The following is a 56633-nucleotide window of genomic DNA, read 5'->3' on the forward strand; positions in this document are numbered from 1 at the left end:
TGATCTCCGGCGCGATGTGCGGGGCGAGCGCGCTGTAGTCGTACGGCAGATCCGGGAGCGTGTAGTCGGCCATGGATCCAGCGTGATGTCTCGACTCGACTTGAGGTCCAGGGCAACGTGACGGACGCCATCCGCCCCTGCGCGGGATCGCACCGAACGGGAACGGCCCGGCCGCACCGAGGTGCGACCGGGCCATCCGTCCCGAACTGACGCGCCGCTCCCACCACGAAGCGACATGACTTAACTTAGGTGAGCCTGACCTAACTGTCAACGGTGCGTTCGAGGATCTCCCGCATGTCGGGAAGATCGAAGTGCTCGACCGTCGCCCAGGCGCTCGGGCTGCCGTGGTGCGGGTCCGCCCCGGCGGCCAGCAGCGCCGTCACCGACTGCGCCGAGCGGGCGAACAGTGCCGCCGCGATCGCCGTCTGGCCCCGGTCGTTGGTCCGGTCCGGGTCCGCGCCGCGGGCCAGCAGGTCCGCGACGATCGGCGGATGCCCGTGGTACGCGGCCAGGATCAGCAGCGTGTCGCCCTTCGGGTCGGTGATCTCCACCGGCACCCCGGCGTCGAGGTAGCCGGCCAGCTCCGCTGCCGCGCCCGCCCTGGCCAGGTCGAACAGCCGGTGCGCGAGCTCCACCGCGGCCGGGTCCGGGCCGCCGTCGGTGCCGTTCCTTCCGCCGTCCGTCATGGGGTCACCGTAGGTTCGCCCGGTCGGTCGCGCTCGCCCGCCGGTGACTGTCGGGGGTCGCCGCTAACCTGCCCGACGTGAGTTCTGAGAGCGACGGGCAGGCCCGCGACCGGCACGCGAAGCTGGCGGCCGAGGTGGCCGACCATCAGTTCCGCTACTACGTGCTGGACTCGCCCGTCGTGTCCGACGGCCAGTTCGACGAGCTCTGGCACGAGCTGCTCGCCCTGGAGGAGGCGCATCCGGAGCTGGCCACGCCGGACTCGCCGACCCAGCGGGTCGGCGGCACCTTCTCCACCGAGTTCGTCGCGCACGACCATCTCGAGCGGATGCTCTCGCTGGACAACGCGTTCTCGCCGGAGGACCTGCGGACCTGGCAGGAGCGGGTCACCCGGGAGGTCGGCGAGAACCTGCACTACCTCTGCGAGCTCAAGATCGACGGGCTCGCGGTGAACCTGCTCTACGAGCGCGGCACGCTGACCCGCGCGCTCACCCGCGGGGACGGGCGTACCGGCGAGGACATCACCCTCAACATGCGCACCCTGGCCGAGGTCCCGGTCACGCTGACCGGCACCGACGAGTTCCCGGTGCCGGAGCTGGTCGAGGTGCGCGGCGAGGTGTACTTCCGGCTGGAGGACTTCGACCGGCTCAACGCCTCGCTGGTCGAGGCGGGCAAGGAGCCGTTCGCGAACCCGCGCAACACCGCCGCCGGGTCGCTGCGGCAGAAGGACCCGCGGGTCACCGCGTCGCGCAACCTGCGGCTGATCTGCCACGGTCTCGGCCGCCGCGAGGGATTCACCCCGCGCACCCAGTCCGAGGCGTACGACGCACTGGTCGCCTGGGGGCTGCCGATCTCCCCGCGCACGAAGGTGCTCCGCGGGATCGAGGCGGTGATCGAGTTCGTCGAGTACTGGGGCGAGCACCGGCACGACGTCGAGCACGAGATCGACGGCGTCGTCGTCAAGGTCGACGAGGTCGCGCTGCAGCGCAGGCTCGGCGCCACCTCCCGCTTCCCGCGCTGGGCGATCGCCTACAAGTACCCGCCGGAGCAGGCGACCACCCGGCTGCTCGACATCCGGGTCAACGTCGGGCGCACCGGCCGGGTCACCCCGTTCGCCGTGATGGAACCGGTCAAGGTCGCCGGCTCCACGGTCGAGATGGCGACCCTGCACAACGCCGACGAGGTCCGCCGCAAGGGCGTGCTGATCGGCGACCGGGTGGTGATCCGCAAGGCGGGCGACGTGATCCCCGAGGTGCTCGGCCCGGTCACCGACCTCCGGGACGGCACCGAGCGCGAGTTCGTGATGCCGACCCACTGCCCGGAGTGCGGCACCGCGCTCGTGCAGCAGAAGGCCGGCGACGTCGACCGGCGCTGCCCGAACGCCCGCTCCTGCCCGGCGCAGCTGCGGGAGCGGCTGTTCCACGTCGCCGGGCGCGGCGCGTTCGACATCGAGGGACTCGGCTACGAGGCGGCGGTGGCGCTGCTGACCTCCGGCGTGCTGACCGACGAGGGCGACGTCTTCTCGCTCACCGAGGACGACCTGCTGCGCACCGAGCTGTTCCGCAACCAGAAGGGCGAGCTCACGGTCAACGGCCGCAAGCTGCTCACGAACCTGGAGGCGGCCAAGGACCGGCCGCTGTGGCGGGTGCTGGTCGGGCTGTCGATCCGGCACGTCGGACCGACCGCGGCCCAGGCGCTGGCCCGCGAGTTCGGCTCGATGGAGGCCCTCGAACGGGCCGCGGCACAGGCGAAGGAGGGCACCGAGGCCGCCGGGGTCGCGATCGTCTCCGACGGGACGGCGGGGGAGGAGGACACCGCCGCCGAGCCCGGGGCCGCCGAGTCGGGAGCTGCCGAGCCCGGTGCTGCTGAGCCCGGTGCTGCTGAGTCCGGGGGCACCGAGTCCGGGGCTGCCGAGTCCGGGGCCACCGAGTCCGGGGCCACCGAGTCCGAGTCCGAGCCCGAGGCTGCGGATGCCGCGGTCGCCGACGCCGACGCCGACGCCGCGGTCGCCGACGCCGACGCCGCGGTCGCCGACGCCGAGGCCGCCGCTGCCGAGGCCGAGAAGCAGGAGCGCGCCGCCACGCGCGCCCGGGCGAAGGCGGTCGCCGAGGCACTCGCCCCGATCGCCGGGGTGGACGGCGTCGGTCCCACCATCGCCGCCGCGGTGCGCGACTGGTTCTCCGTCGACTGGCACCGCGAGGTGGTGCAGAAGTGGCGGGCGGCCGGGGTCCGGATGGAGGACGAGATCGACGACTCGGTCCCGCGCTTCCTGGAGGGCCTGTCGATCGTGATCACCGGGTCGATGGAGCGCTGGTCCCGGGACGAGGCGAAGGAGTCGATCATGGCCCGTGGTGGCCGCGCCGCCGGGTCGGTGTCGAAGAAGACCGCGTTCGTGGTGGCCGGGGAGGCACCCGGCTCCAAGTACGAGAAGGCCGTCGAGCTCGGCGTCCCGGTCCTCGACGAGGCCGGGTTCGAGGTGCTGCTCGATCGCGGCCCGGACGCGGCACGGGAGCACGCCTCGGCGGAGTGAGCCCGGCGGACCGGGCAGCACGGGCCGCCCCGACGCGCCCGAGGGTGGCCGCTCGATCACCGCGCGTGTCCGCCCGGCGCGGGGGTCCTGCCGGACGGCGACGTCACCCGGTGCGTGGCGCGTCCGGGCGCCGTCGTCCGCGGACGACCACCTAGTCTCGGTCCGACGGTCCGATACGGACCGGTCGACGGATCGAAGCGGAGGAACACGGTGTTGCAGGCGGCGCTCAACGGGTCACGACCGGCGGATGCCCATCCGGCCCTCCCGGTGCTGCCGCGCCACCTGGCCCGCGACGCCCGCGCGGTCGCCCGGCTCGGCGTCACCTCGGTGCACGTCCACCCGCGCGACGACGACGGGCTGGAGACGATCGAGCCCGCCGTGGTCGGCGACGTCGTGGCGCTGATCCGCCAGGAGGCGCCCGGCATCGAGGTCGGCGTGCCGACCGGCCGCTGGATCCAGCCGGACCCGGCCGACCGGGTGGAGACCGTGCTGACCTGGGGCCGGCTCGGCTCCGGCAAGCCCGACGTGTGCGGCGTCAACGTGCACGAGCTGGGCTGGACCGACGTGTGCCGGGCCGCCTGGTCGGTCGGCATCGCCGTCGAGCTGGGCGTCTGGACCAGCGGCGACGCGGTGACCCTGCGCCAGAACGGCCTCCCGCCGGGCACCCGCCGGGTGATCGCGGAGTCCACCGTCGTCGATCCGGAGACCGCCGTCGCCGAGGGCATCCGGATCCTGCGCGCGCTCGGCCAGCCGCCCGTCCCCGTGCTGCTGCACGGCGAGGAGGAGGGCGCCTGGCCGGTGCTGGAGTACGCGACCCGGGTCAACATCGACACCCGGATCGGCTTCGAGGACGTCCTGGTCCGGCCGGACGGCTGGCTGGCCACCGGCAACGACGACCTGGTCCGCACCGCGCTGTCGATCCGGGTCTGAGCGCCGCCGGCACACACCCCGTGGCCCTGCCGCACACCCGTCGCAGCAGGTGTGCGGCGAGGCCACGGGGTGTGTGGCCCGGGCGTCAGACCTTGAGGACGGTGGCGACTATCCCGGCCAGGTGCGCCAGCCGGGCCAGCTCGGAGGGCCGGAACACCGGGCCGCCCGGCCGCCCCACCACCAGCGTCTTCGGCGGCACGCCCGATCCGAACGGCGCAGCCGCCAGCTCGGTGTCCATCGCCCGCCAGGGCTCCGGCACCCAGTGCCGCTCGTCGAGCGCGATCGCCCGGTCCAGCGGCAGCCACGGCAGGTCGCCGGTGCGGGTCTCGGGTGCGGCGGAGCTCTCCGCGATCCGGTAGGACCGGCCGTCCTCACTGACCGCGACCAGCGCCCAGCCGGCCCGGAACAGCCGGGGGACCTCCGCGGCGAGCAGGTCGAGCCCGTGCCCCGGGTCACCGGCGATCTCGTCCAGCAGCTCCAGCTCGCGGTGCGTGTCCAGCTGCCCGGTGTGCGGGCGCACCGACTCGACCACGACACCCGGCACCGACTCCGCCGCGGTGATCAGCACGTCCGGCGGGCGGTGCGCGGACAGCTCGACGGCGATGTCGTCGACCGCCTGCCCGTCGCTGCGCTCGACGACGTCCACGCTGAGGATGTCCGCTCCGGCCCCGCCGAGGGCGGAGGCGACGGCCCCGAGGTTTCCGGGCTTGTCCGGGAGGATGACCCGGAGCAGGAACGACACGAACGGATCCTCTCCCTCTGCTCGGACGCCCTGGTGGCATGCCGGTGCACCCGCACCGCGGCGGCGAGGCCGTGACCGTCCGCGACTGGGGGGCGCGGAGGGTTCCGGGCGGGAACAGTGATCCTGCCACCCGGGCCCCCGCCCGGTCATCATCTCCCCGCCCCGCACCACCCGCGGGGCCGGTCACCGGGGGGCGGTCGGCCGCCGGACCGGCGGGAATAGACTTGGCCGCACACCGGCGCACGCGTCCGTCGCGGACGTGTCGGGTGGTGTTCCGGGCGGGCCGCCCCACCGCGGTCGCAACACCGTCGTCGCTGCGCCGGACGGGACCCGCGCATCCGGATCCGCCCCGGGCCCGCGAGCCAGAACCATCCCGAGGAGGGGCATGACCACCGATTCCCCCGCAGCAGGCGGGGCCATCACCCGGGACGAGGTCGCGCACCTCGCCCGGCTGGCCCGCCTGGCCGTCACCGAGCAGGAGCTGGACGTCTTCGCCGGCCAGCTCGACGTGATCATCGGCTCGGTGGCGCGGGTCGGGGAGGTCGCCGCCGACGACATCCCGCCGACCTCGCACGCCGTGCCGCTGGAGAACGTCTTCCGGCCCGACGAGGTCCGCCCCGGCCTCACCCAGGAGCAGGCGCTCGCCGGGGCACCGGCCGCCGAGGACGGACGCTTCCGGGTGCCGCGGATCCTGGGGGAGGAGGCATGAGCAGCGAGCTGATCCGGCTGACCGCGGCCGAGCTGGCCGGGAAGATCCACTCCCGGGAGGTGTCCGCGGTCGAGGCCGCGCAGGCGCACCTGGACCGGATCGCCGCCGTCGACGGCGGTGACACCGGGGTGCACGCCTTCCTGCACGTCGGGGCCGAGTCCGCACTGGCCGCCGCGCAGCGCACCGACGCCGCGCTCGCCGCCGGGGAGCCCGCTTCCCCGCTGGCCGGGGTGCCGCTGGCGCTCAAGGACGTCTTCACGACCTCCGACATGCCCACCACCTGCGGCTCGAAGATCCTCGAGGGCTGGCAGCCGCCGTACGACGCGACCGTCACCGAACGGCTGCGCGCCGCCGGGATCACCGTCCTCGGCAAGACGAACATGGACGAGTTCGCGATGGGCTCCTCCACCGAGCACTCGGCGTACGGGGTCACCCGCAACCCGTGGGACACCACCCGGGTGCCGGGCGGCTCCGGCGGCGGCTCCGCGGCGGCACTCGCCGCGTACGAGGCGCCGCTGGCGATCGGCACCGACACCGGCGGCTCGATCCGCCAGCCGGCCGCCTTCACCGGCACCGTCGGCGTCAAGCCCACCTACGGCCAGGTGTCCCGCTACGGGCTGGTGGCCTGCGCGTCGTCGCTGGACCAGGGCGGGCCGTGCGCCCGCACCGTGCTCGACGCGGCGCTGCTGCACGAGGTCATCGGCGGGCACGACCCGCGCGACTCCACCTCGATCGACCGGCCGGTCCCGGCCGTCGTCGAGGCCGCGAAGCTGGGCGCCACCGGTGACCTGTCCGGGCTGCGCGTCGGCGTCGTCCGCGAGCTGGGCGGCGAGGGCTACCAGCCGGGCGTCCGCGCCGCCTACGACGCGTCGCTGCGCCGGCTGGAGAAGCTCGGCGCCGAGCTGGTCGAGGTGTCCTGCCCGCACTTCGAGTACGGCATGGCCGCCTACTACCTGATCCTGCCCAGCGAGGTGTCGTCGAACCTGGCCCGGTTCGACGCCATGCGCTACGGCCTGCGCGCCGCGGAAGGGCGCTCCGCGGAGGAGGTCATGGCCAACACCCGCGAGCAGGGCTTCGGACCCGAGGTGAAGCGCCGGATCATGCTCGGCACCTACGCGCTGTCGAGCGGCTACTACGACGCCTACTACGGGCAGGCGCAGAAGGTCCGCACGCTGATCAGCCGGGACTTCGACGCCGCGTTCGCCCAGGCCGACGTGCTGGTCTCGCCGACCACACCGACCGTGCCGTTCCCGATCGGGGACAAGGTCGACGACCCGCTGGCCATGTACCTCAACGACCTGGCCACCATCCCGACCAACCTGGCCGGGGTGGCCGGGATGTCGGTGCCGTCGGGCCTCTCCGACGGCCTGCCCACCGGGCTGCAGATCATGGCGCCCGCGCTCGGTGAGGCCGTGATGTACCGCGTCGGGGCGGCGTTCGAGGCCGCCCGCGACGCCGACGAGGGTGGCCCGCTGATCGCTCGGGTCCCGGAGGTTGCAGGGGTGACCGCATGACCGCGTCCATCGAGCTCGTGGACTTCGACGACGTCGTGGCCCGCTTCGATCCGGTGCTCGGCATCGAGGTGCACGTCGAGCTGTCCACCGCCACCAAGATGTTCTGCGGCTGCCCGACCGGGTTCGGCGCCGAGCCGAACACCCAGGTCTGCCCGGTCTGCCTCGGCCTGCCCGGCGCGCTGCCGGTGGTCAACCGGGCCGCCGTGGAGTCGGCGATCCGGATCGGCCTGGCGCTGAACTGCTCGATCGCGCCGTGGGGCCGGTTCGCCCGGAAGAACTACTTCTACCCGGACATGCCGAAGAACTTCCAGACCTCCCAGTACGACGAGCCGATCGCCGTCGACGGGTTCCTGGATCTCACCCTGGACGACGGCGAGGTCGTCCGGATCGGGATCGAGCGGGCGCACATGGAGGAGGACACCGGCAAGTCGCTGCACGTGGGCGGCGCGGACGGCCGGATCCACGGCGCCGACCACTCGCTGCTCGACTACAACCGGGCCGGCGTCCCGCTGATCGAGATCGTCACGAAGATGATCCCGGACACCGGCGCCCGCGCCCCCGAGGTGGCCCGCGCCTACGTCACCGCGCTGCGCGACCTGATCTCCTCGCTCGGCGTCTCCGACGTCCGGATGGACCAGGGCTCGATGCGCGCCGACGTGAACCTGTCGCTGTCCCCGGCGGGCAGCGGCACGCTCGGCACCCGCACCGAGACCAAGAACGTCAACTCGCTGCGGTCGGTCGAGCGGGCCGTCCGGCACGAGATGGGCCGGCAGGCCGCCGTGCTCGACGCGGGCGGCGAGATCGTCCAGGAGACCCGGCACTTCGACGAGGCGACCGGGCACACTCGGGCCGGGCGGCGCAAGGAGACCTCGGAGGACTACCGGTACTTCCCGGAGCCCGATCTGGTCCCGATCGCGCCGAGCGCGGAGTGGATCGAGGAGCTGCGCGGCACCCTGCCCGAGCTGCCCTGGGAGCGGCGCCGCCGGATCCAGGACGAGTGGGGCATCTCCGACGAGGAGATCCGCGACCTGGTCAACGCCGGTGCGCTCGACCTGGTCGAGGCGACCGTCGCCGCGGGTGCGCCGTCCCAGGAGGCCCGCTCGTGGTGGGTGTCCTACCTCGCGCAGCAGGCGAACACCCGCTCCGTCGAGCTCGGCGAGCTGGCCATCACCCCCGGGCAGGTGGCCCGGGTGGTCGAGCTGGTCGGGGCCGGCGAGCTGACCAACAAGCTCGCCCGCCAGGTCGTCGACGGCGTGCTCGACGGCGAGGGCGACCCGGACGCGGTCGTCGCCGCCCGCGGGCTGAAGGTCGTGTCCGACGAGGGCGAGCTGATCGCCGCCGTCGACGCGGCGCTGGCCGCGCAGCCCGACGTCGCGGAGAAGATCCGCGGCGGCAAGGTCCAGGCGGCCGGGGCGATCGTCGGCGCCGTCATGAAGGCGACGAAGGGCCAGGCCGACGCCAAGCGCGTGCGGGAGCTGGTCGTCGAGCGCGTCGGCGCCTAGCCCGCACCCCGTCGCCCCGGTCCGCACCCGCCGCAGCAGGTGCGGACCGGGGCGGCCGGGTGCGAACCCTCAGATCGCGGACTCGCCGCCCCCGGTGGGCGGCTGGATGCGCACCACCCGGTCATCGGTGCGGCCCGGCGCCGTGCCGTCGCGGTTGACGGTGCCGAGCCAGAGCAGCCCGTCGGGGGCGCGGGTGACCTCGCCGACCGCCCCGTAGATCTCCTCCAGGACCGGTTTCGGGTCGCCGGTGAAGGCACCGTCGCGGCCCGGGGTGAGCAGGTAGAGCGCCTCGGCGCCGGACTGGGCGACGACCAGCGTGCCCGGCAGCACCGTGCAGCCCGCGACGCCGGGCCGTTCCGGCCAGGTCCAGGCGGGCGCCCCGAGCGTCCCCTCGCCGACCCGGTACAGGACGTCGCGGGTCGGGGCCCGGTCGGTCACCCAGGTGGTGTCCGCCGCCGGATCGATGCAGACCCCGCCCGGATCGGTGAGGCCGCGGGCCAGCACCGGCGACGCGGGATCCGGGTTCCCCGGCGCCGGACGGCCGAGCGTGTCGATCCGCAGCACCGCCCCGGCGAGCGGGCCCTCGCCCGCCCCGGTCGCCACGACCAGGTGCGCGTCGTCGACGGCGAGCCCGCCGCCCGCCGAGTTCGGCAGCCCGGTCAGCACCGGCTTCGGTGGCTCGCCGGGCGCGATCCGCAGCACCTGGCCGCCGTCCGGGGTGCCGGCGAGCACGTAGACCAGCCGGTCCTCGGCGTAGCCGGGGGAGAGCACCAGGCCGTTGATCCCGGTGGCCGGATCGACCGGCACGGTCGCGATCTCCACCGGGTCCGCACCGCGGCGCACCTGCAGCACCCGCCCGGTCCGGCGCTCGGCGACCAGCGCCTGGTCGCCGGGGGGCAGCACGGCGATCGCGCCGACCGGGCCCAGGCAGGCCGCGACCACCTGCGGATCCGGGTCCTCGCACGGCCCGGCCGGCGGCGGCGCCTGCTGCTGTTGCTGCGGGCCGGGGGCCGGCTCGGTCGGCGGCGGCGGCTCGGTCGGCGCGATCTGCGGCGGACCGCCCAGCTCGCCCTCGCCCTCCGCCTGCGGCCGCCAGTCCCGGGCACCCTCGTCCGGGAACGTCGCGCAACCGGTCACGAGCACGAGCAGCGCCGCGACGGTCAGCAGCAGGCGGACGTTCACGGGGGTCCACGGTAGGCGGGGCGAGGTGAGCGCCGGGTGAGTACGGTCCGGAGCCATGAGCCCCGTGACCGTTCTGGTGCCGCACGCCGAGGGAGCCGAGATCCTGTCCGAGGTGGACGGGTTGAGCCCGGTCGTCTACGACCCGGAGAAGCCGCTGCCCGACGCGGCGGGCACCGCCCTCGCCCTGGTCCCGCCGTTCCTCGCGACGTCCGACGCGATCGCGCTGACCGAGGCGATGCCGCAGCTGGAGCTGGTCCAGCTGCTCACCGCGGGCGCCGAGGCGTGGATCGGGAAGCTGCCCGACGGCGTCGCGCTGTCCGACGGCCGCGGCGCGCACGGCGGCGCCACGGCGGAGTGGGTGGTGTCGGTGCTGCTGGCCGTCTACCGGCACCTGGACCGGTTCGTGCGCGCCCAGGACCGCGGCGTGTGGGACTACCACCAGACCGAGGAGCTGGCCGGGAAGAAGATCCTGATCGTCGGTGCGGGCGACGTCGGGGTGAAGACCAGGGCCCGCCTGGAGCCGTTCGAGGTCGAGACCACCCTGGTCGGCCGCACCGCCCGGGACGGCGTGCACGGCTGGGACGAGCTGCCGCAGCTGCTGCCCGCGCACGACGCGACGGTGCTGATCGTCCCGCTCACCGACGAGACCCGCGGCATGGTCGACGCCGAGTTCCTGGCCGCGATGCCGGACGGCGCGCTGCTGGTCAACGGCGCCCGCGGCCCGGTGTGCGACACCGACGCGCTGCTCGCCGAGCTGAACTCCGGCCGGCTGCGGGCCGCCGTCGACGTGACCGATCCGGAGCCGCTGCCCGAGGGACATCCGCTGTTCTCCGCGCCGGGTCTGCTGCTCACCCCGCACGTCGGGGGCAGCGTCCCGCTGGCGATGCGCCGCGCGTACGGCGTCGCGGCCGAGCAGCTGGCCGCGTTCGCGGCGGGTGACGAGCCGCCGAACCTGGTCACCGGGGCCTATTAGTCAGGGGACGCGCCGGGGGAAACCCGCAGGTGGGCGGCCCACCCGCCGGTAGGGTCCGCGGTATGAGCGGGCCCACGCAGCAGTACGACTGGGGCAGTGTCTCCGGTGACGAACCGCCGGAGCGGACACGGCCGGAACGGTTACCGGTACCGGCGCACGTCTCGTCGGACATCGGGCTGTTGATCCTGCGCGTCGTGGTCGGCGGGATCTTCGTCGCGCACGGCGTGCAGAAGGTGTTCGGCCTGCTCGGCGGGCTCGGCCCGGCCGGCACCGCCGAGGCGCTCGACGGGCTCGGGTTCACCGCGTTCGCGCTGCCGCTGGCCTGGGTGCTCGGCGTCGGTCAGCTCGTCCTCGGCGCGTTGCTGGTCCTGGGCCTGCTCACCCCGTTCGCGGCGGCCGGGCTGCTCGCCACCAAGATCGTCGCGATCGTGCTGTCGCTCGGGCCGGACGGCCCGGTGGTGCCGCTGTTCGCCGCGGACGGCCCGAACTCCCTGGAGCTGCACCTGCTGCTCGGCGGCGGTGTCGCCGCACTGCTGTTCACCGGTGCCGGCCGGATCGCGCTCGACGCGGGCCGCACCTACCAGCGCCGCCCGCTGCCCTGGTCGGTGCTCGCGCTCGTCATCGGGGTGGGGGTCGCCCTGCTGGCCCTGTTCGTGCTGCGTCGATGACGGCACCACCCGACGACGTCTGGCTGGGCCCGCTCGCGACGCGGCTGCGGCACGAGGTGCGGGTCGTCGGCCGGGAACCGCTGGCCGGTGGCTACGCCTCGGCGGCGGTCGAGCGGATCGACCTGGACGACGGCTCGTCGGTGGTGCTGAAGGCGGCCGGTGCCGAGGAGGTCGCGGCGCTGCGCGCGGTCGCCGTCGTCAACGGCCCGGTGCGGGTGCCCCGGATGCTGGTGACCGGCGACGGCTGGATCGTGCTCGCGCACGAGCCGGGCGGTCCGCTGCCCCCCGGCACCCCGGTCCCCGACGACGCCTGGCGCACCCTGGCGCTGGTGCACGCGCACTGGCGGCGGAACCGGCCGCGCGGCGTCCCGGTCGTCGACCCGACCTGGTGGGGCCGGCTGTGCGCACTCGCCTCGGTGGGCCTGCAGGCCGCCGCCGCCCGCACCCCGCAGGGGCGGGACGCCTACCTCGACGCGGACGCCGTCGTCCGCACCTGGGCGACCGACGACCGGATCACCACCGCGCTCGCCGCGCTGCCCCGCACGCTCTGCCACGGCGACGCGCACCGCGGGAACGTGCACACCGGACCGTCCGGGAGCGTCCTGCTGGACTGGGGGAACGCCCGCGTCGCACCCGGGTCGCTGGACGCCGTGGTGCTCGCCGCCCCGCCGCCGGACGGGCCCGCGGACGCCCCGGCCGAGCCGGTCCCGCAGCTGTACCGCGACACCCTGCACGAGGCACTCGGCGAGGCCGACCCGCCCGCGATGATCGCGGTCGAGTCGGCCTGGGCGCGGGTCGCGGCGCACCTGCAGTACCTGCCGTTCGCCGCCGACCACCAGGGGCCGGAGCGGGTCAGCTCGATGGTCCGGGTCGCGTCCGCGGCGCTCGCCGAACTCGACGACGCACTGGGTGGGCGACGGCTCCGGTGAACGACCGGATCAGCGACCCACGTTGCGCTGCAGGTGCGCCGGGTAGCGCTCACCGGCCACCGCGTCGGCCGGCGCCGCGCGCTCGATCTCGGCGAGCTCGTCGGCGGTGAGCTCCAGCTCCGCGGCGGCGACGTTCTCCTCCAGGTAGCGGCGCCGCTTCGTGCCCGGGATGGGGACGACGTGCTCGCCGCGGGCCTGCACCCAGGCCAGCGCGAGCTGCCCGGCGGTCACCCCGCGGCGCTCGGCGACGGCCCGCAGGGCGTCCACGATCGCCAGGTTGGCGGCCAGGTTCTCGTCGGAGAAGCGCGGCATGCCGCGCCGCATGTCACCCTCACCGAGCTGCCCGGGCGAGGTGATCGCGCCGGTCAGGAAGCCGCGCCCGAGCGGGGAGAACGGCACGACACCCACGCCCAGCTCCGCGCACGCCGGTGCGACGGCGTCCTCGATCCCGCGGGTCCACAGCGACCACTCGGACTGCACCGCGGCCGGCGGGTGCACGGCGTGCGCACGGCGGACCGTCTCCGCGCTGCACTCGGACAGCCCGTAGTGCCGGATCTTGCCCGCCTCGATCAGCTCGACGAGCGCGCCGACGGTGTCCTCCACCGGGACGTCCGGGTCGATCCGGTGCTGGTAGTACAGGTCGACGTGATCGACCCCGAGCCGGCGCAGCGACTCGTCGATGCAGCGGTGCACGTAGGCCGGGTCGCCCTGCGCGGCCTGGTTGCCGGCGGCGTCGCGGACGATCCCGAACTTCGTCGCCAGCACCACCTCGTCCCGCCGACCGGCGATCGCCCGGCCGACGAGCTCCTCGTTGGCGCCGCCGCCGTACACGTTCGCGGTGTCCAGCAGGGTGACTCCGAGCTCGAGCGCGCGGTGGATCGTCGCGATCGACTCGGTGTCGTCGCCCGCGCCGTAGCCCTGGCTCATGCCCATGCAGCCCAGGCCCTGCGCGGAGACCGTCAGCGACCCGAGCGTGCGGGTCCCGATGCCCATGCCGGCGCTCAGGGGATCCGGCGGACGGCGCCGGTGTCGGCGCTGGTCGCCATGTGCGCGTACGCCCGGAGCGCCTTGGACACGGTCCGCTGCCGGTCCACCGGCTGCCACGGCCGCTCGGACGCCTCCATCTTGGCCCGCCGGTCGGCGAGCACCTCCGGCTCGATCAGCAGCTCCAGCGAGCGGGCGCGCACGTCGAGCCGGACACGGTCGCCGTTCTCCACCAGCCCGATCGTCCCGCCCGCCGCGGCCTCGGGGGAGATGTGCCCGACCGAGATGCCCGACGAGCCACCGGAGAACCGGCCGTCGGTGATCAGCGCGCACGCCTTGCCGAGCCCCGCGCCCTTGAGGAACGCGGTCGGGTGCAGCATCTCCTGCATGCCCGGCCCGCCGGACGGGCCCTCGTAGCGGATCACCAGCACGTCACCGGGCTTGATGTCCTTGCGCAGGATCGCCGACACGGCGTCCTCCTGGCTCTCCAGGACGACGGCCGGGCCCTCGAACTCCCAGATGTCCTCCGGGATCCCGGCGGTCTTGATCACCGCGCCGTCGAGGGCCAGGTTGCCGCGCAGCACGGCCAGCCCGCCGTCGGCGGAGTAGGCGTGCTCGATGTCCCTGATGCAGCCGCCCGCGGCGTCGGTGTCGAGGGACGACCAGCGGTTCTCCGTCGAGAACGCCTGCGTGGTCCGGACCCCGCCGGGGGCCGCGTGGTACAGCTCGACCGCCCGCTCCGACGGGTTCGACGACCGGACGTCCCACTCGGTGAGCCACTGCTCCAGCGACGGCGAGTGCACGCTGTGCACGCCGGTGTTGAGCAGCCCGGCGCGCCACAGCTCGCCCAGCAGGGCCGGGATGCCGCCGGCCCGGTGGACGTCCTCCATGTGGTAGTCCGAGTTCGGCGCGACCTTGCTCAGGCAGGGCACCCGGCGGGAGACCGCGTCGATCGCGGCGAGATCGAAGTCGATCTCGCCTTCCTGCGCGGCGGCCAGGATGTGCAGCACGGTGTTCGTCGAGCCGCCCATCGCGACGTCGAGCGCCATCGCGTTCTCGAACGCCTCCCGGGTCGCGATGTTGCGCGGCAGCGCGGACGCGTCGTCGTCGCGGTACCAGCGGGTGGCCAGGTCCATCACGGTGCGCCCGGCGTCGAGGAACAGCTCGCGGCGGGCGGCGTGCGTCGCCAGCGTCGATCCGTTGCCCGGCAGCGACAGCCCGAGCGCCTCGGTCAGGCAGTTCATCGAGTTCGCGGTGAACATCCCCGAGCACGACCCGCAGGTCGGGCAGGCCGACCGCTCGACCTCGGCCAGCCCGGCGTCGTCCACCTCGGACGACGCCGACGCGGCGATCGCGGTGATCAGGTCGGTCGGTGCCTGCGCGACCCCGCCGACGACGACCGCCTTGCCGGCCTCCATCGGGCCGCCGGACACGAACACGGTCGGGATGTTCAGCCGCATCGCGGCGTTCAGCATCCCCGGGGTGATCTTGTCGCAGTTCGAGATGCAGACCAGCGCGTCGGCGGCGTGCCCGTTCACCATGTACTCGACGGCGTCGGCGATGATCTCGCGCGAGGGCAGCGAGTAGAGCATCCCGCCGTGGCCCATCGCGATGCCGTCGTCGACGGCGATCGTGTTGAACTCCTTGGCGACCCCGCCCGCCTCCACGATCGCGCTCGCGACCAGGTCACCCATGTCCTTGAGGTGCACGTGGCCGGGCACGAACTGGGTGTAGGAGTTGGCGATCGCGACGATCGGCTTGCCGAAGTCGTCGTCGCCCATGCCGGTGGCGCGCCAGAGCGAGCGCGCTCCGGCGGCGTTGCGGCCGTGGGTGGTGACGCGGGAGCGCAGGGCGGGCATGTCGTGGGTCTCCAGACGTGTTCTGGACGGCGCGGGCGGCCGGGCGGGCGCGCACGTCGCAGTGGTGTCGCGGTGGTGGGGCGCACCGGCCCGGGGCGGCGCGCGCGGGCGGGGCGGATCGACGCCCGGGGGTCCGTACGTGCCGTTCGTCCCCACGGTACGCCCACGGGCGGGCGCGCGGGCGGGCCGGGGAGCGTCCTCAGCGCTCGCGGAGAATCGTGAGGATCGCCTCGAGCTGGCCGTCGATGCCGTCGAGGCGGTGGCCGACTCCGTCGAAGCGTTGGTCCACGGCGTCGAAGCGCCGGTCCACGGAGCTGCTGAGCTCCTGCACCCCGACCTCCAGCGAACCCACCCGCTGGTCCAGCGAACCGACCCCTTGGTCCACGGAGCCGAGCCGCTGGTCCATGGAGCCGACCCGCTGGTCCACCGAGTCGAGCCGCTGGTCCATGGAGCCGACCCGCTGGTCCACGGAGCCGAGCCGCTGGTCCATGGAGTCGACCCGCTGGTCCACGGAGCCGAGCCGCTGGTCCATGGACTCGACCCGCTGGTCCACGGAGCCGAGCCGCTGGTCCATGGAGCCGACCCGCTGGTCCACGGAGCCGAGCCGCTGGTCCACCGAGCCGACCTTGCCCTCGATCCGGGTACTGATCTCGTAGAGGGCGTCGATGTCGGCGCCCTGCCGCCGCACCCGGCGGTCGAGCTCGGAGCGGTCCATCCCGGGCGACGACATGGCGGCGAGGGTAGGGCACCGCCCGCGCCCGCGGGGCCGAACGGCGGATCCGGTCTCAGTCCTCGCCGACCGGGTCGGCGAACCGTCCGCCGGAGGCGACCGACAGCGCGGGCAGGTCCCGCACGTGCACCGCGGGCAGCACGAGCTCGTCGTCGCCGGAGAGCACCGCGCTCACCGACGCCCGCTTCCCCAGGCGCAGCCCGCGCACCTCGTCCCAGGCGACCGTGCGCGACCCGGTGAGGGTCCGCACCGCCACCGTCGACGGGTCCACCGTGGTGCGGATCCGCAGCACCCACACCGTCACCGCGACCGGCACCAGCAGGAACAGCCAGAAGTACGGCACGCTGAAGTACAGCGGCAGGCCACCGACAGCGGCGAACAGCGCCACCACGATGGTCAGCCGGGACGGTTTCAGCACCAGCCGGCGGGTGCCCTCCCGGACCTTGCGGCCCTCGTCGCGAACCCGGGGTGTGTAGGCGACGCCGACGTCCACATGCTGGACGGGCCCGGCGGTGGGGGTCGGCTCCCCGGCCGGGGCGGTCTCGGCGGCCTCGCGGTCGTCGGTGCTGCTCACGACTCCAGTGTGACACCGCCGGACGGACGCCCGCGGCCCCGCTCGGGTGGGGCCGTTTGACGCCGCGCGTGGGACACGTGCTAGCGTCGGACCATGTTCGACGTTCGAATTATCGTACTTCCCGGGCGCGTCGCCGCCTGAGTTCGACTCCTTCGAACGGCACGACGACGCGCTCACCCTCGCAGGAGCCCGGACCTCCGGGCGGCGGGGGTTTTTTCATGTCCGGCATCTGATCGACAACGATCTCCAGCGAGGCAGACCCAGATGACCACCGCCCACTCCAGGTCCGGCGCGCCCGGCCCGAAACCCGGCCCGCCGCCGGGCCGGCCCACCGTGCCGCGCACCGATCCGGCCCCCCGCAGCCACGGCGCGGTGACCCCGGACACCACGGTGCCCGGCCCGCGGATCGTCGACGAGCCGATGAGCGGGGCCCAGTCCCTGGTGCGCTCGCTCGAGGAGATCGGCTGCGAGGTGGTCTTCGGGCTGCCGGGCGGCACCATCCTCCCGGCCTACGATCCGCTGCTCGACTCGACGAAGGTGCGGCACATCCTGGTCCGGCACGAGCAGGGCGCCGGGCATGCCGCCACCGGCTACGCCCAGGCCACCGGCAAGGTCGGGGTCTGCATGGCGACCTCGGGCCCGGGCGCGACGAACCTGGTCACGCCGATCGCGGACGCGCACATGGACTCGGTGCCGCTGGTCGCGATCACCGGTCAGCAGACCCGGCCGCTGATCGGCACCGACGCCTTCCAGGAGGCCGACATCACCGGCATCACCCTGCCGGTGACCAAGCACAACATGCTGGTGACCGACGCCGCGGAGATCCCGCGCGCGATCGCCGAGGCCTTCCACCTGGCGTCCACCGGCCGGCCCGGGCCGGTCCTGGTGGACATCCCGAAGGACGTGCTGCAGGAGCAGACCACGTTCTCGTGGCCCCCGGAGCTGCAGCTGCCCGGCTACCGGCCGACGACCCGGCCGCACGGCAAGCAGATCCGCGAGGCCGCCCGGCTGATCCGGGAGTCCCGCAAGCCGGTGCTCTACGTCGGCGGCGGCGTGCTCAAGGCGGAGGCGTCGGCGGAGCTGAAGGAGCTGGCGGAGCTGACCGGTGCGCCGGTCGTCACCACCCTGATGGCCCGCGGCGTCTTCCCGGACAGCCACCCGCAGCACCTGGGCATGCCGGGCATGCACGGCACCGTCGCCGCGGTCGCCTCGATGCAGCGGTCCGACCTGCTGGTCGCGCTCGGGGCCCGGTTCGACGACCGGGTCACCGGCAAGCTGGAGAGCTTCGCCCCGGACGCGAAGGTCGTGCACGCCGACATCGACCCGGCCGAGATCTCCAAGAACCGGCGGGCCGACGTGCCGATCGTCGGGGACTGCAAGGAGGTCCTGACCGAGCTGATCGAGGCGGTCCGGGCCGACCGCGCCCAGCACGGCGAGCCGGACCTGACCGCCTGGTGGCGGCAGGTCGGCGGGCTGCGCGACCGGTACCCGCTCGGCTGGACCGAGCCGGCCGACGGTGCGCTCTCGCCGGAGTTCGTGATCGAGCGGATCGGCGCCATCGCCGGCCCGGACGCGATCTACACCGCCGGCGTCGGCCAGCACCAGATGTGGGCCGCCCAGTTCGTCCGCTACGAGAAGCCGCGCACCTGGCTCAACTCGGGCGGGCTCGGCACCATGGGCTACGCGGTACCGGCCGCGATGGGCGCCAAGGTCGGCGAGCCGGACACCGTCGTGTGGTGCATCGACGGCGACGGCTGCTTCCAGATGACCAACCAGGAGCTCGCCACCTGCGCCATCGAGGGCATCCCGATCAAGGTCGCCGTGATCAACAACGGCAACCTGGGCATGGTCCGCCAGTGGCAGAACCTGTTCTACGGCGAGCGCTACTCCAACACCGATCTCAACACGCACAAGCTGCGCATCCCGGACTTCCCGATGCTGGCCGAGGCGATGGGCTGCGTGGGGCTGCGGGTCGAGTCGAAGGAGGACGTCGACCGGGTCATCCACCAGGCGATGGAGATCGACGACCGGCCGGTCGTCGTCGAGTTCGTGGTCGGCGCCGACGCGCAGGTCTGGCCGATGGTCGCCGCGGGCACCAGCAACGACGAGATCAAGGTCGCCCGCGACATCCGGCCCGAGTTCGACAACGACGAGCTCGCGGCATCGGTCGACGAGGTCGCCGACGTGACCGAGAAGGCGCTGTCCGAAGCGGGGAACGACCAGTGAGCGAGCTGCACACCCTCTCCGTTCTCGTCGAGGACAAGCCCGGTGTCCTGGCCCGGGTCTCCGGCCTGTTCTCCCGCCGCGGCTTCAACATCAACTCGCTGGCGGTCGGCCCGACCGAGCACCCGGACATCTCCCGGATGACGATCGTGGTCGAGGTCGACGAGCTCCCGATGGAGCAGGTCACCAAGCAGCTGAACAAGCTCGTGCACGTCATCAAGATCGTCGAGCTGGAGCCGGACGCCTCGGTGCAGCGCGAGCTGCTGCTGGTCAAGGTCCGGGCCGACGCGACCGTGCGCAGCCAGGTGCTCGAGACCGTCCAGCTGTTCCGGGCGAAGGTCGTCGACGTGTCCCCGGAGGCCGTCACGGTCGAGGCCACCGGCACCGCCGACAAGCTCGGCGCCCTGCTCCGGATGCTGGAGCCCTACGGAATCCGCGAGATGGTCAAGTCCGGGATGGTCGCGGTGGGCCGCGGCCCCCGCTCCATCACCGCGGCCTCCGTCCGCTAGACAGACGTCACACACCCCTCCGAGAGGAACCGTCCCAGAGTCATGAGTGTCAACATCTACTACGACGCCGACGCCGACCTGTCGATCATCCAGGGCCGGAAGGTCGCCGTGATCGGCTACGGCTCCCAGGGACACGCCCACTCGCTGTCCCTGCGTGACTCCGGGGTCGAGGTGAAGATCGGTCTGCCGGAGAGCTCGAAGTCCCGGCAGAAGGCCGCCGACGAGGGCCTCGAGGTCGGCACCCCGGCCGAGGTGTCCGCCTGGGCCGACCTGATCATGGTGCTGGCGCCGGACACCAAGCAGCGCACCATCTACACCCAGGACATCGAGCCCAACCTGAACGACGGCGACGCGCTGTTCTTCGGGCACGGCTTCAACATCCGCTACGAGCTGATCAAGCCCCCGGCGAACGTGGACGTCGCGATGGTCGCCCCGAAGGGCCCCGGCCACCTGGTCCGCCGCCAGTTCGTCGACGGCAAGGGCGTCCCCGCCCTGATCGCCGTCGAGCAGGACCCGACCGGCAACGCCAAGGCGCTCGCGCTCTCCTACGCGGCCGGGATCGGCGGCGCCCGCGCGGGCGTCATCGAGACCACCTTCAAGGAGGAGACCGAGACCGACCTGTTCGGCGAGCAGGCCGTGCTCTGCGGCGGTGCCGCCGCACTGGTGCAGACCGGGTTCGAGGTGCTCACCGAGGCCGGCTACGCCCCGGAGATCGCCTACTTCGAGTGCCTGCACGAGCTCAAGCTGATCGTCGACCTCATGTACGAGGGCGGCATCGCCAACGAGCGCTTCTCCATCTCCGACACCGCGGAGTACGGCGACCTCACCCGCGGCCCGCGGGTGATCACGCCCGAGGTGAAGAAGAACATGGAGGCGATCCTCAAGGAGGTCCAGGACGGGACCTTCGCGCGGGAGTGGGTGGCCGAGGACGAGAACGGCCGTCCGAACTTCACCAAGCTGCAGCAGCAGGGCCAGGAGCACCCGATCGAGCAGGTCGGCGAGAAGCTGCGCGGCCTGATGAGCTGGGTCGGCGAGAAGGCCAAGTGACGCCCGGCCCGGTGCACCGGGCCGGATGATCACCGCCGGGGGCGACCCGGCAGGATGAGGGCCCGCGGACCGCACGGTCCGCGCCCGCCTGGGGCCCGGGCGCACCCACTCGGGATCAGGCATGCGGAACCCCCGCCCGTCACCATCGGGCGGGGGTTCCGTGCATTCCGGGTCCCCGGTGTGGATCACCCCTACGACCCCGCTCACGTCGTTCCGCCGGGACGGCGGACCCGGCCTAGGATGGGCCGCGGCCAGGCACCGCACGACCCGACCCGGGGAGCACCGTCACACCGTGAGCACCGTCGCCACCCAGAACCGTCCCGTCGTCCTGCTCGCCGAGAAGCTCGCGCCCTCCGCGGTCGAGCTGCTGGGCGAGGACGTCGAGATCCGCCACGTCGACGGCACCGACCGGCCGGCGTTGCTGAAGGAGATCGCCGACGCCGACGCGCTGCTGGTCCGCTCCGCCACCCAGGTGGACGCCGAGGCGCTCGCCGCCTCGACGCGGCTGAAGGTCGTCGCCCGGGCCGGGGTCGGCCTCGACAACGTCGACGTCCCGGCGGCGACCGCGCGCGGCGTCCTCGTCGTGAACGCGCCGACCTCGAACATCGTCTCCGCCGCCGAGCACGCGGTCGCCCTGATGCTCGCCACCGCCCGGCACATCCCGGCCGCCGACGCCGCGCTGCGCAAGGGCCAGTGGAAGCGCTCGGCCTACGGCGGGGTGGAGCTCAACGGCAAGGTCGCCGGCATCGTCGGGCTCGGCAAGATCGGGCAGCTGGTCGCGCAGCGGCTGGCCGCGTTCGGCACCCGGCTGGTCGCCTACGACCCCTACATCGCGCCGTCCCGCGCCGCCCAGCTCGGCATCGAGCTGCTGGAGCTCGACGAGCTGCTGCGCACCGCCGATCTCATCTCGATCCACCTGCCGAAGACCCCGGAGACCCAGGGCCTGATCGGCAAGGACCAGCTCGCGATCACCAAGCCGGGCGTGATCGTCGTGAACGCCGCCCGCGGCGGCCTGGTCGACGAGGACGCGCTCGCCGAGGCGGTCCGCTCCGGGCACGTCGGCGGCGCCGGCGTCGACGTCTACGTCAGCGAGCCGACCACCTCCAGCCCGCTGTTCGAGCTGGAGAACGTCGTCGCCACCCCGCACCTGGGGGCCTCCACCGCCGAGGCGCAGGACCGGGCCGGCACCGACGTCGCCCGCTCCGTGCAGCTCGCCCTGGCCGGCGAGTTCGTGCCGGACGCGGTGAACGTGCAGGTCCACGGCACCGTCGGCGAGGAGGTCCGGCCGTGGCTGCCGCTGGTGCAGAAGCTGGGCACCACGCTGCACGCCGTCGCCGGGCGGACGCCGACCTCGGTCACCGTCGACGTGGCGGGCGAGCTGGCCGGCGAGGACGTCTCGGTGCTCGCGCTGGCCGCGCTGCGCGGCGTGTTCACCCACGTCGTGGAGGACCAGGTCACCTTCGTCAACGTGCCGCAGCTGGCCGAGGCCCGCGGCGTCTCGGTCGAGGTCACCACCACCCCGGAGAGCGCGAACCACCGCTCCGTCGTGCAGCTGCGCGGCGCCATGCCCGACGGCGAGTCGATCACCGTCTCCGGCACCCTCACCGGGCGGGCCGAGGTGCAGAAGCTGGTCGAGATCAACGGGCGGCACTTCGACCTGCGCGCCGAGGGCGAGGTCGTGCTGCTGGAGTACGCCGACCGGCCGGGCGTGATGGGCCGGGTCGGCTCGCTGCTCGGGGAGGCCGCGGTGAACATCGAGGCGGCGCAGATCTCGCAGACCACCGAGGGCACCGACGCGGTCATGCTGCTGCGGGTGGACCGGCACATCGACCCGGCGGTGCTGGAGCCGATCGGCGCCTCGGTCGGGGCCCGCACCATCCGGCTCATCTCCTTCGACGGCTGAGCCGGCCCGCGGCGGTGCCCGCCGTACGGCGGTGCACACGCCGCTGCGGTGTGGGATCGTGTCGGCCCGCGCACGGGATGGGGGGATGCGCGATGTGGCTGGTGAGAACGGTGCTGCTGTCCGCGACGGGGGTCGCGGTCGCACTGGCGCTGATGTTCCTGATCGCCTTCGTGACCGGCATCACGCTGACGGTGCCGGGGGTGGTCGCCGTCGAGTCGGTGATCACCGGGCCGCCGTCGGCGACGATGACCATCGGCCCCGGCCTCGCCCTGGTCGTCGCCGGGCTGGCCGTGCTGATCGAGGTCCCGGGCCGGCTGCGGGCGCGCCGGGCGCTCGCCGCCCGGCAGGCCACCCCGGAGCCGTGCGGGGCCGGGCGGTAGCGGGGCCCGGCCGTCGTTCAGCCGCGCGGTGCCCAGCCCAGCGCCGGGCCCAGCTTCGTCGCCATGTCGGTGAGGATCTGCAGGTAGTCCTCCGGCGGGAAGCCGAACGGCAGCGCGAACACCACCTCGTCGACCTCCCGGAACCCGGCGTCCGCGTACAGCGCCGCGGCGATCTCGTCCGAGCTGCCGACCAGGTCCCTGGCGAACAGCATGCCCGCCGGGCCCTGCGGCGTCCCGACCCGGACGTCCCGGGCCCTGGCGTACTCGGTGTAGCGGGCCCGCTGCTCGGCCGTCGCCGAGTCGGTCGGCACCACCACCAGGCCCTGCGAGACGCGCCCGGCCGGGTTCGCCGCGCGGTAGGCGAGGATCTGCTGCCGCTGGATCGTCGCGAAGTCGGTCTCCCCGGACGCCGGGGCCCGCACGACGCTGCTGGTCAGCAGGTTCAGCCCCTGCTCACCGGCCCACACCGCGGAGCTGTCGCTGCCCGCGCCGTACCACATCCGGTCGATCAGGCCGGGGGAGTGCGGCTGCACCCGCTCGGAGAACGTCTCGATCCCGACCGTCCCGGAGAACGTGCTCGCCGGCTCGCCGCGGACCAGCCGCAGCAGCCGGGACACCCGCTCCCGGCCGAAGTCCTCGACGTCGGCGGTGTCCGGGTACAGCGTGTCCCGCACGTGCTCCCACTGCATCGGCGGACCGACGCTGACCCCGGGCTGCAGCCGGCCGCCGGAGAGCACGTCCACCGTCGCCAGGTCCTCGGCCAGCCGCAGCGGGTTCTCCCAGCCCAGCGGGATGACCGCGGTGCCGAGCTCGATCCGCGACGTCCGCTGGGTGGCCGCGGCGAGCACCGCGACCGGCGAGGAGATGCCGTGCTGCAGGTGCCGGTGCCGGACGAACGCGCTGTCGAACCCCAGCCGCTCGCCGAGCGCGATCACCTCGAGGGTGGCCTCGTGGCCGGGACCCGGGTCGTCGGCGTCGAAGGAACCGATCGTCAGGAAACCGAGCCGGCGCAGCGGCTCCGGGGATGTGGGCACACCGGTGCCAACGCGGTCAGATCCAGCCCTCTTCCCAGGCCCGCCGGGCGGCTTCGTGCCGGGTCCGGGCGTCGAGCGTGGTCATCGCCGCGGACAGGTAGTTGCGCACCGTGCCCTGGGCCAGGTGCAGCTCGGCGGCGATGTCGGCGACCGTGCCGCCGGACCGCGTGGCGCGCAGCACGTCCAGCTCGCGGGCGGTCAGCGGGCAGTCGGCCTCGGTCAGCGCCATCGCCGCGATGTCCGGATCGACGAACCGGCGCCCGGCGTGCACCCGGCGCACCACGTCGGCGACCTGCTGGGCGGGCGTCGACTTGGGCAGGAACCCGGACGCGCCGGCGGCCAGCGCCCGGCGGAGCACGCCCGGCCTGGCGTGCCGGGTGACCACGATCGTCCTGGTCGGGGAGCCGGCGAGCCGCTCGCACACGCCGACCCCGTCGAGCACCGGCATCTCCAGGTCGAGCAGCGCGACGTCCGGGCGTTCCCGGGCCGCGGCGTCCACCGCGGTGCCGCCGTCGGGGCACTCGGCGACCACCCGGATGTCGTCCTCCAGATCGAGCAGCGCGACCAGCGCGGTGCGGGTCAGCTCCTCGTCGTCGGCCACCAGCAGCCGGATCGGCATCCGTTCCGCTGCACTCACGCGTCCACCCCCGCCGTGTCGCCGGCCTGTTCGCCGGCCCGGTCCCCCGGGCCGTCGGGCCCGTCCTCGGAGCCGCTGAGCAGCACCACCCGCAGCCGGAACCCGCCCGCGGCGTCCGGTCCGGCCTCGACGTCCCCGCCCCGCTTGCCGATCCGGTCCCGGACCCCGGCCAGCCCGGTGCCGCCGTGCGGGTCGGCGGCGGCCGGCTCGTCCGGGACGCCGTCGTTGTACACGTCCAGCTCGGTGCGGTCACCGGCCCGCCGCACGGTGAACCGCACCCGGGACGGGTCGCTGTGCCGGAGCACGTTGGTCGCGGCCTCCCGGACCACCGGGCCGAGCAGCACCGCGTGCACCGCGGGGACCACGGACGCGTCGCCGACCACCTCGGCGTCGGCACCGGCGGCGCGCAGCAGACCGGCCGCGTTGCGCAGCTCGCCCGCGAGATCGGCGTCCCGGTAGCCGCGGACCAGCGCGCGGGTCTCGGCGAGCGCGTCCGCGGCCAGGGTGCGGACGGTGCGGGCGTGCCGCGCCGCCGCCTCCGGGTCGGCGCCGACGAGCCGCTCGGTGAGCTCGGCGTGCATGGCGATCGCGTGCAGCGAGTGTCCCTGCACGTCGTGCAGCTCGGCCGCGATCCGGACCCGCTCCCGGGTGGTCGCCAGCTCCTCGGCCAGCCGCCGCGCCTCCTCCAGCCGGTCGAACACCCGGAGCATCCAGATCTGGCCGAGATCGGTCGCCGCCGGGAACGCGAGGAAGAACAGGGCGACCAGCGGGCGCAGCCACGGCGTCGCGTACTGCGGCAGGCCGGCCGCCGTCGCCCCGGCGGCCGCCGCGACGACCAGCAGCCCGGCGGCGACCAGGTCGGCGCGCCGCCAGCCACGCACCGCCAGCAGCACCGACAGCGCCACCCCGGGCACCAGCAGCCACAGCGCGGCGGCCCGCGGCGCCTGGTGGGCCACCACCAGCAGGCCGGCGGTCCCGGCCAGCAGCGCGGCGACGGCGATCCCCTGGCGGAGCACGGTGGGCGGCGCGCCGTCCGGCCGGACGAGCGTCAGGTGGGCGCCCGCCACCCCGGCGAGCACCAGCACCAGCAGCAGCGACGGCGGGCTGGTCAGCGGGTGCGGCCAGACGCCGTCGGCCAGCACGAGCGCCGCCATGCCGGTGAACAGCACCGCCGTCACGACGAGGCCGGAACGCAGGTAGACGCGCACCGCCCGGATCCCGCCGGCGGTCGGGCCCGCGCCGCGCCCGTCCGACCGCCTGACAGATGTCATCCCACGCCCCCGCCGAAGTCATCCCCGCCCGTGCGGTTCCGACCCTACTGACCGGATCGCCCGGTGGAGATGCTCGACGGGCACCGCCGGACCGGGGAGGACCCGATGCAGCTGCTGATCGACATCGTGCCCGCCGGGGTGTCCCGGTGAGGGGGCGGGACACCCCGGGCCCGGCGATCGAGGTGCGCGGCCTCGGCTTCCGGTACGGCGGCACGATCGCGGTCGACGGCGTCGACCTGGTCGTGCACCCCGGCGAGGTCTTCGGGCTGCTGGGCACCAACGGCGCGGGCAAGACGACGACGCTGGAGCTGGTCCAGGGGTTCCGCGCGCCGCACGCCGGCACCGTCCGGCTGTTCGGGCTCGATCCGGTCACCGCGGGGCGCGCCGTCCGCCGCCGGACCGGCGCCGTCCTGCAGCAGGCCGGGTTCCTGGCCGAGCTGACCGTCGCCGAGACGATCCGGATGACGGCCGCGCTCTCCAGCCGCACCGACGACGTCGACGGATGCATCGCCCGGGTCGATCTCGGGCACCGGCGGGACGTGCCGGTCGGGCGGCTCTCCGGCGGGGAGCGGCGCCGGCTCGACATCGCCACCGCCACCTGGGGCGGGCCCGACCTGGTGATCATGGACGAGCCCACCACCGGCCTGGACCCGGAGTCGCGCCGGGTGCTCTGGGCGATGGGCCGACGGCGCCGCGATCGTCCTGACCACGCACCACCTGGAGGAGGCGGAGGCGCTCGCCGACCGGCTGGCGATCATGCACGCCGGCCGGGTCGCGGTCGCCGGGACCCTGGCCGAGGTGCTGGCCAGCCGGCCCGCCGCCGTCACCGCGGAGCTGGACGCCGGGATCGGCCCGCCGCGGATGCCGGGGCTGAGCAGCGCGTCGGCCGGGCACGGCCGCACCGCGCTGCGGCTGGAGTCGGCCGACCTGACCCGCGCGACGCACGCGCTGACCGGCTGGGCGCTGGACGCCGGCGTCGTGCTGCACCGGCTGCGGGTCACCGGGGCCGGGCTGGACGAGGTGTTCCACGCCGTCAGCAGGGGGACCGGCCCGGCGGACCCGGCGGGGCGGGCCCGGTGAGCGCGCCGGCCGGGCGGCGCGGCGGCCGGTGGTGGCGGCTGGCGCCGGTGGAGACGCGGATGCTGCTGCGCCGCCGCACCGTGGCGCTGAGCCTGCTCGCCGGGCCGCTGATGATGGTGTTCTTCGCGGTCGTGGTGGCACCGGAGGACCCGGCGGGCTGGGGGATGCTGGCCGGCATCGCCGGGCTGGTCGGGATGCTGCTGTCGGTCTACGCGACCAGCGCGACGGTGTTCACGCTGCGCCGCGAGTCGGGCGCGCTGGCCCGGCTGCGGACGACCGAGCTGTCCGGGCCGGGGATCGTCGCGGCGGCCGGGACACCGCTGTTCGCGGTCGGGGTGCTGCAGACGCTGCTGGTGCTCGCGGTGTTCACCGCGCTCGGCGCCCCGCCGCCGGCACAGCCGCTGCTGCTGGTCGTCCCGATCGTGCTCGGCGCCGCGTTCTGCGTCGTCGCCGGGGCGCTGACCAGCACGTTCAGTGCGGGTGCCGAGAGCGTCCAGTTCACCGTGCTGCCGCTGGTGATCGCCACCTCGGTCGCCGCGAACCTGCTGGCCACCGGGATCGACGGGCCGCTGCGCGGGATCCTGCTGCTGGTCCCCGGCACCCCGGTCGCCGACCTGGTCGTGACCGCGTGGACCGGGGTGCCCGGCGCCGACGTCGGCGGCCTCGCCCCGGTCGTCCTCGGCCCGCTACTGCTGCTGGCATGGAGCGCGGTCGCGGTGCTCGGCGCCGCCGCCCGGTGGCGGTGGACGCCGCGCGGGTGACCGGGTCGCGGGTCACCCGGACGGGCGGTCCCGCGCGGTCCGGGCCCGGGCCGCGGACGTCCTGTGATGGGGTGCACGAACCACCGGAGGTGGCCGTGTGCCGCCCCGTGTGGGTTCCTGCCGACCGCGAACGGCGCACGGTTCACTCTCCGGGGCACCCTCCTCCGGGTGGCCAGGCGATGACCCTGCGTCGGCAGGCGGTAGCGTGCGGCCAGCAGTACGACGAGAGGACGAGGTCATGCGCCTTGCGGTCATCCCCGGTGACGGCATCGGCCCGGAAGTGATCAACGAGGCACTCAAGGTCCTCGGCGAGGTCGCCCGCGACGTGGAGACGGTCGAGTACGACCTCGGTGCGGCGCGCTGGCACTCCACCGGCGAGCTGCTCCCGGAGACCGTGCTGACCGAGATCAAGCAGCACGACGCGATCCTGCTGGGCGCGGTCGGTGACCCGTCGGTGCCGAGCGGCATCCTGGAGCGCGGGCTGCTGCTGCGCCTGCGCTTCGAGCTGGACCACCACGTGAACCTCCGCCCGGCCCGGCTCTACCCGGGTGTGCGCGGGCCGCTCTCGGGCAACGCCGAGATCGACATGGTGGTCGTCCGCGAGGGCACCGAGGGCCCGTACGTGGGCACCGGCGGGCTGCTCCGCAAGGACACCCCGCACGAGATCGCGACCGAGGTCAGCCAGAACACCGCGTTCGGCATCGAGCGGGTCGTGCGGGACGCGTTCGCGCGCGCCCAGCGACGCCCGCGCAAGCACCTGACCCTGGTGCACAAGACCAACGTGCTGACCTACGCGGGCGCCCTGTGGTCGCGGATCGTGGAGGAGGTGTCGCTGGAGTACCCGGAGGTCTCGGTCGCCTACCAGCACATCGACTCGACCACGATCCACATGGTCACCGATCCCGGCCGCTACGACGTGATCGTCACCGACAACCTGTTCGGCGACATCCTCACCGACCTCGCGGCCGCCGTCACCGGCGGCATCGGGCTGGCGGCCAGCGGCAACCTCGACGCCAGCCGCACCAACCCGTCGATGTTCGAGCCGGTGCACGGCTCGGCCCCGGACATCGCCGGGCAGGGCATCGCCGACCCGACGGCCGCGGTGCTGTCGGTGGCGTTGCTGCTCGACCACCTGGGCCACGGCGACTCGGCCCGCCGGATCGAGGCGGCGGTCGCGTTCGACCTCGCCACCCGGGACCACTCGGCGACCGGCAACACCTCGTCGATCGGCGACCGGCTCGCCGCGCTGGTGTCCAGCCGCGAGGTCACCACACCCTGATCCGCGGGACGGCCGCCGGGAACCCCGGCGGCCGTCCGTCGGTCACACCTCGTCGGCGGGCCCGGTCAGCAGGCTGACCCCGGCACCGGCGAAGTTCTCCAGGTCGGCGACGGCGGCCTGACCCTCCTCGCTGCCCATCCCGGCCTGGAACGCGGCCGCGTCGGCGAACTCCAGGATCGCGACCAGGTGGTAGTCGGGCTTCGCCCCGTCCGGACCGGGTGCCGGGCGGGAGACCACGTAGCGCTGCAGCCCGGGCAGCTTCTTCGCCAGCGGCGCGTGCACCCCGTCGTAGTGCCGGTCGAACGCGGCCGGGTCCTCGGGGTGGTTGTAGAGGGCGGTCAACTGGAACACGTGTCGGTTCCTTCCGGTGTCGGTACGGCGGCGCCTCGCTGCGCGCGCCACCGTCGACACTGCTGCATCGGCCGCCTCCGCACCACCTCCGGACGGACCGGTCCGGCGACGCTGTCGGGTGGGGGGTGGGGCCGGGCCGGAGACGGTGGGAGCCGCCGCGGGCGGCCGGACTACCCTGGGCCCACCATGAGTACTCCAGCCCAGGTCCGGGTGCGGTTCTCGCCGTCCCCGACCGGTATCCCGCACGTCGGTCTCATCCGCACCGCCCTGTTCAACTGGGCGCACGCCCGCCACCACGGCGGCACCCTGGTGTTCCGGATCGAGGACACCGACGCCAGCCGGGACTCCGCCGAGTCCTACCAGGCCCTGCTCGACGCGCTGAACTGGCTCGGCCTCGACTGGGACGAGGGGGTCGAGAAGGGCGGCCCGCACGGCCCGTACCGGCAGAGCGAGCGCGGCGAGATCTACGCCGACGCGCTGCGCAGGCTGATCGAGGGCGGCGAGGTCTACGAGTCGTTCTCCTCCGGCGAGGAGATCGAGGCCCGGCACCGGGCCGCCGGGCGGGACCCGAAGCTGGGCTACGACAACGCCGACCGGGACCTCACCGACGAGCAGAAGGCCGCCTTCCGCGCCGAGGGCCGCTCCCCGGTCTACCGGCTGCGGATGCCCGACTCCGACATCACCTTCACCGACCTGGTCCGCGGCGAGATCACCTTCCGGGCCGGCCAGGTACCCGACTTCGTGCTGGCCCGCGGCGACGGCACCCCGCTGTACCCGCTGACCAACCCGGTCGACGACGCGCTGATGGAGATCACCCACGTACTGCGCGGCGAGGACCTGCTCGCCTCGACGCCGCGCCAGATCGCGCTGCTGCAGGCGCTGCAGCGGGTCGGGATCGGCAACGGGCCCTTCGTCTACGCGCACCTGCCGCTGGTCACCGGCGAGGGCAACCGCAAGCTGTCCAAGCGCGATCCGGAGTCCAACCTGTTCCACCACCGGGACCGCGGTTTCGTCCCGGAGGGGCTGCTCAACTACCTGGCGCTGCTCGGCTGGTCGATCGCCGACGACCGGGACGTGTTCGGCCTGGACGAGATGGTCGCCGCCTTCGACGTCTCCCGGGTGTCCGGCAACGCCGCCCGGTTCGACGTGAAGAAGGCCGAGGCGATCAACGCGGCGCACCTGCGGCTGCTCGCCCCGGACGACTTCGCCGCGCGGGTGGTGCCCTACCTCGCGGCCGAGGGGATCGAGCTCACCGCGGACCAGCGGGACCTGCTGGCCGCCGCCGCGCCGCTGGTGCAGGAGCGCAGCCAGGTGCTGTCCGACGCGGCCCGGATGCTCGCCTTCCTGTTCCGGGACGAGGAGAGCTTCGCCCCCGATCCGGACGCGGCCGGGAAGAACCTGAACGCCGACGCCGAGCCGGTGCTCGACGCCGCCGTGGCTGGCCTGACCGAGCTCCCCGAGTGGACCGCGCAGGCCATCGAGGAGTCGCTCAAGAGCTCGCTGGTGGACGGCCTGGGTCTCAAGCCGCGGAAGGCGTTCGCCCCGGTGCGGGTCGCCATCAGCGGCCGGACGGTGTCGCCGCCGCTCTACGAGAGCATGGAGCTGCTGGGCCGCGAGCGGTCGCTGGCCCGCCTGGGGGCCGGTGTCCGGCACTCCCGGGGCATGGGTTAGAGTACGTGCAGCACGGAGATCGGGGCCCGGTCGAAATGGGGCCCCGATTTTCGATGGGGTATGGTGTAATTGGCAGCACGACTGATTCTGGTTCAGTTAGTCTAGGTTCGAGTCCTGGTACCCCAGCGGAAATCGCCTCCTGGTTCATCCAGTTCCAGGCCCGGATTTCTGACATCGGCATCATCTCGTCTCGGCCCCGTCGTCTAGCGGCCCAGGACGCCGCCCTCTCAAGGCGGTAGCGCGGGTTCAAATCCCGTCGGGGCTACCACGCGAGATGTCTGTCGCGTCCGGTTCACGGTTCGTCCGTGGTCCGGTTCAGAGATGAATACCGATGTTCCTGGTCCCGTCGTCTAGCGGCCTAGGACGCCGCCCTCTCAAGGCGGTAGCGCGGGTTCAAATCCCGTCGGGACTACCACTGCGGAAGGCCCCTGCTCCATGCGGAGCGGGGGCCTTTCGTTCGTGCCGGGGGTGCGAGCGGCCGCGCAATCGCCGGCCGGGCGGGACCGCTGTCCGGCTCGGGCGGGACCGCTGTCCGGCTGTGGACCGCGCCGGTCGCTCGTGCCGCTCGCTCGTACCGGCCGGCGGTCCGTGCCGGTCGCTCGTGTCGGCCGGCGGTCCGTGCCGACCGGTGCCGTGGCCGCGGCGTGGTGGGCGTGCGGCCGGGACGGTCCGTCCGTGGGCGTGCGCGGCGCGGCGTGGTGCTCGCCTGCCTGCGGATCCTCCGGCGGCGCGAGCGCGTGACCGGCGCGATGCCGGGCCCGAGCGGTACCCCGCGCCGCGCGAACCGCCGGTCGCGCGCGGCGGTGCGGGATCGGTCGGTCATCCCCCGCCGGCTGCTCGGGAGGTGGCTCCACCGGCGGGCTGACACTCGTGGTCGACGGCGGAGGATCGTCCGTCGTCGGCGGGTCGACCGGTCCTACTCGACCGGTGGGTCCACTGGCGGCGGCGGACTGCTCGGCGTCGTCGTGGGCGGAGGGTCGTCCGTGGTCGGGTCGACCGGCTCTGTCGTCGGCGGGTCGTCCGGGGTGGTCACCGGGGGCGGCGGGGGCGGCGGCGCCTCCTCCGAGGTCGTCCGCACGGTGGTCCGCTCCCGGGTCGGCTCCGGGTCCTGCCGCTGCGGCGGCGGGGGCGCCTCCTCGCTGGTCGGCGGCGGCGCCTCGCTGGTCGTCGGCAGCGCGGGCAGCTCGGGCGTGGCATTGCTCACCGAGCGGTCCTGCGGCCAGAAGAACACCGCGCCCAGCACGGCGAGCGCGGCCACGACCCCGCCCGCCCCGATGAGCACCGCCGGGGAGCGCCGCGCCATCGCCGACGGCGGCGGCGAGACGGTGGTGCCGTCGTCGTAGCCGTAGCTCGCGGTGGCCGGATCGTCGCCGGGGTACCCGCCGTAGGGCGGCGGCACGACCGGGATCCGGTCGGTCGGCGGATCGGCGTTCGCGCCGTCGAGGTAGGCGGTCTGCCCGGCGGGGAGCTGGGTGGTCGGCGGCGGGCCGGCCGGGATCCGGCCGGTGACCGGGTCCGGGCCCTCCCAGGGCAGCGGGCCGGGATCGTCGGCCAGCGCGGCACCACCGGCAGCACCCGCAGCGGCACCACCGGCAGCACCCGCAGCGGCACCGGCGGCAGCGCCGGCGGCGAGGCCGGCTCCCGGCGGGGTCGCGGTGGCCGGATCGACCGGGCCGAGCGCGAGCACCGCGCCCTTCGCGATCGCGTTCTTCGGGTCGGCGTCGACCTGCACCGGGCGCCCGAGCTCGGACGACACCAGCTGCGCGACCAGCGGCACCCGGGACGAGCCTCCGACCAGCAGCACCACCGACGGACCGGACGCGGCCAGCCCGGCGGACTCGATCGCCCGCTGCAGCGCCTCCACCGACTCGTCGAGCCGGGGCCGGATGCGCTCCTCGAAGTCGCTGCGGTGCAACCGCACCGTCGTCCGGATCTCGCCCAGCCAGACCGGGATCGAGACCTCGGTGTCGGCGGACAGCGCCTCCTTGGCCTCGCGGCAGTCGCGGCGCAGCCGGGCCATCTGCGACCAGCTGTCCGGATCGGCCTCGTCGAGCGCCTCGAACGCCTGCGGCACGGCCTCCCGGACGTGGTCGACGACGGCCTGGTCGAAGTCCGCGCCACCCAGCTGCTCGACGCCCTCGGGCCGGCCGAGCAGCGTGAACAGCGTCCCGCCGATGACGGTGCCACCCGTATCGGTGGTCCCGGCCGCCTCCTTGCGGACGACGGCGGCGTCGAACGTCCCCCCGCCCAGGTCGTAGACGGCGACGGTGGCGCCGCCCTCGACCCGCTCGTTGGCGGCGTAGTGCAGGGCGGCCGACTGCGGCTCGGTGAGGAAGGTGACGGCCAGTCCGCGCTCGGCGAGCGCGCCGGCGAACAGCTCCCGCTTGTGCCCGCCCCAGGACGCCGGGTGGGACACCGCGATCCGGTCCGGCGGACCGCCCTCGATCCGGGACACGATGTCGACGACGTGCCCGGCCAGCAGCGCGGACAGCTGCTCGGGGGTGAAGGCGTGCTCGCCCAGCGGGATCGGGGTGGGGTCGCCGATGCGGCGCTTGAACTCGCGCGCGACCCGGTCGGGCTCGGTCAGCGCGCGGCGCTCGGCGGCGTCGCCGAACAGCAGCGCACCGTCCGGCGCGCAGTGGACCACGGACGGGATGTCGACCGAGTGGTCACCGAGAGTGACCATCTCCGGGCCGGGGCTACCGGAGCGGATGACCGCGGCCGCCGTCCTGGTCGTGCCCACGTCGACACCCAGGAGGTAGCCCGCCGATTTGCTGGTAAGCACAGTCTCCCCGGAAGCACTCCACCGTCGTCACGGGACCGGCCCGGTGCCGGACCCCCACACGGTAGTGGGACGGGGGATGTGCCGGGGCCCGGGGTCAGGCCAGCCGGTGCTGCAGCGCGTCGGCCGCCGCGAGCAGGTCGGCCGCCCAGCGCACGCCGGGCCGCCTGCCGATCCGGTCGACCGGCCCGGACACCGAGACCGCGGCGACGACCTGGCCCGCGGCGTCGCGGACCGGGGCGGAGACCGACGCGACGCCGGCCTCCCGCTCGGCCACGCTCTGCGCCCAGCCGCGGCGGCGGACGTCGACCAGTACCCGGTCGGAGAAGGTGGCGTCGGCGAGGACCTGCCGCTGGGTCTGCGGATCGGACCAGGCGGCCAGCACCTTGGCGCCGGACCCGGCGGTCATCGGCAGCCGGGAGCCGACCGGCACGGTGTCGCGCAGCCCGGACGGCGGCTCGGCGTGCGCGATGCAGATCCGGTGCACCCCGTCGCGGCGGTAGAGCTGCACGCTCTCGCCGGTGATGTCGCGCAGCCGGGGGAGCACCGCGGCCGCCGCGTCGAGCAGCGGATCGGGCCGCCCGCCGGCCAGCTGGCCGAGCGTCGGGCCCGGGTGCCAGCGCCCGTCCGGCGTGCGCAGCAGCATGCCGTGCGCCTCCAGCCCGACGGCGAGCCGGTGCGCGGTCGCCCGGGGCAGGCCGGTGCGCTCACAGAGCTCGGCCAGCCCACAGGGTCCCTCCGCCGTCGCGCGGAGAACCCCCACCGCCTTGTCGAGCACGCCGATCCCGCTAGACTGTCCCACGTTCCGATACTAACGTCCCAGATCGTGGGAAGTCCACCCGCGATCAGATCACAGAGGGAGGCGAGCGTGAGCCCTGCAGAGACGCCGCGCACGCTGGCCGAGAAGGTCTGGGACCGGCATCTCGTCCGGGCGGGCGAGGGTGACGAGCCGGACCTGCTCTACATCGACCTGCACCTGGTGCACGAGGTCACCAGCCCGCAGGCCTTCGACGGGCTCCGGCTCGCGGGCCGGCCGGTGCGGCGCACCGACCTGACACTCGCCACCGAGGACCACAACGTACCGACCCTCGACGTCCTCGCGCCGATCGCCGACGAGGTGTCCCGCACCCAGGTCGAGACGCTGCGCCGCAACTGCGCCGAGTTCGGCGTGCGGCTCTACCCGATGAACCACGCCGAGCAGGGCATCGTGCACGTCGTCGGGCCGCAGCTGGGCCTCACCCAGCCCGGCACCACCGTCGTCTGCGGCGACTCGCACACCTCCACGCACGGCGCCTTCGGGGCGATGGCCTTCGGCATCGGCACCTCCGAGGTCGAGCACGTGCTCGCCACGCAGACCCTGCCGCTCAAGCGGTTCCGCACGATGGCGATCAACGTCAACTCCTCCGACGGGACGCTGCGGCCCGGGGTCACCAGCAAGGACGTCATCCTCGCGGTGATCGCCCGGATCGGCACCGGCGGCGGGCAGGGCTACGTGCTCGAGTACCGCGGCAACGTCATCGAGAACCTCTCGATGGAGGCCCGGATGACGATCTGCAACATGTCGATCGAGGCGGGCGCGCGGGCCGGGATGATCGCCCCGGACGAGACGACGTTCGCCTACCTGAAGGGCCGCGACCACGCGCCATCGGGCGACGACTGGGACGCCGCCGTCGCCGACTGGCGTTCGCTGCGGACCGACGAGGGCGCCACCTTCGACGCCGTCGTCGACATCGACGCCGACGAGCTCACCCCGTTCGTCACCTGGGGCACCAACCCGGGGCAGGGGCTGCCGCTGGCCGAGTCCGTCCCGGACCCGGAGCGGATCACCGACGAGGCCGAGCGCGCGGCCGTCGAGAAGGCGCTGACCTACATGGGTCTGACCGGCGGGACCCCGCTGCGCGAGGTCGGGGTGGACGCGGTGTTCGTCGGCTCCTGCACCAACGGGCGGATCGAGGACCTGCGGTCGGTCGCCGGGATCCTGGACGGGCGCAAGGTCGCCGACGGCATGCGGATGCTCGTCGTCCCGGGCTCGATGCGGGTGCGCAGGCAGGCCGAGGAGGAGGGCCTGCACGAGATCTTCACCAGCGCCGGCGCCGAGTGGCGCTCCGCGGGGTGCTCGATGTGCCTGGGCATGAACCCGGACCAGCTCGCCCCGGGCGAGCGCTGCGCGTCGACGTCGAACCGGAACTTCGAGGGGCGGCAGGGCAAGGGCGGCCGCACCCACCTCGTCTCGCCCCTGGTCGCCGCGGCCACCGCGATCCGCGGCACCCTGTCGAGCCCGGAGGACCTGGACTGATGGAGAAGTTCGACACCCACACCGGGATCGGCGTCCCGCTGCGCTGGTCCAACGTGGACACCGACCAGATCATCCCGGCGGTCTACCTGAAGCGGGTCACCCGCACCGGCTTCGACGACGGCCTGTTCTCCGCCTGGCGCCAGGACCCGTCGTTCATCCTGAACAACGAGCCCTACGACCGCGGTTCGGTGCTCGTCGCCGGCCCGGACTTCGGCACCGGATCGTCCCGCGAGCACGCCGTCTGGGCGCTGATGGACTACGGGTTCCGGGTCGTCATCTCGTCCCGGTTCGCCGACATCTTCCGCGGCAACTCGGCCAAGGCCGGACTGGTCGCGGCCCAGGTGGAGCAGCCCGACGTGGAGCTGCTCTGGAAGAAGCTGGAGAACGAGCCGGGCACCGAGGCGACCGTCGACCTCCGGGAGCGGTCGGTGCAGGCGGGCGACCTGACCGTCGCCTTCACGATCGACGACTACGCCCGGTGGCGGCTGCTGGAGGGGCTGGACGACATCGGTCTCACCCTCCGTCACGAGGACGCGATCACCGCGTTCGAGGGAAGCCGCCCCGATCGGATGCCACGCACCACGGTGTGAGATCGCACCGGGTGGTCGCGGGCCGTCACCGGGCGGCCCGCGACCACCCGTACGGCCCTGCCCGACCGGTGGGTATGCGACCTCGACTCGCCGCCAGATCTGGTGCGTTGCAGGGCCTACCCCTACCGTTCGTGACCATGAACAAGGCTCAGCTCGTCGATGCGCTGACCACCCGGCTCGGTGACCGTCGGGCCGCCACCGCCGCTGTGGACGCGATGGTCGACGTCATCGTGGAGACCGTGGGTGCGGGCGGCTCGGTCACACTGACCGGGTTCGGCGTGTTCGAGCCACGCCGGCGCGCGCCCCGCACCGCTCGCAACCCGCGGACCGGCGAGACCGTGCCGGTGGGGGAGACGATCGTGCCCTCGTTCCGGCCGGGCGCCGCCTTCAAGGACCGGGTGGCCGGGAGCGAGGCCGCCGCCGCGGGTGCGACGAGCGCGCCGAAGCGCGCCCCGCGCGAACGCGCGGCCGCCGGTGCGGCCGTGGGGCGGGCCGCGTCCGCGGCGCCCGGGACACGCAGGCCCGCGGCGCGCAAGCCGGCCGCCGCCAAGCCCGCCGCTGCCCGGACCGGGCCCGCCGCCGGCGCGAAGGCCGCTGCTGCCGGGAAGTCCGCTGCTGCCGGGAAGTCCGCTGCTGCCGGGAAGTCCGCTGCTGCCGGGAAGGCCGCTGCTGCCGGGAAGTCCGCTGCTGCCGGGAAGTCCGCTGCTGCCGGGAAGTCCGCTGCTGCCGGGGCGAAGTCCGCTGCTGCCGCGAAGAAGCCCGCAACGGCCGCATCGAGGAAGCCCGCGGCCAAGAAGCCCCCCGCCACCTGATCCTCCCTCCCCGGCACGACCGGTGAGGGGTACCCCTCGGCACCGGTGTACCGCTCGGTGGGATCAGGGGGAGGGGCGGCGGTAGTAGTCGGCGAAGAGGAGGGCGCCCGCCGGGTCCAGGCCGAGCAGCCAGGTGCTCGCCTTGTGGGAGGGGGCCTCGGCGCCGGCGCCCGCCTCGTCGAGCAGGTCCTCCACGACGTCCGGGATCACCCCGCCCTGGCTGCTGATCAGTGTCACCCCGGGCTGGGCGGCGAGCTCGCGGAACCGGGCCCGCCCGGCGTCCGGATCGACCCAGTAGCCGTTCTCGCCGAGCAGCGGCTCCACCGGGAGGTCCTCGACCCGCCCGGAACCCAGCCCGCTCTTCCCGGCGAACGGCGCGATCGTCTGCCCGCAGCGCAGCGGCGGCGCCGTGTAGAGCCGGTCCGGGCCGAACCGGGGCAGGAACCCGGCGAGCCGGTCGGCCTGGGTGTGCCCGGTGCCGGACAGCGGGCGCAGGTCGTCGTCGCCCTCCCAGGCGGTGCGGCTGCCGGCCTTCGCGTGCCGGACCAGCACCACCGTCGACGACGGCACGCCGGTCGTGGCGAGCCGGGTGACCAGTCGCGTGTCGTGCCCGTGGGTGAGCAGCGACGCCGCCTCGGCCGGGGAGACCCAGCGCAGCGCGTCGGTCTCGTCGTTCGGGGTGAAGCCGTGGTCGCCGACCGCCTCGGCCGCCCAGTAGTGCACGACCTTCCGGCCGCGGCCGGGCACCCGGTAGGTGGTGTGCCCGAGCCGCGCACCGAGCCGGCAGTCCAGCCGGGCCTCCTCGGTGGTCTCGCGCAGCGCGGTCAGGGTCAGCGACTCGCCAGGGTCCTGGTGGCCCTTGGGCAGCGTCCAGTCGTCGTAGCGCGGCCGGTGCACCAGCGCGATCTGCAGCCCGCCGCCGGGGGAGCGCCGGTAGGGCACCGTCCCGGCGGCCACCACGTCGGCCAGGCCCGCCGGATCGACCTCGGCACCGTCGGTGCGCACCGGGGAGAGGAACGTCATCGGCCGGTCAGTCCTCGACCGACCCGCGGCGCGAGTTCATCATCTCCACCTGGTGGTCGCGCACCCGGATGTTCGACGACCCGGGCGCGGGCGAGGGCGACCAGATCCCGTCCGGCCCGAGCGTCCAGCAGCGGGTCGCCGGATCGAGGCAGGAGTCGAACATGTCGCCGAGCTGGTCGGCGAGCTTCGGATCGGTCACCCGCAGCATCACCTCGACGCGGCGGTCGAGGTTGCGGTGCATCATGTCCGCCGAGCCGATCCAGTACTCGTCGGCGGCGCCGAAGTGCAGCACCCGGGAGTGCTCCAGGAACGGCCCGAGCAGCGAGCGGATCGTCACGTTCTCCGACAGCCCCGGGCGCCCCGGGATCATCGCGCAGATCCCGCGGACCACGATGTCGACCGGCACCCCGGCCTGCGACGCCCGGTAGCAGGCGTCGATCACGGCCTCGTCGACCAGCGAGTTCACCTTGATCCGGACGCGCGCGCCGGGCTCCCCGGTGCGGTGCGCCTCGATCTCGTCGTCGATCCGGCGGACGATGCCGCGACGCACCCCGTACGGCGCGACCAGCAGGCTGCGGTACGACGTCTGCCGGGAGTAGCCGGTCAGCGAGTTGAACAGGTCGGTGAGGTCGGCGCCGATCGTCGGATCGGCGGTGAGCACGCCGATGTCCTCGTAGAGCCGCGCCGTCTTCGGGTTGTAGTTGCCGGTGCCGATGTGGCAGTACCGGCGGATCTCCGAGCCCTCCTGCCGGACGACCAGCGCCGTCTTGCAGTGCGTCTTCAGGCCGACCAGGCCGTAGACGACGTGCACGCCCGCCTTCTCCAGCTGGCGCGCCCAGCGGATGTTGGCCTGCTCGTCGAACCGGGCCTTGATCTCGACCAGCGCGACCACCTGCTTGCCGGCCTCGGCGGCGTCGATCAGGGCGTTCACGATCGGCGAGTCGCCGGAGGTCCGGTACAGCGTCTGCTTGATCGCCAGCACGTTCGGATCGGCGGCGGCCTGCTCGATGAACCGCTGCACGCTGGTGGAGAACGAGTCGTAGGGGTGGTGCACCAGCACGTCGCCCTCGCGCAGCGTCGCGAACACGCTGCGCGGGGTCTCCCGCTCGGCGAACGCCGGATGGGTGGCCGGGCGGAACGGCTCGTCCTTCAGGTCCGGGCGGTTCACCCCGTGCACCTGCCACAACCCGGTCAGGTCGAGCAGCCCGGGCACCGTGACGACGTCGTTCGGGTCCACGTCGAGCTCGCGCAGCAGCAGCTCCAGGACGTGCTCGGACATCGTGTCGAGCACCTCGAGCCGCACCGGCGGGCCGAACCGGCGTCGGGCCAGCTCGCGCTCCAGCGCCTGCAGGAGGTCCTCGTCCCGGTCCTCCTCGACCTCCAGGTCGGCGTTGCGGGTGACCCGGAACGGATGCACCTCCGCGACGTCCATCCCGGTGAACAGGTCGCCGAGGTGCGCGGCGATCAGGTCCTCGATCGGCAGGAACGTGACGGTCCGGTTGCCGGAGCGGGTGTCGGTGTCCGGCGGGTCGACGGTCACCAGGCGCGGCACGTTGTTCGGCACCTTCACCCGGGCGAAGCGCTCGGTCCGCCCCTCCGGGTCACGCACCGTGACCGCCAGGTTGAGCGACAGCCCGGAGATGTAGGGGAACGGATGCGCCGGGTCCACGGCGAGCGGGGTGAGCACCGGGAAGACCGACTCGGAGAAGTAGTCGGACAGCCGCAGCCGCTCGGCGTCGGTCAGGTCGTCCCAGGCCCGGATGTGGACGCCCGCCGCGTCCAGCTCCGGGCGCAGCTCGTCCATGAACACCTCGGCGTGCGCCCGGGACAGCGCCCGGGACCGCTCGGTGATGCGGGCCAGCTGCTGGCGCGGGGTGAGGCCGTCGGCGCTGCGCACGCTCAGGCCGGTCTCGTCGCGGCGCTTCAGGCCGGCCACCCGGACCATGTAGAACTCGTCCAGGTTGGACGCGAAGATGGCGAGGAACTTGGCCCGCTCCAGCAGCGGCTGGCTGGCGTCCTCGGCCAGGGCGAGCACCCGGGCGTTGAAGTCGAGCCAGGACAGCTCGCGGTTGAGGTAGCGGTCCTCGGGCAGCACGTCCGGCACCGCCGACGCCGGCGTGGTCGCCCCGGCCGGCGGCGCGATCGGGGCCGCACCCGGCGGCGGGGGCGGCGCGGCGGGCGGCGCCTGCTGGGCCGGGATCTCCGCGGGCACCGGCTGGTCCGGGCTGACCTGGTCGGCGACGGCCCGGCTCGCGGTGTGCATCCGGCGGGAGGCGGGGCGCGGGGCGCGGCGCCCGCCCGGCCGCGCCCGGGCCCCGGAGTGGGCGGGGCCACCGCGCTGGGACGAGCCGTTCCGCCCGTTCGGTGCTGCCGCGTCGTCACTCACCCGGCAATTGTTTCGCACCTCGCGCGGGTCGGCCAAGGGAGACACCGCGGGAGGTCGGTGAATTCCCGGTGCCACGGGCGGAGATGTGTCACACCTTCGGGCAGCGGAGCGCCCCGGGCGGGGGACTGCCCGCCGGTCCGGCCTGCGGTAGGGCGTCCCGCGCGTCGATCACCGCGCGGGTCCAGGCGCCGACCCCGAGCCGCACCGCCTCGTCGAGATCGGTGACGGTGTCGACGTCGCGGCGCAGCCCGGGCCGCACCCCGGGCAGCACGACCGCCCCGGACTCCCGGTGCGCCGCCGCCGAGGCGCCGCCGAAGTGCGGATCGAGCCGCCGGCCGGGGGCGGCGAGCAGCAGCGTGGTGCCCTCGCCGGGGGCGTCGGGCTGGAAGGCGCGGTGCACCCCGGAGCCGAACAGCCGGGCCGCGACGGTGACGGCGTCGTCCAGCTCGGCCGGGCGCAGCGCCGGCAGGTCGGCCTGCAGGGCACCGACGATCACGGCGTCGTCGGCCGAGCGCAGCAGCGCGGCGCCGTGCCGCAGCGCCCCGTTCAGGCCGCGGCCGGGATCGGTGACGACCTCGACGCCGAGCGCGCCGACCTCCATCGCGACCGCCGGGTCGGACGAGATCACCAGCACCCGGCGGACCGTGGTCGCCGCGACGGCCGCGGCGACCGTGTCCCGGGCCAGCGCCAGCGCGAGCCGCTGGTGCGCGCCGAGCTCGCCGACGCCGCCGTCCGCGGCGCCGCGCAGCCGGGTCTTGGCCTTGGGCAGCGGTTTCACCGGCACGACCAGGTCCGCCCGCAGGGTCACACCGACCATCGTCGCACCTCGGAGGCCGTTCCCGTGTCACGGAGGCGTCACGGGACCGGGTCGGGCGGGCGGCCGGCACCGGGGGTGGGTTTACCGGAACGGTCCGTTGTGGGGAGACTCCACCCGGACGATCCGGATCACTCGCGGTCCGGGACCGCTGACGACCCCGCCTCGACGCGGGTGTGAGGAGGCCGCCGGTGGCCCGCGAGAAGGGCGGATTCTGGGTCGGGCTCGCCGCGACCGTGTTCTACCCGCTGGGCTGGCTGACCGGCCGGCAACGCTACGAGGGCCGCGAGCACCTGCCCGCGACCGGCGGCGCGCTGCTGGTCGGGAACCACATCTCGTACCTGGACCCGATCCACACCGCGCTGTTCGTGCACACCGCGCGCCGGGTGCCGCGGTTCATGGCGAAGAACAGCCTGTGGGACGTCCCGGTGCTCGGGTCGATCCTGCGCGGCAGCGGGCAGATCCCGGTCTTCCGGGACACCGCCGACGCCCAGCAGAGCCTCGCCGCGGGCACCCAGGCGCTCGCCGACGGCAAGATCGTCATCATCTACCCGGAGGGCACCATCACCCGGGACCCGGACGGCTGGCCGATGCGCTCGCGGACCGGGGTCGCCCGGATGGCGCTGGCCTCCGACGTCCCGGTCGTGCCGATGGTGCACTGGGGCACCCGGGAGGTCTACGACCACTACGGCAAGCGGTTCCGGCCGCTGCCGCGCACCGAGCTGGTGCTGCGGGCCGGGGAGCCGGTGGACCTGTCCGGCCACCGCGGCCGCCCGGTCGACGCCGTGGTGCTGCGCGAGGTCACCGACCTGATCATGGCCGCGGTGCGGGACCTGCTGGCCCAGGTGCGCGACGAGCCGGCCCCCGCCGAGTTCTTCCGGCGCGGGCCGGAGCGGGAGGCCGGGCGATGAGCGCGCGTCCGGTGAACGAACCGGTGCACGACATCGCCCGGGTCGCCGTGCTCGGCGCCGGGAGCTGGGGCACCTCGTTCGCGAAGGTGCTCGGCGACGCCGGCCGCGAGGTGCGGCTGTGGGCCCGCCGCGGCGAGGTGGCCGACGCCGTCAACGGGACCCGGCAGAACCCGGACTACCTGCCCGGCGTCGAGCTGCCGGACCGGCTGCGCGCCACCTCGGACCCGGCGGAGGCGCTGGACGGGGTGGACGCGGTGGTGCTGGCGGTGCCGTCCCAGTCGCTGCGCGCCAACCTGGAGCACTGGCGCGACCTGATCCCGGACGGGGTCACCCTGACCAGCCTCGCCAAGGGCGTCGAGCTGGGCACGCTGAAGCGGATGACCGAGGTGATCGACGACGTCACCGGGGTCGGCGTGAACCGGCTCGCCGTGGTCTCCGGGCCGAACCTGGCCGCCGAGATCGCGCACGAGCAGCCGACCGCCACCGTGATCGCCTGCACCGACCACGGCCGCGCCGTCGCACTGCAGACGGCGTGCGCGACCGGCTACTTCCGCGCCTACACCAACACCGACGTGATCGGCGCCGAGCTGGGCGGCGCCGGCAAGAACGTGATCGCGCTGGCCGTCGGCGTCGCGTCCGGGATGGGGCTGGGCGACAACTCGCGGGCGTCGCTGATCACCCGCGGGCTGGCCGAGATGTCCCGGCTCGGGATGGCGCTCGGCGCCTCGCCGCTGACCTTCGCCGGGCTCGCCGGGATGGGCGACCTGGTGGCGACGTGCTCGTCGCCGCTGTCGCGCAACCGCACCTTCGGCGAGCAGATCGGCCGCGGCGCGACCCTCGCCGAGGCCGAGCGGGCCAACCACGGGCAGGTCGCCGAGGGCGTCAAGTCCTGCCTGTCGATCTGCGAGCTCGGTGAGCGGCACGGCGTGGAGCTGCCGATCGCGGACGCGGTGCGCCGGGTCTGCCACGAGGGGATGACCGCGCCGCAGATGGCGAAGGAGCTGATCTCGCGGGCGCCGAAGCCCGAGTAGCGCGCCGCGGTCGCTCAGGGTCGCGGCTCGGGGGCCTCCCCGGCCAGGTCGAAGAAGCGGGCGACCTCGGCGGCCAGGTCCAGGTCGTGGCTCGTCGGGCCGAGCACGGCCGGTGCCGACGCCGGGCCGGGCACGGTGTGCCCGCCGCCGTGCACGGTGAGCAGCCGGACGGCGGGGCGGCCCGGCTGCCGGTGGTCGGTCTGCACGATCCGCGTCCGGTCCCGCGGGCCGGACCGGCGGGCGATCTCGGTGTCCACCGGCGGATCGGTGATGCCGTTGTGCCCGGCGAAGTAGCGGGCCGTCTCGGGCATCGACAGCGTGCGGCCGCCGACCGAGAACAGCAGCCGCACCCACCAGGACATCGCGCCGCCGGTGTACGGCACGATCCGGTCCGCGGTTCCGTGCACCAGCAGGACCGGCCGCGCCGCGGGGGCGTTGCCGGCCAGCAGGAAGTTCGCCGGCTCGGGCATGGTCGCCGCCACCACCGCGATCCCGGCGACCGGCGTCGACGGCTCGTGGAGCAGCCGCAGCGCCATCTGCCCGCCGTTGGAGTAGCCGAGCGCGACCACCCGGGCCGGATCGACCCGGCCGTCGGCGGCCAGCTTGTCGATCACCGCGCGGGCGAAGCCCACGTCGTCGATCCCGTCCCGGCGGGCGGGGAAGCCGCTCTGCGCCCGGGCGTCGTTCCAGTTCCCGCGGTACCCGTCCAGATAGGCCACCACCACGCCCTGCTCGGCGAGGCGGTCGAACGACCCGCCGGTGGCGGAGCGGAACGCCGCTCCGTCCTGCCGGGAGCCGTGGAACACCAGCAGCAGCGCCCGCGGCACGCCGGTGGCGGGTGCGCCGAGCACCGTGAACGTGCGGGTGCGGCCCGCCACCGTGACCGTCTCGTCGCTGTGCCGGACCCGGTCGTCGACCGTCATCGGATACCGCCCTCCGTCCCGCACCTCGGGACTTAGCGGATAGCATATCCGTTTCGCCGGTGGGGGCGGCGGAGGAGCCGATCGGGGGCCGCCGGGGCCCGGGTAGCGTGTCGCCCGATGAGCGGCGACGGGACCAGATGCGTTCGGGGCGGCGGCGGGCACGGAGCGCCGGAGATCGGCGCCCCGGTGCACCACGGCCCGGTGCTGACCAGCACCTTCCATCTCGGCCGGCCCGAGCAGGCGGAGCCGGGTGCGGACTTCTACGCCCGCGCGGACAATCCGACGTGGCGTGATTTCGAGGCCGCCGTCGGCGAGCTCGACGGCGGGCCGTGCGTCGCCTTCCCCAGCGGCATGGCGGCGATCGCGGCGGTGCTGCGCGGGTTCACCGGGCCGGACCGCGGCGTGCTGCTGCCCTCGGACGGCTACTACGTGGCCCGGCTGCTGGCCGACGAGGAACTGGCTCCGCTGGGAATCGGCGTCGGGTACTGCGCGACGGCCGGTGACTGGGCCGCGGCGATCGAGGAGACGCGGCCGGGGCTGGTGCTGCTGGAGACGCCGTCGAACCCGGGTCTGGAGGTCTGCGACATCGCCGCGATCGCCGCCGCAGCGCACCGGACCGGCGCGGTGGTCGCCGTCGACAACACGACCTGCACGCCGCTCGGCCAGCGCCCCCTGGAGCTCGGCGCGGACCTGGTGGTCGCCTCGGACACCAAGGCGCTGTCCGGGCACGGGGACCTGCTGCTCGGGCACGTCAGCGCGGCCGATCCGGTGCACGCCGAGCGGATCCGGGCCGCCCGCACCCGGGGCGGGGCGATCCCCGGCCCGATGGAGACGTGGCTGGCGCTGCGCGGCCTCGGCACCCTGGACCTGCGGCTCGCCCGGCAGGCGGAGAACGCCCGGGCGCTCGCGGTGGCGCTGCGCGGGCACGGCGCGGTGCGCGACGTCCGCTGGCCCGGGCTGGCCGACGATCCGGCGCACGCGCTCGCCCGCACCCAGATGCGCCGCTGGAACGGCATCCTCCGGTTCACCCTGCCCGACGTGCACGCCGTCTCGGACTTCCTCGCCCGCACCACGCTGGTCGACTCGACGACGAGCTTCGGCGGCCTGCGCACCGCAGCGGACCGGCGGGCCCGCTGGGGCGACGCGGTGCCCGAGGGGCTGGTGCGGCTGTCCTGCGGCGTGGAGGACACCGCCGACCTGGTGGCCGACGTGATCGGCGCGCTGGGGTAGCGGCCGGGATCAGTCCCGGGCGATCTCGCCCAGCCAGCCCTGGATCTCCGCCGGTTGCAGGTCGCAGTACGGGCAGACGGCGACGAAGGTCGGCGCACCCGGACCGGAGACCTGGAACCGTTCGCGCGCCCCGCGGCGACCGCAGCAGGTGCAGGTGGAGTCCCGCACCTCCGGGTCGGCGTGCTCGCTGTTCTCGTCCATGGCCCGTGTATAGCCGCCCGGGGCGGGCCCGGCACCGGCCTGTGGCCGACCGCACGCCGGGTGTGAAGCAGACGTTTCCGCTGGTTACGCCGGGATGGCCGGTGGACGGCCGGGGCGGCCGGCGGCGCCGGACGGGCACCGCGTACACCGGTCGTCGGTACTGCTATCACACTCGCGTAACCCGGCTTCCGTATGGTCGACTACATCACGGACCTCGAGCGTTCGCGGAGGTGGTCGCGTGCCGTACCGACAACCCGTCCCCAGTGGTGCCGGGACCGTCGTCACCCCCGACCTGAGAGCGGTCGATCCGCTCCCCGACGATCACCCTCCCGCACCGGGTACCGAGCCGCCGACGGCGGTGCCGGTGCCGACTGGGGCCCGGGTACTGCTCCTCAACGCCAGCTTCGAACCGCTGGCCGTCGTCACCTCGAAGCGGGCGATCCGCCTGCTGCTCTCCGGCAAGGCCGAGTGTCTCCAGGAGGCGCTGGAGGGCACGGCGTTCCGGTCCGAGAACCTCTCGCTCCCCGCGCCGTCGGTGCTGCGGCTGTCCCGCTACGTGCGCGTCCCGTACCGCCGCGCGGTCCCGATGACCCGCGCCGGCGTGCTGCGCCGGGACGGCCGCCGCTGCGCCTACTGCGGCAAACGGGCGGACACCATCGACCACGTGGTCCCGCGCAGCCGCGGCGGTGCGCACAGCTGGGAGAACTGCGTCGCCGCCTGCCGGGCGTGCAACTCGCGCAAGGCGGACCGGCTCGTCGAGGAGCTCGGCTGGACGCTGGCGACCGTTCCCGGGCCGCCGTCGCGCAGCGGGGCCGGCGTGCTGGTGCTGGCGGTCGAGCCGCTGCCGGCCTGGGAGCCCTGGCTGTCGGCGGCGTAGCGCTGTACGGATGCCGGCCCGCGCCGCACGGGCTCCGGACCGCGCCGCACGGGCGCCGGACCGCGCCGCACGGGCGCGGATCGGGGCCGGATCAGGGTCGGAGCAGCCGGGAGGCCAGCCGCACCCGGCGCCGGATCGGGCGGGCGTCGCGGGCCCGGAACGCGCTGCAGCCGGTGCCGCAGGCGCCGCAGTCGGTGCCCGGGCGGTAGTGCTCGTGCGCGTCGCGCCCGTGCCCGCACCGGCACGGGTCGACGACCGCCGGGGCCTGCGGCGCGACCGGCGGGCCTGCGGGGTTCGCGGCGGCGTCGTCCGCGGCGGACCGCGGGGCCGGGATCGCACCGGCCGGGGAGACGGCGGTCGGGGTGTCCGGGGTGACGCTCATCGGGGCTCCTGTCGGGTCCGCTACGACCGGGTGGCCGTTCTGCCCGGTATTTCGCCTACTCCGGGTGGCCCATTAGCGACTCCCCCGTTGGTTCCCCAGAACTGATGACAGCTTTTCCAGAACGTTCACGATGGGTACTCGCCAGGCCCTGACCTGCAACTATGCGTAACGGTGATCTCGATCGCGAACGCCGGGCGTCAACCTTTCGGTAACGCCGGACGTCCTACTACGACGAGACAACCGGACCATCGAGCGGTCCCGGAAGGATTCCGATGCGCAACGCCGTCCCCCCGCCCCCCGTGACGCGGCGCCGTACCGGCCGCAGGTTCCTCATCACCTTCCTGACCCTGCTGCTGGTGCTGCTGCTCGTCGTGGCGGGCGCGGTCGCGTACCTGGTGTCGAGCGTCGGCAACGACGTGCCGCGGATCCCGGACGCCTTCCGCGGCCTGGAGGCGACCGACCGGCCGGCGACCTTCGGCGGGACCACGTTCCTGCTCGTCGGCACCGACTCGCGGGCCGACGAGCCGATCACCGGTGCCGGTGCCGCGCCGGACGCCGACGGCGGCTCCGAGCGCAGCGACGTGATCATGCTGGGCACGCTCGCCCCGGACGGCCGGAGCGCGTCGGTGGTGTCGATCCCGCGCGACTCCTGGGTGGAGATCCCCGGCCGCGGCATGGACAAGGCCAACGCCGCGTACGCCTACGGCGGGGCACCGCTGCTGATCGAGACCGTCGAACAGCTCACCGGGGTCCGGGTCGACCACTTCGGCGTGATCGACTTCGCCGGGTTCACCTCGCTGGTCGACTCGGTCGGCGGGATCGACGTGACCGTCGCGCGGGCCACCAGCAACGCCGGCGTCGACTTCACGGCGGGCGAGAACCACCTCGACGGCACCCAGGCGCTCGCCTACGTCCGGCAGCGCTACGACCTTCCGGGCGGCGACCTGGACCGGGCGGCCCGCCAGCAGAACGCGATCAAGGCGCTGCTGGAGAAGGTGCAGGCGACGGCGACCACCGACCCGGCGACGCTGTACTCGTTCGCGACGAGCGTCGGCGACGCGGTCAGCATCGACGACTCGCTGACCAACACCGGGCTCGTCACGCTGGCCCTGGAGAACCGGAACCTGCGCGGATCGGACGTCGCGTTCGTGACCGCGCCGGTCGCCGGGCTGGGCCGGGAGGGGGCGCAGTCGGTCGTCTACCTGGACGAGGCCCGCGGGCAGGAGCTGTGGGGGGCGGTGCGGAACGGGTCGGTTCAGCAGTACGCGGACCTGAACCCGGGGGAGGCACTGAGCGGGACGCCGTCCTAGCCGGCCTGGGCGGTCACCTGTTCCCGAACACCTCGACCGACGGCAGGGCAGTGCCGTCCCAGTCGAACATCGTCAGGTTGGCGAACCGGTTCTCCTGGCCGCCGCCGGCCGCGATCTCGGGCAGCCAGGCCGGCTCCCAGACGGCGAATCCGAGCCCGGCCGGTCCGAGGGACGCCACGGTCTCCCGTACCGTGCGCAGGAACGCCAGCTGGCCGTCCGGCGTCGGCGGGAAGCGGTCGGCCTCCGGGAGATCCTCCAGCCGTTCGACGTGCAGCTCTGCCGCACCGGGCCGTTCGAGGGTCCACGGGTAGGAGGTCTCGGCGATCATCACCTGGCAGTCGAAGCGCCGGGCGAGCATCTCGAGGTTCTCCCGCACGTCGGCGATCGTGCCGTGCCACCACGGGAAGTACGACACGGCCGCCACGTCGAATCGGATCCCGCGCTGTGTCAGCTCGGAGAACAACCGGTGGCTGTCGGCCTGGTTGCCGCCGGCATCGGTGTGCAGCACGGTGCGGGCCGTGGTTCCCGCGTCACGCACGCCGTGCAGCCCGGCCTGTACCAAGCGCGCGACCCGGTCCCATTCGTCCGGGCCGCTGCGGCCGGTCACCTCGCCGGTCGGCCACAGCAGGCCACGCGATATCTCGTTACCGACCTGGACCAGCGCCGGCACGGTTCCCTGGGCGGCGAACGCGCGCAGCACATCCCGGGTGTAGTCGTGCACGGTGGCCGCCAGCGCGCCGAGGTCCTGGTCTGCCCACGCGCCTGGGGTCGGTTGGTGGGTCGGGTCGGCCCAGAAGTCGGAGTAGTGCAGGTTGAGCAGTACGTGGCAGCCGGCGGCGTTCGCACGGCGGGCAAGCGCGAGAGTGGACTCCAGATCACTGTGCCCCGGCTCCGGATCGACCCAGAGCCGCAGTCGCACGAGGTTGGCGCCGCGGGCGGCGAGCAGTTGCTCGACGGTGTCCTCCCGCATGCCGTCCCGGAAGGTCAGGCCGATCGCCTCGAGCTCGGGGGTGAAGGACAGGTCGGCGCCCCGGATCGACGTCAAGGGTGGGAGGACGCGTGGTGGCTCGGGCGCGTGTACGGGTGCCACCTGGTCTGCGGTGCAGCTGCCCAGCAGCCGGGAGGCCATCAGCGTGGCGGCCGCGCCGCCCAGGAACCGCCGTCGTGAAACGTGCACACCGCTCCGATCCGGGGCCGCCGCGCCACCCTCCTGCCCTACATCGAACCGAAGGGCCGGTGCGTTAGTTCGTCCTCTCCGGGCGGAATGCGGAGAGCGCCGGAAGGCCCCGTCCGGACTCGTCGAACATCGAGAGGTTGGCGTAGGGGTTTCCGCCACCCTCCGGAAGCACGTCGACGAACTGACCGGTCCAGCCCGGCTCCCAGGCGACGAAGCCGATCCCGCGGTCGTCGGGAACGGATTGCAGCACGTCGCGGAGCGCATCGAAGTAGTCGGTCTGGCCGGCCGGGGTGGCCGGGAAGCGGGCCACGTCCGGGAGCTGATCGGGGTCGGTGACCATGAACTCGACCGTTCCGACCGTCGTCGGCGCAGCGAGACCCGGCAGGTACCACGGGTAGGCGGTCTCGACGACCAGTACGTCGCAGCCGAACCTGGAGGAGAGCTCGGTGACATTGTGGCGCAGTCGTTCCAGCGAGCCGTGCCAGAACGGGTAGTAGGAGAGGGCCGCAACGTCGAACGCGACGTCGTGCTCCTCCATCCGGTCGAAGAAGTGGCGGCACACGTCGGTGTTCCCGCCCTGGTCTACGTGGATGAGGACCGGCAGATCGGGGGCGGCTTCCCGCGCGCCGGCGATCCCGGCCCGTAGCAGCCGGGTGAACGGGCCCCAGCCCTCGGCGGATCCGTGCCATACCGCTCCGACCGGCCAGAGCATTCCGTGGGTCACCTCGTTGCCGATCTGGACCGCCCTGAGCGGCGTGCCCTGGGCCGCGAACGCGCCGACACAATCTCGGGTGTAGGCCTGCACCGTGTTCGCGAGGGTGGCCAGATCCTGCCCCGCCCAGGAGCGCGGGATCGTCTGGTTGTCCGGATCGGCCCAGGTGTCCGAGTAGTGCAGTGAGAGCAGGACGGCGCAGCCGACGTCCGCCGCTCGCCGGGCGAGAACGAGCGCCGTGTGGAGGTCGCTGCCGCCTGCATCCGGCCCGACCCAGACCCGGAGCCGGACGAGATCAGCGCCTCGGTCCGCGAGCAGCTGCTCGACCGGAGCGGTGCGACGGCCGTCGGAATACGAGACCCCCGCGGACTCCATGCGGAGGGTGAAGGACAGATCCGCTCCGCGGACGCCGCCGAGCCGCCGTCGGGACGCGGTTCGGTTACTACCTGTGCACGCGAGTACTGCCGCGCCGACGATCGGCAGCGTCAGAACGGTGCGTCGAGGAATCATGGAACCTCCGGCCAATTGCTGTGCAACACGGGTTCCGGCTGCATTTGCGCATTCTCCCGTCGCCTCTGAGCACGGCCCGGAACACGTCCGTGTCGGCATTGTGATGTACCTCTCGGCGGCCCACCCTGCGTAACGTTCGGTCACAACCTCCCGAGTTGCCAACCATCTCCGTGGCCATCCCCCGCGGCCAGTGTCGGTCCGGCGGCCTATCGGCCGTGCCCCCGCGGATCGTCCAGTCCGACCCCTCTGGAGGTTCCCTGTGCGTGTCCTCATCACCGGCGGCGCCGGATTTCTCGGCTCCCACCTCTGTGATCGTTTCCTCGACCGCGGGGCTGAGGTGCTTTGCGTCGACGACCTGTCGACCGGCCGGCTCCGCAACGTCGAGCACCGGATCACCGATCCACGTTTCAGTTTCGTCGAGGCCGACGTGTCGGTGCGCATCCCGGTCGACGGGCCGGTGGACGTGGTGGCCCACCTGGCTAGTCCGGCATCGCCGCCCGACTACCACCGGCGCCCGCTGGAGACCTTGGCCGTCGGTAGCCGCGGTACCGAGAACGCTCTGCAGTTCGCCGCGGCGCACGGCGCCCGCTTCCTGCTCGCCTCGACCAGCGAGGTCTACGGCGACCCACAGGTGCACCCACAGGAGGAGAGCTACTGGGGCAACGTCAACCCGATCGGCCCGCGCAGCGTCTACGACGAGGCCAAGCGCTACGCCGAGGCCCTGACCAGCGCCTACCGCCGGACCGAAGGGGTCGACACGGGCATCGTCCGGATCTTCAACACCTACGGTCCGCGGATGCGGCCGCACGACGGCCGGGTGGTCACGAGCTTCATCGCGCAGGCGCTGAACGGCGATCCACTGACGATCTACGGCGACGGCGCGCAGACCCGTAGCTTCTGCTACGTCGACGACCTGGTCCGCGGACTCGTCGCCATGGCCGACTCCGACGACCCGGGGCCGACCAACCTCGGCAATCCGGACGAGCACACGATGATCGAGCTCGCCGAGTTCGTGCTGCGGCTGACCGGCTCGTCGTCATCCGTCGAGTTCCACCCGTTGCCGCAGGACGACCCGACCCGCCGCCGCCCCTCGATCGAGCGGGCCCGTCGGACGCTCGGCTGGGCCCCCGAGATCGGCACCGAGGAGGGGCTGCGCCGGTGCGTCGAGTACTTCCGTACCCGCGCCGCGGACGAGGTCGCGGCGGCCCGGGCCGCTCTGATCGGGGGGCAGATGGATGGCGCCCCCGTCGCTCGTGTCCCGGTCACCGTCCCAGCCATGCGGGCATCCGACACCGCCGCCACGGTCTGATCCTCGTTCGGAGAATCGTGTCCCGCGCTTCCCACCGCGTTCATAGCCACGGCCCCACCCCGCATGGGCACGCGCAGGAAGGCCGCCCCGCCGTGCACCCTCGGTCCCAGCAGCCGTCGCACGTCCAGGACCCGTCGCAGGACTTGCCACGGGCCGGTCGGCACGCGGCGCCAGACGGACCGACCGACCGGATTCAGCTGGCGGCCGACGCCACGACGGTGGTGTTCCCGGTCGTCGAGCCGTCGGTCACCGCGTTGCCGCCGGTCAGACCACGGTCGCCGGGACGCGGGGGGCGGTGGCAGGAAGGCTCACACCACGACGGTGCCGCCGACAGTGGACGGGACCGGGTACCGGGGCGGGCCGGTGGCGGGACCTCTTTGGTCGAGAGGCCCGTGCCGCCGCGGCCCCTCGTGGATCCGCGGAACCCGCTGCCAGAGCAGATCATCGACCTCTCCGACGGCATGGTCGCTGCGGTTGCGCCGTCCGGCCCAGTCCTGGACTCCACCGCACGGCGGCGCCGGCGGATCCGGGCGTCGACGTTCGAGTGGGCACTGCCGCTGCACTCGCGGATCGCCGTCGCGGTCCTGTCCGGACTGTGGCTGACCGCCCTGGTCGGGTTCTGGATCTGGCTGCTGCAGCCTGTGCATCGCACCAGTTCGGTGGGCCTGCTCCTCAACGGCGTGATCCTGCTCTACCTGTCGGTCATGCCGATCTACTTCATGGTCGGGGTGAATCGGCTCAAGCGGGTCGCCCGCTCGGTCCGGCCACCGGACCTGCGCATCGCATTCGTCGTCACCCGTGCGCCGTCCGAGCCGTGGAACGTCGCGCGGAGGACGTTGGAAGCGATGCTCGGCCAGGACTTCCGGGCCCCGTACGACGTGTGGATCTGCGACGAGCGGACGACCGATGAGATCCGCGCGTGGTGTGCACTCCACGACGTCCAGCTGTCCACCCGGGAGGGGGTCGAGGAGTATCACCGCGACACCTGGCCGCGGCGCACCCGCTGCAAGGAGGGCAATCTCGCGTACTTTTACGACCACTGGGGCTACCGAGACTACGACGTGGTCGTCCAGTTGGACTGCGATCATGTCCCCGGCTCACGGTATCTGTACGAGATGGTGCGCCCGTTCGCCGACCCGTCGATCGGCTACGTCGCGGCACCGAGCGTGTGTGACGCGAACGGTGACGAGTCGTGGTCGGCGCGGGGGCGGTTGCACCGTGAGGCGACATTCCACGGACCGGCGCAGCTCGGGCACAGTGCCGGGCTCGCCCCGGTCTGCATCGGCTCGCACTACGCGGTGCGAACCCGGGCGGTCCGCGACATCGGCGGCATCGGCCCCGAGCTCGCGGAGGACTTCTCGACGAGCTTTCTGCTGAACTCGGCGGGCTGGCAGGGCGCGTTCGCGATCGATGCCGACGCCCATGGTGACGGACCACCGACGTTCGCTGCGATGCTGGTCCAAGAGTTCCAGTGGTCGCGCAGCCTCACCACGGTTCTGCTCGGTCTCGTGCCCCGGCACCTCCCGCGGTTGCCGTGGACGCTGCGACTCCGGTTCCTGTATGCGCTGGCCTACTACGTGCTGCTGGCGGTGACCACGGTCGGTGGGCTGCTGCTGGCGCCCATCGCTGCCGTCACCGGCGAACCGTGGATCGCGGTCAACTATCTCGACTTCATCGCCCTGTGGTGGTCTGTGGCGTTGATGGTCCTGCTGATCACGCTGGTGCTGCGGCGACACGGTCTGCTCCGACCGCCGGATTCGCCGATCATCAGCTGGGAGAACTACTTGTACTGCCTGACCCGCTGGCCCCTGATCGCGTGGGGGGTGAGCGCGGCTCTGGTGCAGGCGGTCCGGCCGCGACAGGTCACCTTCAAGGTCACGCCGAAAGGTCGGGGCGGCCTTGAGCCGCTGCCCCTGCGGCTGATGTTGCCTCACAATCTCGTCGTGTTGCTGCTCTCCGGAGCGGCTCTGTATGCCGAGGCGTTCACCAACGCGGCCGGTTACGTGTTTCTCTGCCTGGTCGGCGCGTCGATGTACACGCTGGTCGGACTCGCCGTCCCGCTGCTGCACGCTCGCGAGACCGCCCGCGGAGGAGACAGCAGCTTCCCGACCGCGCTGCTCCGTACCGTGGCCGTGCCGCTCACCACCGGCTTGCTGGTAGCAGTGCCCACCGTGCTCGCCGTCATCGCGTTCCCCGACTACGTCGGGTCCGTCTTCGGCGAAGGCTGGCTGCGGATCCTCATCGCGGACGGCCTGATCGGTCGCCTGCTCGGCCTCCAGGAGTTCTGATGCCCCATACCGTCCTCGTCACAGGCGGAGCCGGCTTCATCGGTAGCCACACCGTGGTCGAGCTGCTCGACCACGGTCACGAGGTGATCGTGCTCGACGACCACTCGAACAGCTCCCCGTACGCCCTCGACGCCGTCACGAAGCTCGCCGGACGGCCGCTGGCCGCCGTGTACCGGGCCGACCTGCGCGACCGCGGGGCACTGGACGCGATATTCACCTCGCACGACATCGACTCGGTGATCCACTTCGCGGCGAAGAAGGCAGTCGGTGAGTCGGGCCGGATCCCGCTGGAGTACTACGACATCAACGTCGGCGGCACCATCACCCTGTTGCGCACGATGCACGACCACGGCGTGCACCGGCTGGTGTTCTCGTCGTCCTGCTCGATCTACGGCGACACCACCACGGTGCCATTGGCGGAGGACGAGCCGGCCGGGCCGACGAACCCGTACGCGCGCACGAAACACCTGTGCGAGCAGCTCCTCGCCGACACCTGTGCCCGTCACGGGGAGCTGTCGGTGATCGCGCTGCGGTACTTCAACCCGATCGGCGCACACCCGAGCGGTCTGCTGGGGGAGGACCCGACCGGGGTGCCCAACAACGTCCTGCCCTACATGGCGCAGGTCGCCGTCGGACGGCTCACTGAGCTGCCGGTGTTCGGCGCCGACTACGCCACCCCGGACGGGACGTGCGTCCGCGACTACATCCACGTCGTCGATGTCGCCGACGGTCACCGGGTCGCGCTCGACCACCTCGACGAACCCGGCCTGAGCGTGTTCAACCTGGGGACCGGCAGCGGCGCGTCGGTACGTGAGCTGCTCGCCGAGTTCTCCCGGGCTGTCGGCCGGGAGATCCCACACCGCGTCGAGAGCCGTCGTGCCGGCGACGTGCCGGTGCTGATCGCGGACCCGTCGAGGGTCGCCACCGCGTGGGGCTGGCGCACCACCCGTGATCTTCGACAGATGTGCGCCGACGCCTGGCGCTTCCAGCAGTCCCACCCGCGGGGCTACCAGCCCCTCTGACCGTCCCCCGGCAGTATCGGAGAAGGAGTCCACAGTGCGCATCACCGTCATCGGCACCGGCTACCTCGGTGCCGTGCACGCCGCCTGTATGGCCGACCTCGGGCACGAGGTGCTCGGCGTCGACGTCGACTGGACGAAGATCGACGCGCTGTCGGCCGGGCGTCCGCCGTTCCACGAGCCCGGCCTGGATCAGGTCCTGGCCAGGACCGTCGAGTCGGGACGGCTGCGGTTCGGCACGTCTCTCCAGGAGGCGGCCGAGTTCGGCGACGTGCACTTCGTGTGCGTCGGCACCCCGCAGAAGGCCGGGTCCAACGCGGCCGACCTGCGCCACGTCGAAGCCGCCGTCGGTGGACTGGCCCCGCACCTGACTCGGCCCGCACTCGTCGTCGGGAAGTCGACCGTCCCGGTGGGCACGGCGGCGGGGCTCGCGGCGGTGCTGCGCGACGCAGGATCGCCGGCCGAGCTGGCGTGGAACCCGGAGTTCCTGCGCGAGGGTTTCGCGGTGAACGACACGCTGCATCCGGACCGCCTGGTCGTCGGGGTGACGTCGACCGGGGCCGAGGAGATCCTGCGCGAGGTGTATGCACCGATCCTGGACTCGGGCGACACCCCGTGGATCAGTACCGACCTGGCCACGGCCGAGCTGGTCAAGGTGTCGGCGAACGCGTTCCTCGCCACGAAGATCTCGTTCATCAACGCGATCGCCGACGTCTGTGACGCCGCAGGCGCGGACGTCACCACGCTGGCGACGGCGATCGGACACGACGCGCGCATCGGATCGCGCTTCCTGTCTGCCGGGCTCGGTTTCGGCGGCGGCTGCCTGCCCAAGGACATCCGGGCCTTCATGGCCAGGGCGGGCGAGCTCGGCGTGCCCGACGCGCTGGCCTTCCTGCGCGAGGTCGACGAGATCAACATGGGGCGTCGACGGCGGACCGTGGAGCTGGCCCGCGGACTGGTCGGCGGGTCGTTCCTCGGGCGGTCGGTGGCGGTGCTGGGCGCGGCGTTCAAGCCGGACAGCGACGACGTGCGGGACTCGCCGGCGCTGAACGTCGCGGCGACCATCCAGCTGCAGGGCGGTCAGGTCCGGGTACACGACCCGGTGGCGATGGACAACGCGCGCGCACAGTTCCCGACCCTGGACTACGCCCCTGACATCAGGAAGGCGTGCGAGCACGCGGACGTGGTGCTGCACCTCACCGAGTGGCGCGACTACGTGGAGCTGGACCCGGAGTGGCTCGGTTCGCTCGTCGGTGCCCGCCGGATGGTCGACGGGCGCAACGTGCTGCCGCTGCCCGCATGGCGGGCGGCCGGATGGGATGTCCGGTCCTTGGGACGCTCGGCCCCGGCCTGATCGGGCCGGGGCCGGACCGACGCCGCTGCGGTGCGGGCGC

At 73.7% G+C, this 56633-nt stretch carries 50 protein-coding genes, 3 tRNA genes and 1 pseudogene; 33 read left to right on the plus strand and 21 right to left on the minus strand.

The annotated features are described in order from the left end of the window. Positions 1-260: 260 nt before the first annotated feature. The gene (locus ABD160_RS26740) at positions 261-686 is read right to left on the minus strand and encodes an ankyrin repeat domain-containing protein (protein ID WP_344027340.1); all 426 of its coding nucleotides are present in this window, start codon (positions 684-686) and stop codon (positions 261-263) included. A gap of 77 nt (positions 687-763) precedes the next feature. On the opposite strand from ABD160_RS26740, the gene ligA reads away from it, so the two are divergent. Both ligA and ABD160_RS26750 read left to right on the plus strand, forming a co-directional pair. Next, positions 764-3214 carry an NAD-dependent DNA ligase LigA gene (gene ligA, locus ABD160_RS26745; RefSeq protein WP_425563668.1) on the plus strand — a complete coding sequence of 817 codons (2451 nt, stop codon included), beginning with the start codon at positions 764-766 and terminating at the stop codon, positions 3212-3214. Positions 3215-3424: 210 nt separating this feature from the next. After that, on the plus strand, positions 3425-4144 hold the full coding sequence (locus ABD160_RS26750; protein ID WP_085910994.1) for a 3-keto-5-aminohexanoate cleavage protein: 720 nt from the start codon (positions 3425-3427) through the stop codon (positions 4142-4144). A gap of 85 nt (positions 4145-4229) precedes the next feature. Here ABD160_RS26750 and ABD160_RS26755 read toward each other — a convergent pair whose 3' ends face one another. Beyond that, complete coding sequence (locus ABD160_RS26755; RefSeq protein ID WP_344027343.1) at positions 4230-4886, minus strand: ACT domain-containing protein; 657 nt, start codon at positions 4884-4886, stop codon at positions 4230-4232. Between the two features lie 385 nt (positions 4887-5271). Here ABD160_RS26755 and gatC point away from each other — a divergent pair, with 385 nt between their 5' ends. The 3 genes from gatC to gatB are packed head-to-tail and all read left to right on the plus strand — an operon-like array spanning position 5272 to position 8611. Next, complete coding sequence (gene gatC, locus ABD160_RS26760) at positions 5272-5595, plus strand: Asp-tRNA(Asn)/Glu-tRNA(Gln) amidotransferase subunit GatC (protein ID WP_344027345.1); 324 nt, start codon at positions 5272-5274, stop codon at positions 5593-5595. After that, positions 5592-7109 (plus strand): Asp-tRNA(Asn)/Glu-tRNA(Gln) amidotransferase subunit GatA, encoded by a 1518-nt coding sequence (gene gatA / locus ABD160_RS26765; RefSeq protein ID WP_344027347.1) that lies wholly within the window; start codon positions 5592-5594, stop codon positions 7107-7109. Before gatC ends, gatA begins: the two co-directional genes overlap by 4 nt. Further along, positions 7106-8611 carry an Asp-tRNA(Asn)/Glu-tRNA(Gln) amidotransferase subunit GatB gene (gene gatB, locus ABD160_RS26770; protein ID WP_344027349.1) on the plus strand — a complete coding sequence of 502 codons (1506 nt, stop codon included), beginning with the start codon at positions 7106-7108 and terminating at the stop codon, positions 8609-8611. Before gatA ends, gatB begins: the two co-directional genes overlap by 4 nt. A gap of 69 nt (positions 8612-8680) precedes the next feature. On the opposite strand, the gene ABD160_RS26775 is transcribed toward gatB, so the two are convergent. Continuing rightward, positions 8681-9793: a PQQ-dependent sugar dehydrogenase gene (locus ABD160_RS26775; protein ID WP_344027351.1), complete on the minus strand. Its 1113-nt coding sequence runs from the start codon at positions 9791-9793 to the stop codon at positions 8681-8683. 55 nt (positions 9794-9848) lie between these two features. Here ABD160_RS26775 and ABD160_RS26780 point away from each other — a divergent pair, with 55 nt between their 5' ends. The 3 genes from ABD160_RS26780 to ABD160_RS26790 all read left to right on the plus strand — a co-directional run bounded on the left by ABD160_RS26780 (position 9849) and on the right by ABD160_RS26790 (position 12363). Next, entirely contained in the window at positions 9849-10766 is a 918-nt protein-coding gene (locus ABD160_RS26780) for a 2-hydroxyacid dehydrogenase (RefSeq protein WP_344027353.1), read from the plus strand. A gap of 62 nt (positions 10767-10828) precedes the next feature. Then, entirely contained in the window at positions 10829-11434 is a 606-nt protein-coding gene (locus ABD160_RS26785) for a DoxX family protein (protein ID WP_344027355.1), read from the plus strand. Further along, complete coding sequence (locus ABD160_RS26790) at positions 11431-12363, plus strand: phosphotransferase (protein ID WP_344027356.1); 933 nt, start codon at positions 11431-11433, stop codon at positions 12361-12363. Before ABD160_RS26785 ends, ABD160_RS26790 begins: the two co-directional genes overlap by 4 nt. 9 nt (positions 12364-12372) lie before the next feature. On the opposite strand, the gene ABD160_RS26795 is transcribed toward ABD160_RS26790, so the two are convergent. From ABD160_RS26795 to ABD160_RS26810, 4 genes are all read right to left on the minus strand, one after another. Next, the gene (locus tag ABD160_RS26795; protein WP_344027357.1) at positions 12373-13356 is read right to left on the minus strand and encodes an aldo/keto reductase; all 984 of its coding nucleotides are present in this window, start codon (positions 13354-13356) and stop codon (positions 12373-12375) included. Positions 13357-13364: 8 nt separating this feature from the next. Continuing rightward, a complete protein-coding gene (ilvD, locus tag ABD160_RS26800; RefSeq protein ID WP_344027358.1) occupies positions 13365-15206 on the minus strand; it encodes a dihydroxy-acid dehydratase in 1842 nt (613 codons plus the stop codon). 199 nt (positions 15207-15405) lie between these two features. Then, entirely contained in the window at positions 15406-15936 is a 531-nt protein-coding gene (locus tag ABD160_RS26805; protein ID WP_344027360.1) for a hypothetical protein, read from the minus strand. A 55-nt stretch (positions 15937-15991) separates the two neighbouring features. Then, positions 15992-16510, minus strand: coding sequence for a PH domain-containing protein (locus ABD160_RS26810; protein WP_344027362.1), 519 nt, complete (start codon positions 16508-16510; stop codon positions 15992-15994). Positions 16511-16774: 264 nt separating this feature from the next. On the opposite strand from ABD160_RS26810, the gene ABD160_RS26815 reads away from it, so the two are divergent. The 5 genes from ABD160_RS26815 to ABD160_RS26835 all read left to right on the plus strand — a co-directional run bounded on the left by ABD160_RS26815 (position 16775) and on the right by ABD160_RS26835 (position 22572). Further along, the gene (locus ABD160_RS26815) at positions 16775-18736 is read left to right on the plus strand and encodes an acetolactate synthase large subunit (protein WP_344027364.1); all 1962 of its coding nucleotides are present in this window, start codon (positions 16775-16777) and stop codon (positions 18734-18736) included. Then, complete coding sequence (gene ilvN, locus ABD160_RS26820; protein WP_344027366.1) at positions 18733-19242, plus strand: acetolactate synthase small subunit; 510 nt, start codon at positions 18733-18735, stop codon at positions 19240-19242. The genes ABD160_RS26815 and ilvN overlap by 4 nt, the downstream gene beginning before the upstream one ends. Positions 19243-19284: 42 nt before the next feature. Continuing rightward, the gene (gene ilvC / locus ABD160_RS26825) at positions 19285-20289 is read left to right on the plus strand and encodes a ketol-acid reductoisomerase (RefSeq protein ID WP_344027368.1); all 1005 of its coding nucleotides are present in this window, start codon (positions 19285-19287) and stop codon (positions 20287-20289) included. A gap of 292 nt (positions 20290-20581) precedes the next feature. Beyond that, positions 20582-22192: a phosphoglycerate dehydrogenase gene (gene serA / locus ABD160_RS26830; RefSeq protein WP_344027370.1), complete on the plus strand. Its 1611-nt coding sequence runs from the start codon at positions 20582-20584 to the stop codon at positions 22190-22192. Between the two features lie 92 nt (positions 22193-22284). Further along, positions 22285-22572 carry a hypothetical protein gene (locus ABD160_RS26835; protein WP_344027372.1) on the plus strand — a complete coding sequence of 96 codons (288 nt, stop codon included), beginning with the start codon at positions 22285-22287 and terminating at the stop codon, positions 22570-22572. Positions 22573-22589: 17 nt separating this feature from the next. On the opposite strand, the gene ABD160_RS26840 is transcribed toward ABD160_RS26835, so the two are convergent. From ABD160_RS26840 to ABD160_RS26850, 3 genes are read right to left on the minus strand one after another with little or no spacing between them, the layout of a single operon-like run. Further along, positions 22590-23606 carry an LLM class flavin-dependent oxidoreductase gene (locus ABD160_RS26840; RefSeq protein WP_344027374.1) on the minus strand — a complete coding sequence of 339 codons (1017 nt, stop codon included), beginning with the start codon at positions 23604-23606 and terminating at the stop codon, positions 22590-22592. A gap of 16 nt (positions 23607-23622) precedes the next feature. Beyond that, complete coding sequence (locus tag ABD160_RS26845; RefSeq protein ID WP_344027440.1) at positions 23623-24225, minus strand: response regulator transcription factor; 603 nt, start codon at positions 24223-24225, stop codon at positions 23623-23625. A 14-nt stretch (positions 24226-24239) separates the two neighbouring features. Further along, the gene (locus ABD160_RS26850; protein ID WP_344027376.1) at positions 24240-25451 is read right to left on the minus strand and encodes a sensor histidine kinase; all 1212 of its coding nucleotides are present in this window, start codon (positions 25449-25451) and stop codon (positions 24240-24242) included. A 56-nt stretch (positions 25452-25507) separates the two neighbouring features. Here ABD160_RS26850 and ABD160_RS26855 point away from each other — a divergent pair. The 4 genes and pseudogenes from ABD160_RS26855 to ABD160_RS26870 all read left to right on the plus strand — a co-directional run. After that, positions 25508-26095: pseudogene (locus ABD160_RS26855) on the plus strand (ATP-binding cassette domain-containing protein); the annotation flags it as partial. A gap of 175 nt (positions 26096-26270) precedes the next feature. Continuing rightward, entirely contained in the window at positions 26271-26594 is a 324-nt protein-coding gene (locus ABD160_RS26860; RefSeq protein ID WP_344027444.1) for a hypothetical protein, read from the plus strand. Continuing rightward, entirely contained in the window at positions 26591-27355 is a 765-nt protein-coding gene (locus ABD160_RS26865; RefSeq protein ID WP_344027446.1) for an ABC transporter permease, read from the plus strand. The genes ABD160_RS26860 and ABD160_RS26865 overlap by 4 nt, the downstream gene beginning before the upstream one ends. A gap of 238 nt (positions 27356-27593) precedes the next feature. Then, the gene (locus ABD160_RS26870; protein WP_344027378.1) at positions 27594-28634 is read left to right on the plus strand and encodes a 3-isopropylmalate dehydrogenase; all 1041 of its coding nucleotides are present in this window, start codon (positions 27594-27596) and stop codon (positions 28632-28634) included. A gap of 42 nt (positions 28635-28676) precedes the next feature. Here ABD160_RS26870 and ABD160_RS26875 read toward each other — a convergent pair whose 3' ends face one another. Then, complete coding sequence (locus ABD160_RS26875; RefSeq protein ID WP_344027380.1) at positions 28677-28985, minus strand: EthD family reductase; 309 nt, start codon at positions 28983-28985, stop codon at positions 28677-28679. Positions 28986-29171: 186 nt separating this feature from the next. Between ABD160_RS26875 and gltX the strand changes: the two genes are divergently transcribed. The 4 genes from gltX to ABD160_RS26895 all read left to right on the plus strand — a co-directional run bounded on the left by gltX (position 29172) and on the right by ABD160_RS26895 (position 31071). Beyond that, on the plus strand, positions 29172-30656 hold the full coding sequence (gene gltX, locus ABD160_RS26880) for a glutamate--tRNA ligase (RefSeq protein WP_344027382.1): 1485 nt from the start codon (positions 29172-29174) through the stop codon (positions 30654-30656). Between the two features lie 54 nt (positions 30657-30710). Next, positions 30711-30782 (plus strand) — tRNA-Gln (locus ABD160_RS26885). Positions 30783-30848: 66 nt separating this feature from the next. Continuing rightward, positions 30849-30924 (plus strand) — tRNA-Glu (locus ABD160_RS26890). A 71-nt stretch (positions 30925-30995) separates the two neighbouring features. Then, positions 30996-31071: transfer RNA gene (locus ABD160_RS26895), tRNA-Glu, on the plus strand. 501 nt (positions 31072-31572) lie between these two features. On the opposite strand, the gene ABD160_RS26900 is transcribed toward ABD160_RS26895, so the two are convergent. Together ABD160_RS26900 and ABD160_RS26905 are read right to left on the minus strand one after the other, a co-directional pair. Further along, entirely contained in the window at positions 31573-33399 is a 1827-nt protein-coding gene (locus tag ABD160_RS26900; RefSeq protein WP_344027384.1) for an Hsp70 family protein, read from the minus strand. Between the two features lie 136 nt (positions 33400-33535). Next, positions 33536-34240: an IclR family transcriptional regulator gene (locus tag ABD160_RS26905; RefSeq protein WP_344027386.1), complete on the minus strand. Its 705-nt coding sequence runs from the start codon at positions 34238-34240 to the stop codon at positions 33536-33538. A gap of 66 nt (positions 34241-34306) precedes the next feature. Here ABD160_RS26905 and leuC point away from each other — a divergent pair, with 66 nt between their 5' ends. From leuC to ABD160_RS26920, 3 genes are all read left to right on the plus strand, one after another. Continuing rightward, positions 34307-35734 carry a 3-isopropylmalate dehydratase large subunit gene (gene leuC / locus ABD160_RS26910; protein ID WP_344027388.1) on the plus strand — a complete coding sequence of 476 codons (1428 nt, stop codon included), beginning with the start codon at positions 34307-34309 and terminating at the stop codon, positions 35732-35734. Then, positions 35734-36324, plus strand: coding sequence for a 3-isopropylmalate dehydratase small subunit (gene leuD, locus ABD160_RS26915; protein ID WP_344027390.1), 591 nt, complete (start codon positions 35734-35736; stop codon positions 36322-36324). The genes leuC and leuD overlap by 1 nt, the downstream gene beginning before the upstream one ends. A 137-nt stretch (positions 36325-36461) precedes the next feature. Continuing rightward, entirely contained in the window at positions 36462-37136 is a 675-nt protein-coding gene (locus tag ABD160_RS26920) for an HU family DNA-binding protein (protein WP_344027392.1), read from the plus strand. Positions 37137-37199: 63 nt separating this feature from the next. Here ABD160_RS26920 and ABD160_RS26925 read toward each other — a convergent pair whose 3' ends face one another. The 3 genes from ABD160_RS26925 to cofC form a co-directional block, all read right to left on the minus strand. Then, the gene (locus ABD160_RS26925; RefSeq protein WP_344027394.1) at positions 37200-38159 is read right to left on the minus strand and encodes an NUDIX hydrolase; all 960 of its coding nucleotides are present in this window, start codon (positions 38157-38159) and stop codon (positions 37200-37202) included. A gap of 7 nt (positions 38160-38166) precedes the next feature. After that, on the minus strand, positions 38167-40422 hold the full coding sequence (locus ABD160_RS26930; RefSeq protein WP_344027442.1) for an RNA degradosome polyphosphate kinase: 2256 nt from the start codon (positions 40420-40422) through the stop codon (positions 38167-38169). A gap of 211 nt (positions 40423-40633) precedes the next feature. Next, positions 40634-41362 carry a 2-phospho-L-lactate guanylyltransferase gene (gene cofC, locus ABD160_RS26935; RefSeq protein WP_344027396.1) on the minus strand — a complete coding sequence of 243 codons (729 nt, stop codon included), beginning with the start codon at positions 41360-41362 and terminating at the stop codon, positions 40634-40636. A gap of 188 nt (positions 41363-41550) precedes the next feature. Between cofC and ABD160_RS26940 the strand changes: the two genes are divergently transcribed. Both ABD160_RS26940 and ABD160_RS26945 read left to right on the plus strand, forming a co-directional pair. Beyond that, positions 41551-42270 (plus strand): lysophospholipid acyltransferase family protein, encoded by a 720-nt coding sequence (locus ABD160_RS26940; protein ID WP_344027398.1) that lies wholly within the window; start codon positions 41551-41553, stop codon positions 42268-42270. Next, positions 42267-43301, plus strand: a complete 1035-nt coding sequence (locus tag ABD160_RS26945) for an NAD(P)H-dependent glycerol-3-phosphate dehydrogenase (protein WP_344027400.1) — start codon at positions 42267-42269, stop codon at positions 43299-43301. The genes ABD160_RS26940 and ABD160_RS26945 overlap by 4 nt, the downstream gene beginning before the upstream one ends. Positions 43302-43315: 14 nt before the next feature. Here the strand turns inward: ABD160_RS26945 and ABD160_RS26950 are convergent, their stop codons facing one another. Continuing rightward, positions 43316-44224, minus strand: a complete 909-nt coding sequence (locus ABD160_RS26950; RefSeq protein ID WP_344027402.1) for a CE1 family esterase — start codon at positions 44222-44224, stop codon at positions 43316-43318. 117 nt (positions 44225-44341) lie between these two features. Here ABD160_RS26950 and ABD160_RS26955 point away from each other — a divergent pair, with 117 nt between their 5' ends. Continuing rightward, positions 44342-45454 (plus strand): cystathionine gamma-lyase, encoded by a 1113-nt coding sequence (locus tag ABD160_RS26955; RefSeq protein WP_344027404.1) that lies wholly within the window; start codon positions 44342-44344, stop codon positions 45452-45454. A 9-nt stretch (positions 45455-45463) separates the two neighbouring features. Here ABD160_RS26955 and ABD160_RS26960 read toward each other — a convergent pair whose 3' ends face one another. Then, a complete protein-coding gene (locus ABD160_RS26960) occupies positions 45464-45655 on the minus strand; it encodes a hypothetical protein (RefSeq protein ID WP_344027406.1) in 192 nt (63 codons plus the stop codon). Positions 45656-45893: 238 nt separating this feature from the next. On the opposite strand from ABD160_RS26960, the gene ABD160_RS26965 reads away from it, so the two are divergent. Beyond that, positions 45894-46532: an HNH endonuclease gene (locus ABD160_RS26965; protein WP_425563669.1), complete on the plus strand. Its 639-nt coding sequence runs from the start codon at positions 45894-45896 to the stop codon at positions 46530-46532. Positions 46533-46623: 91 nt separating this feature from the next. On the opposite strand, the gene ABD160_RS26970 is transcribed toward ABD160_RS26965, so the two are convergent. Then, a complete protein-coding gene (locus tag ABD160_RS26970; protein ID WP_344027410.1) occupies positions 46624-46914 on the minus strand; it encodes a hypothetical protein in 291 nt (96 codons plus the stop codon). Between the two features lie 272 nt (positions 46915-47186). On the opposite strand from ABD160_RS26970, the gene ABD160_RS26975 reads away from it, so the two are divergent. Further along, the gene (locus ABD160_RS26975) at positions 47187-48224 is read left to right on the plus strand and encodes an LCP family protein (RefSeq protein WP_344027412.1); all 1038 of its coding nucleotides are present in this window, start codon (positions 47187-47189) and stop codon (positions 48222-48224) included. Between the two features lie 13 nt (positions 48225-48237). Here the strand turns inward: ABD160_RS26975 and ABD160_RS26980 are convergent, their stop codons facing one another. Both ABD160_RS26980 and ABD160_RS26985 read right to left on the minus strand, forming a co-directional pair. Continuing rightward, positions 48238-49269, minus strand: a complete 1032-nt coding sequence (locus ABD160_RS26980) for a glycoside hydrolase family 53 protein (RefSeq protein ID WP_344027414.1) — start codon at positions 49267-49269, stop codon at positions 48238-48240. A 196-nt stretch (positions 49270-49465) separates the two neighbouring features. Continuing rightward, positions 49466-50623, minus strand: coding sequence for a glycoside hydrolase family 53 protein (locus tag ABD160_RS26985; RefSeq protein ID WP_344027416.1), 1158 nt, complete (start codon positions 50621-50623; stop codon positions 49466-49468). Between the two features lie 259 nt (positions 50624-50882). Between ABD160_RS26985 and ABD160_RS26990 the strand changes: the two genes are divergently transcribed. The 4 genes from ABD160_RS26990 to ABD160_RS27005 all read left to right on the plus strand — a co-directional run bounded on the left by ABD160_RS26990 (position 50883) and on the right by ABD160_RS27005 (position 56593). Then, positions 50883-51932 carry a UDP-glucuronic acid decarboxylase family protein gene (locus tag ABD160_RS26990; protein WP_344027418.1) on the plus strand — a complete coding sequence of 350 codons (1050 nt, stop codon included), beginning with the start codon at positions 50883-50885 and terminating at the stop codon, positions 51930-51932. A gap of 410 nt (positions 51933-52342) precedes the next feature. Continuing rightward, the gene (locus ABD160_RS26995; protein ID WP_344027420.1) at positions 52343-54220 is read left to right on the plus strand and encodes a glycosyltransferase family 2 protein; all 1878 of its coding nucleotides are present in this window, start codon (positions 52343-52345) and stop codon (positions 54218-54220) included. Beyond that, the gene (gene galE / locus ABD160_RS27000) at positions 54220-55242 is read left to right on the plus strand and encodes a UDP-glucose 4-epimerase GalE (protein WP_344027422.1); all 1023 of its coding nucleotides are present in this window, start codon (positions 54220-54222) and stop codon (positions 55240-55242) included. The genes ABD160_RS26995 and galE overlap by 1 nt, the downstream gene beginning before the upstream one ends. Before the next feature lie 34 nt (positions 55243-55276). Further along, positions 55277-56593, plus strand: a complete 1317-nt coding sequence (locus tag ABD160_RS27005; protein ID WP_344027424.1) for a UDP-glucose dehydrogenase family protein — start codon at positions 55277-55279, stop codon at positions 56591-56593. Positions 56594-56633: the final 40 nt, after the last annotated feature.

The sequence above is a fragment of the Pseudonocardia kongjuensis genome, from assembly GCF_039526905.1.
Classification (GTDB): domain Bacteria; phylum Actinomycetota; class Actinomycetes; order Mycobacteriales; family Pseudonocardiaceae; genus Pseudonocardia; species Pseudonocardia kongjuensis.

What these genes read in the sequence shown, in the direction of transcription:
- ABD160_RS26740 (WP_344027340.1), bottom strand. Translation starts at nt 686, where the DNA reads ATGACGGACGGCGGAAGGAACGGCACCGACGGCGGCCCGGACCCGGCC.
- gatC (WP_344027345.1), top strand. Translation starts at nt 5,272, where the DNA reads ATGACCACCGATTCCCCCGCAGCAGGCGGGGCCATCACCCGGGACGAG.
- gatA (WP_344027347.1), top strand. Translation starts at nt 5,592, where the DNA reads ATGAGCAGCGAGCTGATCCGGCTGACCGCGGCCGAGCTGGCCGGGAAG.
- gatB (WP_344027349.1), top strand. Translation starts at nt 7,106, where the DNA reads ATGACCGCGTCCATCGAGCTCGTGGACTTCGACGACGTCGTGGCCCGC.
- ABD160_RS26780 (WP_344027353.1), top strand. Translation starts at nt 9,849, where the DNA reads ATGAGCCCCGTGACCGTTCTGGTGCCGCACGCCGAGGGAGCCGAGATC.
- ABD160_RS26785 (WP_344027355.1), top strand. Translation starts at nt 10,829, where the DNA reads ATGAGCGGGCCCACGCAGCAGTACGACTGGGGCAGTGTCTCCGGTGAC.
- ABD160_RS26790 (WP_344027356.1), top strand. Translation starts at nt 11,431, where the DNA reads ATGACGGCACCACCCGACGACGTCTGGCTGGGCCCGCTCGCGACGCGG.
- ABD160_RS26795 (WP_344027357.1), bottom strand. Translation starts at nt 13,356, where the DNA reads ATGGGCATCGGGACCCGCACGCTCGGGTCGCTGACGGTCTCCGCGCAG.
- ilvD (WP_344027358.1), bottom strand. Translation starts at nt 15,206, where the DNA reads ATGCCCGCCCTGCGCTCCCGCGTCACCACCCACGGCCGCAACGCCGCC.
- ABD160_RS26805 (WP_344027360.1), bottom strand. Translation starts at nt 15,936, where the DNA reads ATGTCGTCGCCCGGGATGGACCGCTCCGAGCTCGACCGCCGGGTGCGG.
- ABD160_RS26815 (WP_344027364.1), top strand. Translation starts at nt 16,775, where the DNA reads ATGACCACCGCCCACTCCAGGTCCGGCGCGCCCGGCCCGAAACCCGGC.
- ilvC (WP_344027368.1), top strand. Translation starts at nt 19,285, where the DNA reads ATGAGTGTCAACATCTACTACGACGCCGACGCCGACCTGTCGATCATC.
- ABD160_RS26835 (WP_344027372.1), top strand. Translation starts at nt 22,285, where the DNA reads ATGTGGCTGGTGAGAACGGTGCTGCTGTCCGCGACGGGGGTCGCGGTC.
- ABD160_RS26845 (WP_344027440.1), bottom strand. Translation starts at nt 24,225, where the DNA reads ATGCCGATCCGGCTGCTGGTGGCCGACGACGAGGAGCTGACCCGCACC.
- ABD160_RS26860 (WP_344027444.1), top strand. Translation starts at nt 26,271, where the DNA reads ATGCACGCCGGCCGGGTCGCGGTCGCCGGGACCCTGGCCGAGGTGCTG.
- ABD160_RS26870 (WP_344027378.1), top strand. Translation starts at nt 27,594, where the DNA reads ATGCGCCTTGCGGTCATCCCCGGTGACGGCATCGGCCCGGAAGTGATC.
- gltX (WP_344027382.1), top strand. Translation starts at nt 29,172, where the DNA reads ATGAGTACTCCAGCCCAGGTCCGGGTGCGGTTCTCGCCGTCCCCGACC.
- leuD (WP_344027390.1), top strand. Translation starts at nt 35,734, where the DNA reads ATGGAGAAGTTCGACACCCACACCGGGATCGGCGTCCCGCTGCGCTGG.
- ABD160_RS26920 (WP_344027392.1), top strand. Translation starts at nt 36,462, where the DNA reads ATGAACAAGGCTCAGCTCGTCGATGCGCTGACCACCCGGCTCGGTGAC.
- ABD160_RS26925 (WP_344027394.1), bottom strand. Translation starts at nt 38,159, where the DNA reads ATGACGTTCCTCTCCCCGGTGCGCACCGACGGTGCCGAGGTCGATCCG.
- ABD160_RS26930 (WP_344027442.1), bottom strand. Translation starts at nt 40,422, where the DNA reads ATGCACACCGCGAGCCGGGCCGTCGCCGACCAGGTCAGCCCGGACCAG.
- cofC (WP_344027396.1), bottom strand. Translation starts at nt 41,362, where the DNA reads ATGGTCGGTGTGACCCTGCGGGCGGACCTGGTCGTGCCGGTGAAACCG.
- ABD160_RS26945 (WP_344027400.1), top strand. Translation starts at nt 42,267, where the DNA reads ATGAGCGCGCGTCCGGTGAACGAACCGGTGCACGACATCGCCCGGGTC.
- ABD160_RS26950 (WP_344027402.1), bottom strand. Translation starts at nt 44,224, where the DNA reads ATGACGGTCGACGACCGGGTCCGGCACAGCGACGAGACGGTCACGGTG.
- ABD160_RS26955 (WP_344027404.1), top strand. Translation starts at nt 44,342, where the DNA reads ATGAGCGGCGACGGGACCAGATGCGTTCGGGGCGGCGGCGGGCACGGA.
- ABD160_RS26960 (WP_344027406.1), bottom strand. Translation starts at nt 45,655, where the DNA reads ATGGACGAGAACAGCGAGCACGCCGACCCGGAGGTGCGGGACTCCACC.
- ABD160_RS26970 (WP_344027410.1), bottom strand. Translation starts at nt 46,914, where the DNA reads ATGAGCGTCACCCCGGACACCCCGACCGCCGTCTCCCCGGCCGGTGCG.
- ABD160_RS26975 (WP_344027412.1), top strand. Translation starts at nt 47,187, where the DNA reads ATGCGCAACGCCGTCCCCCCGCCCCCCGTGACGCGGCGCCGTACCGGC.
- ABD160_RS26985 (WP_344027416.1), bottom strand. Translation starts at nt 50,623, where the DNA reads ATGATTCCTCGACGCACCGTTCTGACGCTGCCGATCGTCGGCGCGGCA.
- galE (WP_344027422.1), top strand. Translation starts at nt 54,220, where the DNA reads ATGCCCCATACCGTCCTCGTCACAGGCGGAGCCGGCTTCATCGGTAGC.